Origin of the sequence: Gemmata algarum, from assembly GCF_034097035.1 — a bacterium.
GTDB classification, from domain to species: domain Bacteria; phylum Planctomycetota; class Planctomycetia; order Gemmatales; family Gemmataceae; genus Gemmata; species Gemmata algarum.
Genome location: NZ_JAXBLV010000203.1, coordinates 1 through 51,026, shown reverse-complemented (window position 1 = coordinate 51,026; position 51,026 = coordinate 1). Strand labels below are relative to the sequence as shown.

General features: G+C 66.3%; 41 protein-coding genes, 1 tRNA gene and 1 pseudogene. 18 read left to right on the top strand and 25 right to left on the bottom strand.

Annotated elements, in window-relative coordinates; translation table 11 throughout:
• Nucleotides 1–560: 560 nt before the first annotated feature.
• The 8 genes from R5W23_RS22930 (at nucleotide 561) to R5W23_RS22900 (ending at nucleotide 10,075) form a co-directional block, all read left to right on the top strand.
• Nucleotides 561–2,627 carry an AAA family ATPase gene (locus R5W23_RS22930; RefSeq protein WP_320688311.1) on the top strand — a complete coding sequence of 689 codons (2,067 nt, stop codon included), beginning with the start codon at nucleotides 561–563 and terminating at the stop codon, nucleotides 2,625–2,627.
• A complete protein-coding gene (locus R5W23_RS22925) occupies nucleotides 2,624–3,619 on the top strand; it encodes a hypothetical protein (protein WP_320688310.1) in 996 nt (331 codons plus the stop codon). Before R5W23_RS22930 ends, R5W23_RS22925 begins: the two co-directional genes overlap by 4 nt.
• A gap of 167 nt (nucleotides 3,620–3,786) precedes the next feature.
• Entirely contained in the window at nucleotides 3,787–4,092 is a 306-nt protein-coding gene (locus tag R5W23_RS22920) for a hypothetical protein (protein ID WP_320688309.1), read from the top strand.
• Nucleotides 4,085–4,645: a hypothetical protein gene (locus R5W23_RS22915; RefSeq protein ID WP_320688308.1), complete on the top strand. Its 561-nt coding sequence runs from the start codon at nucleotides 4,085–4,087 to the stop codon at nucleotides 4,643–4,645. Before R5W23_RS22920 ends, R5W23_RS22915 begins: the two co-directional genes overlap by 8 nt.
• A 149-nt stretch (nucleotides 4,646–4,794) precedes the next feature.
• Nucleotides 4,795–5,877, top strand: a complete 1,083-nt coding sequence (locus R5W23_RS22910; RefSeq protein ID WP_320688306.1) for a hypothetical protein — start codon at nucleotides 4,795–4,797, stop codon at nucleotides 5,875–5,877.
• A 125-nt stretch (nucleotides 5,878–6,002) separates the two neighbouring features.
• Nucleotides 6,003–6,266 carry a helix-turn-helix domain-containing protein gene (locus R5W23_RS32790; protein ID WP_407936158.1) on the top strand — a complete coding sequence of 88 codons (264 nt, stop codon included), beginning with the start codon at nucleotides 6,003–6,005 and terminating at the stop codon, nucleotides 6,264–6,266.
• Nucleotides 6,266–8,722 carry a DUF3987 domain-containing protein gene (locus R5W23_RS22905; RefSeq protein WP_320688305.1) on the top strand — a complete coding sequence of 819 codons (2,457 nt, stop codon included), beginning with the start codon at nucleotides 6,266–6,268 and terminating at the stop codon, nucleotides 8,720–8,722. Before R5W23_RS32790 ends, R5W23_RS22905 begins: the two co-directional genes overlap by 1 nt.
• A gap of 18 nt (nucleotides 8,723–8,740) precedes the next feature.
• Complete coding sequence (locus tag R5W23_RS22900; RefSeq protein WP_320688304.1) at nucleotides 8,741–10,075, top strand: tyrosine-type recombinase/integrase; 1,335 nt, start codon at nucleotides 8,741–8,743, stop codon at nucleotides 10,073–10,075.
• On the opposite strand, the gene R5W23_RS22895 is transcribed toward R5W23_RS22900, so the two are convergent.
• From R5W23_RS22895 to R5W23_RS22885, 3 genes are all read right to left on the bottom strand, one after another.
• A tRNA-Sec gene (locus tag R5W23_RS22895) sits at nucleotides 10,045–10,140 on the bottom strand. The two genes, R5W23_RS22900 and R5W23_RS22895, sit on opposite strands and share 31 nt — an antisense overlap.
• 362 nt (nucleotides 10,141–10,502) lie before the next feature.
• Nucleotides 10,503–12,659, bottom strand: coding sequence for an elongation factor G (gene fusA / locus R5W23_RS22890; protein ID WP_320688303.1), 2,157 nt, complete (start codon nucleotides 12,657–12,659; stop codon nucleotides 10,503–10,505).
• Nucleotides 12,660–12,974: 315 nt separating this feature from the next.
• Nucleotides 12,975–14,294, bottom strand: a complete 1,320-nt coding sequence (locus R5W23_RS22885; RefSeq protein ID WP_320688302.1) for a HEAT repeat domain-containing protein — start codon at nucleotides 14,292–14,294, stop codon at nucleotides 12,975–12,977.
• 623 nt (nucleotides 14,295–14,917) lie between these two features.
• Here R5W23_RS22885 and R5W23_RS22880 point away from each other — a divergent pair.
• The 4 genes from R5W23_RS22880 (at nucleotide 14,918) to R5W23_RS22865 (ending at nucleotide 20,471) form a co-directional block, all read left to right on the top strand.
• On the top strand, nucleotides 14,918–15,406 hold the full coding sequence (locus R5W23_RS22880) for a chemotaxis protein CheW (protein WP_261189456.1): 489 nt from the start codon (nucleotides 14,918–14,920) through the stop codon (nucleotides 15,404–15,406).
• An 82-nt stretch (nucleotides 15,407–15,488) separates the two neighbouring features.
• Nucleotides 15,489–17,501: a methyl-accepting chemotaxis protein gene (locus tag R5W23_RS22875; RefSeq protein WP_320688301.1), complete on the top strand. Its 2,013-nt coding sequence runs from the start codon at nucleotides 15,489–15,491 to the stop codon at nucleotides 17,499–17,501.
• A 381-nt stretch (nucleotides 17,502–17,882) separates the two neighbouring features.
• Nucleotides 17,883–18,371, top strand: coding sequence for a chemotaxis protein CheW (locus R5W23_RS22870; protein ID WP_261190559.1), 489 nt, complete (start codon nucleotides 17,883–17,885; stop codon nucleotides 18,369–18,371).
• 84 nt (nucleotides 18,372–18,455) lie between these two features.
• Entirely contained in the window at nucleotides 18,456–20,471 is a 2,016-nt protein-coding gene (locus R5W23_RS22865) for a methyl-accepting chemotaxis protein (RefSeq protein WP_320688300.1), read from the top strand.
• A gap of 148 nt (nucleotides 20,472–20,619) precedes the next feature.
• Here R5W23_RS22865 and R5W23_RS22860 read toward each other — a convergent pair whose 3' ends face one another.
• The 8 genes and pseudogenes from R5W23_RS22860 to R5W23_RS22830 all read right to left on the bottom strand — a co-directional run bounded on the left by R5W23_RS22860 (nucleotide 20,620) and on the right by R5W23_RS22830 (nucleotide 29,126).
• A complete protein-coding gene (locus R5W23_RS22860; RefSeq protein WP_320688299.1) occupies nucleotides 20,620–21,225 on the bottom strand; it encodes a hypothetical protein in 606 nt (201 codons plus the stop codon).
• 1,166 nt (nucleotides 21,226–22,391) lie between these two features.
• Nucleotides 22,392–22,712, bottom strand: a complete 321-nt coding sequence (locus tag R5W23_RS22855) for a hypothetical protein (protein ID WP_320688298.1) — start codon at nucleotides 22,710–22,712, stop codon at nucleotides 22,392–22,394.
• 48 nt (nucleotides 22,713–22,760) lie between these two features.
• Nucleotides 22,761–22,961: pseudogene (locus R5W23_RS32785) on the bottom strand (HNH endonuclease); the annotation flags it as partial.
• Nucleotides 22,962–23,020: 59 nt separating this feature from the next.
• A complete protein-coding gene (locus tag R5W23_RS22850; protein ID WP_320688297.1) occupies nucleotides 23,021–24,424 on the bottom strand; it encodes a hypothetical protein in 1,404 nt (467 codons plus the stop codon).
• 391 nt (nucleotides 24,425–24,815) lie between these two features.
• The gene (locus tag R5W23_RS22845; RefSeq protein ID WP_320688296.1) at nucleotides 24,816–25,658 is read right to left on the bottom strand and encodes a hypothetical protein; all 843 of its coding nucleotides are present in this window, start codon (nucleotides 25,656–25,658) and stop codon (nucleotides 24,816–24,818) included.
• The gene (locus R5W23_RS22840; RefSeq protein WP_320688295.1) at nucleotides 25,651–26,331 is read right to left on the bottom strand and encodes a hypothetical protein; all 681 of its coding nucleotides are present in this window, start codon (nucleotides 26,329–26,331) and stop codon (nucleotides 25,651–25,653) included. Before R5W23_RS22840 ends, R5W23_RS22845 begins: the two co-directional genes overlap by 8 nt.
• A gap of 645 nt (nucleotides 26,332–26,976) precedes the next feature.
• Nucleotides 26,977–28,389, bottom strand: coding sequence for a tetratricopeptide repeat protein (locus R5W23_RS22835; protein WP_261190551.1), 1,413 nt, complete (start codon nucleotides 28,387–28,389; stop codon nucleotides 26,977–26,979).
• The gene (locus R5W23_RS22830) at nucleotides 28,386–29,126 is read right to left on the bottom strand and encodes a hypothetical protein (RefSeq protein WP_320688294.1); all 741 of its coding nucleotides are present in this window, start codon (nucleotides 29,124–29,126) and stop codon (nucleotides 28,386–28,388) included. Before R5W23_RS22830 ends, R5W23_RS22835 begins: the two co-directional genes overlap by 4 nt.
• A gap of 371 nt (nucleotides 29,127–29,497) precedes the next feature.
• On the opposite strand from R5W23_RS22830, the gene R5W23_RS22825 reads away from it, so the two are divergent.
• Nucleotides 29,498–29,980 carry a hypothetical protein gene (locus tag R5W23_RS22825; RefSeq protein ID WP_320688292.1) on the top strand — a complete coding sequence of 161 codons (483 nt, stop codon included), beginning with the start codon at nucleotides 29,498–29,500 and terminating at the stop codon, nucleotides 29,978–29,980.
• Nucleotides 29,981–30,270: 290 nt separating this feature from the next.
• Here the strand turns inward: R5W23_RS22825 and R5W23_RS22820 are convergent, their stop codons facing one another.
• The 8 genes from R5W23_RS22820 to R5W23_RS22785 form a co-directional block, all read right to left on the bottom strand.
• Nucleotides 30,271–30,672, bottom strand: coding sequence for a hypothetical protein (locus R5W23_RS22820; protein ID WP_320688291.1), 402 nt, complete (start codon nucleotides 30,670–30,672; stop codon nucleotides 30,271–30,273).
• A 271-nt stretch (nucleotides 30,673–30,943) separates the two neighbouring features.
• On the bottom strand, nucleotides 30,944–31,585 hold the full coding sequence (locus tag R5W23_RS22815; protein WP_320688290.1) for a hypothetical protein: 642 nt from the start codon (nucleotides 31,583–31,585) through the stop codon (nucleotides 30,944–30,946).
• 101 nt (nucleotides 31,586–31,686) lie between these two features.
• Complete coding sequence (locus R5W23_RS22810; protein ID WP_320688289.1) at nucleotides 31,687–32,241, bottom strand: response regulator; 555 nt, start codon at nucleotides 32,239–32,241, stop codon at nucleotides 31,687–31,689.
• A gap of 218 nt (nucleotides 32,242–32,459) precedes the next feature.
• Nucleotides 32,460–32,603, bottom strand: coding sequence for a hypothetical protein (locus R5W23_RS22805; protein ID WP_320688288.1), 144 nt, complete (start codon nucleotides 32,601–32,603; stop codon nucleotides 32,460–32,462).
• Between the two features lie 26 nt (nucleotides 32,604–32,629).
• Entirely contained in the window at nucleotides 32,630–33,385 is a 756-nt protein-coding gene (locus tag R5W23_RS22800; RefSeq protein ID WP_320688287.1) for a hypothetical protein, read from the bottom strand.
• 74 nt (nucleotides 33,386–33,459) lie between these two features.
• On the bottom strand, nucleotides 33,460–34,611 hold the full coding sequence (locus R5W23_RS22795; RefSeq protein ID WP_320688286.1) for a C1 family peptidase: 1,152 nt from the start codon (nucleotides 34,609–34,611) through the stop codon (nucleotides 33,460–33,462).
• Nucleotides 34,608–34,883 (bottom strand): hypothetical protein, encoded by a 276-nt coding sequence (locus R5W23_RS22790; protein WP_320688285.1) that lies wholly within the window; start codon nucleotides 34,881–34,883, stop codon nucleotides 34,608–34,610. The genes R5W23_RS22795 and R5W23_RS22790 overlap by 4 nt, the downstream gene beginning before the upstream one ends.
• Nucleotides 34,880–35,479 (bottom strand): hypothetical protein, encoded by a 600-nt coding sequence (locus R5W23_RS22785; RefSeq protein ID WP_320688284.1) that lies wholly within the window; start codon nucleotides 35,477–35,479, stop codon nucleotides 34,880–34,882. Before R5W23_RS22785 ends, R5W23_RS22790 begins: the two co-directional genes overlap by 4 nt.
• A gap of 751 nt (nucleotides 35,480–36,230) precedes the next feature.
• Here R5W23_RS22785 and R5W23_RS22780 point away from each other — a divergent pair.
• Together R5W23_RS22780 and R5W23_RS22775 are read left to right on the top strand one after the other, a co-directional pair.
• Complete coding sequence (locus R5W23_RS22780; protein WP_261190636.1) at nucleotides 36,231–36,422, top strand: hypothetical protein; 192 nt, start codon at nucleotides 36,231–36,233, stop codon at nucleotides 36,420–36,422.
• Nucleotides 36,423–37,022: 600 nt separating this feature from the next.
• A complete protein-coding gene (locus tag R5W23_RS22775; RefSeq protein WP_320688283.1) occupies nucleotides 37,023–38,396 on the top strand; it encodes a DUF4214 domain-containing protein in 1,374 nt (457 codons plus the stop codon).
• A 260-nt stretch (nucleotides 38,397–38,656) separates the two neighbouring features.
• On the opposite strand, the gene R5W23_RS22770 is transcribed toward R5W23_RS22775, so the two are convergent.
• A complete protein-coding gene (locus R5W23_RS22770; RefSeq protein WP_320688282.1) occupies nucleotides 38,657–39,484 on the bottom strand; it encodes a DUF1559 domain-containing protein in 828 nt (275 codons plus the stop codon).
• A gap of 604 nt (nucleotides 39,485–40,088) precedes the next feature.
• Here R5W23_RS22770 and R5W23_RS22765 point away from each other — a divergent pair.
• A complete protein-coding gene (locus R5W23_RS22765; protein WP_320688281.1) occupies nucleotides 40,089–41,105 on the top strand; it encodes an acyltransferase family protein in 1,017 nt (338 codons plus the stop codon).
• 324 nt (nucleotides 41,106–41,429) lie between these two features.
• Complete coding sequence (locus tag R5W23_RS22760; RefSeq protein WP_320688280.1) at nucleotides 41,430–42,380, top strand: acyltransferase; 951 nt, start codon at nucleotides 41,430–41,432, stop codon at nucleotides 42,378–42,380.
• Between the two features lie 812 nt (nucleotides 42,381–43,192).
• On the opposite strand, the gene R5W23_RS22755 is transcribed toward R5W23_RS22760, so the two are convergent.
• The 5 genes from R5W23_RS22755 to R5W23_RS22735 form a co-directional block, all read right to left on the bottom strand.
• Nucleotides 43,193–44,293 carry an acyltransferase family protein gene (locus R5W23_RS22755; protein ID WP_320688279.1) on the bottom strand — a complete coding sequence of 367 codons (1,101 nt, stop codon included), beginning with the start codon at nucleotides 44,291–44,293 and terminating at the stop codon, nucleotides 43,193–43,195.
• A 274-nt stretch (nucleotides 44,294–44,567) separates the two neighbouring features.
• Complete coding sequence (locus tag R5W23_RS22750) at nucleotides 44,568–45,329, bottom strand: hypothetical protein (protein WP_320688278.1); 762 nt, start codon at nucleotides 45,327–45,329, stop codon at nucleotides 44,568–44,570.
• Between the two features lie 10 nt (nucleotides 45,330–45,339).
• Nucleotides 45,340–45,582, bottom strand: a complete 243-nt coding sequence (locus R5W23_RS22745; RefSeq protein WP_320688277.1) for a spike base protein, RCAP_Rcc01079 family — start codon at nucleotides 45,580–45,582, stop codon at nucleotides 45,340–45,342.
• Nucleotides 45,583–45,809: 227 nt separating this feature from the next.
• Nucleotides 45,810–48,287, bottom strand: coding sequence for a glycosyltransferase (locus R5W23_RS22740; protein ID WP_320688276.1), 2,478 nt, complete (start codon nucleotides 48,285–48,287; stop codon nucleotides 45,810–45,812).
• 16 nt (nucleotides 48,288–48,303) lie between these two features.
• Nucleotides 48,304–50,463, bottom strand: a complete 2,160-nt coding sequence (locus R5W23_RS22735) for a hypothetical protein (protein ID WP_320688275.1) — start codon at nucleotides 50,461–50,463, stop codon at nucleotides 48,304–48,306.
• 157 nt (nucleotides 50,464–50,620) lie between these two features.
• Between R5W23_RS22735 and R5W23_RS22730 the strand changes: the two genes are divergently transcribed.
• A complete protein-coding gene (locus tag R5W23_RS22730) occupies nucleotides 50,621–50,989 on the top strand; it encodes a hypothetical protein (protein ID WP_320688274.1) in 369 nt (122 codons plus the stop codon).
• Nucleotides 50,990–51,026 lie beyond the last annotated feature (37 nt).

Genomic DNA, 51,026 nt, shown 5'->3' with positions numbered 1-51,026 from the left:
CCGGCGGGCCTCTTGGCCCGCCGGTAGGCGCCGGGAGTGCGACCGGGAACCCACAAAGCCGAACCGAACCGCCGACAGCGACGCCGCGCGCGGTGCCATCAGGTGAGTAGGGGGACGGTCCGCGCGGGCACCGCGACCGAACCCGCTCCGGGCGCATCTCGCGCGAGCAGAGCTGTAACGGGGGTTACAGAGCACGAGAAACAGGCGATGGGGCCACGACTGGACATCTGCGGGGCTTCGGACTGCCGATTCGCTACCCGCTCGCTGGTCGCCGCTACCACCGAATCGTGCCCGCAAAAACCGGAGAACGCTCCCGGTGAACGCAGACGGGTTGTTGGCTTCGACGAGTGAATGTGTCGCAACATGTTGTTAGGGTGTCAGTTGCGGCCGAAGTGCGTTGAGGCGTCCGTTTTCGCTGTCGGACGAGAAGCAGGGCCGATAGGCTCACGCGGGCCGAAAGAACTTCCGGAAGCGGTGTTTGAGCGGAATGCGATCGGAATGTGCGGGATGTGCCGAGTGGGCACGGCCCCGCGCCCGAACTGGGAACCACGGAACGCAGCATGATTACGGCCGTCGAGATCGAGAACTTCAAGGGCGTCCGCGAGCGCACGCGGATCGAGGTCCGGCCGATCACGCTGCTGTTCGGCCCGAACTCGGCCGGCAAGAGCACGCTCTTGCACGCGCTCCAGCTCGCCCGCGAGGTCTTCACGCGCCGCAACCTCGACGTGGACGTGACCGACGGTGGGGCTAACTTCATTGACCTCGGCGGGTTCCGCAACTACGTCCACGGCCGCGACCTAACGAAGGCTATCACCCTTCGCTTCGACCTCGACCTGAGTAGCACTGATTTCCTGACCGGGTACCCCATTACCGAGTTTAAATTGCCGATTCCCGACCGGAACGGTGATGAACGCGACGTGTCAACTATCGGGGACGACATTCGCTCGGGATGGGTCGAGATTGTTATCCGCTGGAGCAATTTGACTAACAGGCCGTACCTGTCTCAATTCTCTGTGGGCTACGACGGAGAGGGGTTCGCACAGATCAACGTTCACCCGCAGACAACAGGAACGTGGATCGATGCGCTGAACATTCATCATCCTTTGGTACGTTGGTCGCAGCCGGTAACGAGCTTCGGTGTAATTGATGCGCTCCTGCCGCGCGTTCGAAACATTCCCGCGGGATTGTACTTCGGAACGACCGAACCGGTGGATCGTGCGGATCTGCCGTGTGCAGACGGGACAACATTCCTGATCCGAACGAACTTCTCAGAAGGGGCTAAAGAGTGGTCGCTGCGGCGAACCAGAGAGTGGCACTTTTCTCAAGATGCGGATAACGACACGGAAGGCGTTGCCCGTGTCATTCTGGCCGCCGCACCAGACGGCAGTTGCGTCCGGCTGTGGGGCGCCGAGTTCAATCGCAACGAATGGAGCGACGAGCAAGCACAGTTCGCTTTCGATCACGAGATTCACACCGACGGTTTGGACCGCGGCGCCTATGCAGATGCGCTAGCAAGAGTTTACGACGAAGACGGGGGTACCGAAATCACAGATTTGGGTCTCGTCGCGATGCCCGATCTGGACCGCGGTTTTGAGATCGTCCACAACGCGTACCCGTGGGATGTGAACGGCACCGAAGAATCCCGGTCAGTCTTGACGCAACTTCTCAACCGTCTCTTACTCGTTCCCGCCCGTCTGGTCCGTTCAGCCCTTGCCGAATTCCGTTACGTTGGCCCCGTGCGTGACGCAGTGCCGCGACACTTAACCTTGCCGCGGTTTCATGACGCACGGCGTTGGGCCGGTGGCCTGGCGGCCTGGGAGGAACTCACCCGTGAGCCGGCCGGCATCTTGACACCGAATGGAATCTCGCCAGAACGCCAGGATATTGCAGCTCAAGTTAACGAATGGCTCAGTAGCGAAGACCGCCTCAATACCGGGTTCGGTCTACGCGTTGAGCAGTTCCGCGAGCTACCGACCGAACACGAGCTGAGCACATTGCTCGAGCGTGGTGCGTTGCTTGACGAGATCGATTCAGACAAGATCAAGGGGTTGCTCCGTAGCCTCCCCGTGCTTCGGCGGCTGGTATTGGTCTCGCTGTCAACGCAGCAGAAATTCCAGCCAGCAGATGTGGGCCAAGGGATCACACAAGCGGTGCCGGTGATCGTGGCGGCGATCCAGGCATTCGGCGGAGAAAGACCTCGGGGCGGATTAGTAGCAATTGAGCAGCCCGAATTGCATCTGAACCCACGACAGCAGGCCGCACTTGGCGACGTGTTTCTCGCGGGTGCGTTACAATCGCCAAAGAACAGGCTCATCCTGGAAACGCACAGCGAACACCTGATCCTTCGTCTCCAGCGCCGTATCCGTGAAGCAACGGAACGCCGAGAAACCCTTCGTGACGGCGGTGGCCGGAACCGGATGGCTTCGATTCCGCCGCCGGAGAGGGCGCCGGTTACCGAGCCGCTCGCTCTTGATGTGCGCGACGTGGACATCGGGGTCGTTTACGTGCGCAGCACCGACGGCCGTACACTGTTCGAGCCGATGGCACTCGACCTGACCGGCGAGTTCGTTCTGCCCTGGCCGGACGACTTCTTTGAGATCGACTTCCACGAGAGGTTCGGCAAATGATCGCCGAGTTCGCCCTGACGCCGTGGGTATTCGACCAAACCGCTCACCACAACAGCACCGAGGACTGGCGTATCTGGTTAAGCACGCTCGCGCACCGCATGTTTCCACAGCGGAACCTGTGCCCCGTGTTGGTTACCGATCTGAGTGGACTGTGGACCGAGGCCGCCCGCAAATTCGTAGACCAGATTAGCGATCACCGCGCGAAAGGGTACGCACAACGGCTGTTCGCCCAAATCGGCGCACGCCTCGTGCGGCGGCAACTTGCCCCCGGAGCCGTCAATCCCGCGCGCGAGGACTGGTGGGCTCAGGCGGGATGCCGTGCTTCGACTGTCGAACTGATTGACCGATTGATTGCGACCGCCGGATGCCACGCGACCCTGACTGGCACGCTGTCCGCGTTGCGATCACTTGCAGACGTCGAGGACGACCGCTTCTGGCAAGACATTTCGGTCGAATGGTCTCCGTTGGCGACCGTCCCTGCACAGGTCGCCACGCTCCGAAAACTGTCACTGCACGGGGAGTTCGTTTGGCTCGCCACTCCGTATGCAACCGGAGCGCGGCACGACGAAACGCCCTTCGCGTGCGCGATGATTCGTGATGTGTTCCGACGGCCGCGCGGTTTTGACCCACCGGTTGAAGTAGAACTTCACACCCAACGCCCGCACGTCGGGACGGTTGCCGAACACCTCGACGCGGTTTGTGAAGCGGTTCTGCCGTACCTGCCCAAAGCGCAGACAGTTCGGCATGTTGTGTGGGAGAAATTACTGGAACGAATCGCACTTGCGGGCGTGTTCACCACCACCTCAACGGGGCGCAAACACGCGCCCCGTTGGGGCGTTCACATGGGCCACATCGCTCGGAAGCACGAAGCACAGAGCGGCGCCACGCACGAATGGAAGCAACTCAACGACGATCGGGTCGGATACTGGTTCGGCCAGTTCGGTTCACGAGGTCACAACAACTTCGTCACGTCCGAAGAGATTCGGCGGTAAATTGCCATTCCTCCGCCAGCTCCTTTTCGTGCCGTTATGCAGAACAGGAATCGTGCGACTAACTCAGCTTGCGCGCCCAGAGTCATTACGGGACAATTGAGCCGGTGCGTGTAAGTGGGGCACGCGAAAAGTTGTTGCACAAGGCCGAATGCGCTCGAGGTGCCTTGATGGGCTGGGAGCAACGCAACGGCGGGACGTACTACTACACCGCGAAGCGGGTCGGCGGGCGCGTGGTGAAGCAGTACGTCGGCAGCGGTGTGATCGCCGAACTGACGGCGCAGCTTGACGACCTCAACCGCGCCGAGCGTGCTCGAGCGGTCGAAGAAGAGCGGCACGAGCGGGAATCACTGAGTGCCCTTGCTGCGTCACTCGCCCCGCTGAATGACTGGGCCGACGCCGCAACAACCGCAGCCCTGATTGTGGCGGGGTGCCATCGGCCGAAACGCGGGCAATGGAGGCGGCGCCGTGTCTAATGGTGGAGCGAAGGCACCTGATGCGAGACCGGCCACGCCGGCCGATTCGGGCCGGTCGCTGGTGCAACTCAAGGACGCCGTTCAGCGCGCCGAAGGGGGCGATCCGAAGGCGCTGGCCGAGGTGCGCGAGTGGCTGGCCAAGCCCGGACTTGCTGGCTTCCTTGGCGGCGACCTCGCCAAGGAAGCGCTCGAGCGGTTCGTGCGCACCTACGCGGGCGGCAACCCGGTCGTCTACGAAGCCGTCAACCGCAAGCTCACCGAGATGCGGGGCGAACTTTCCGGCTCGAACCCGACGACGGTCGAGAAATTGCTCGTCGAGCGGGTGCTTGCGACGTGGCTGCACCTGCACCACCTCGAAGCGGTGTACGCGGGCAAAGAGAACGTGTCGCTCGCCCTCGGCCTGTATTACCAAAAGGCCATTTCGGCCGCCCAGAAGCGCTACCTTGCGGCCCTCAAAGGTCTGGCAGAGGTGCGCAAACTGGCCCTGCCCGCCGTTCAGGTCAACATCGCGCGTAAGCAGATCAACCTGGGCACGGGCGTGGTCACCTCCTGACCTTCGGATTTCCGCCGGGAGCGGCTACAGTTCATTGAACGGGACGGCGTGTCGGGTTGCAAACCGGCACACCAAGCGCCCGGGATTGGCGCGGATTTTCGCTTTTTCCGCACCAACCCCGGGTGACCCGTCATTCGAAAGGCGAAGTCATGGCGGACACCCCTCCGCCGGCCGGTCTGTTAGACCGCGCCGGCCGCGTCTTTTTTCTTGCCCGCGAGTTCGTGAGAACCCTTACCGAACACGACGATGCAGGTCACCTCTTGCGAACGGACACTGCCTCTGCGTGGGAGCAGAGCCGACCGGCATTTGATGGCTTGTGTGCCGCACTCGAAGAGTTGGGCGACGAAAGACAGAGTTCTCCACTCGGTTTCGACCTCGTTACCGAGATGCTGCGCCGAGTAGAGGGAATCGCTCTGCAAATGCACGAAGTTGCGCAAAATGCAGACGGCCACCTGTGGCGAACACTAATCGAATTGTGTCTTCATCTGGAAGTCGCCGTTGCGAACGGGGAAGATGTACTTCGCCGTGCGGGGCTCCCTGTACCCGCAAACACTTCCCGTGCGCGTCTCGAGCGGCTCATCGTTCCTTTTGCAAGCGATTCGGTCCCCGAAGCTGAAGTTTCGGAACCCGTCACGATCGACAACCTGCTGGATTACGCCGTTCGCGTTCGCGATTCGCTGGACGACACGACAGATCTGACTCGAGACGAATCGCTGAATCTCATCCAGGTGGCTAAGGCCTATAAGGCGGCCAGTGAGTTCGGATTGGTGCGAGCATCTGAGATCCCCGAAACCCTACTCGATAACAACGGCGCAAAGCGAAAGCTCGACACACTCATTCCGTTACTCCGCGCCCGGCTCGAATCGCCGTCGGATACTCTCAACGCTCGAGTGCTCGACTTGGGGCCAGCGGGGGCGCTCCTTCGCATATTCACAAACGGCCTGTCCGACGAACGCATCAAGAGCGCGTTGCGTGCATTTATGAGAGCGAATCAGACCGCAAACGAGAAGCTGGTCGCGATCGACAGAATCCTCCCAATTCCTCCAACTGCATCTGCGGAGCAATTGGGGGAATTGCTGGGAGTTACGAAGCAGGCGATCCTTAAAACCGGATGGTGGATCGAGCACCGCAAGGGTGAAAAAGCGGACGAGATCGGTCGTCGACGCTCGGCCCATCAGAAGCGAGCCGAGGGATACGAGCCGCCTAATTCGGCCTCCAACGGGGGGCGGTAACCGGTTACCGCCGAGTTACAGCTTACCGGAATCACAGCACTTCCCTGCCACTAATTACGAGAACATGCTCGACGGTTCGTGCCACAAGGTTACCACCAACGGTTGCCGCCGCCGGCTTCGGGGGTATGCGGGGCGTACTTAGCGCCCCGCGCTCTGCTGAAGCAGCTACCATGACGACCGAAGGTGACTCACCCGCTTTGGCTTTGCGCCCGCGTGATGCTGCCCGTGTCTTGGGCGTATCCGCCCGCACATTATGGGGTTGGACGCAAGCCGGGCTCGTGCCCTGTGTCCGTGTCGGGAGTGGCAAGCGCAAGACCGTGCTCTATCCCGTCGCCGATCTCCAAGCGTGGCTGACCCGTCAGTCGGAAGCAGCGAAGGGGGGCAACTAATGAGCCCCGTGGAACTGCTCCTGTCGAAGCTGCACGGCGTGAAGAAGGTTGGAACGGGGTGGACCGCCCGATGCCCGGCTCACAAAGATGCGCGGGCGAGCCTGAGCGTTTCCGCGGGAACCGACGGCACTGCCCTCGTTAAATGCCATGCGGGCTGCACCACCGGGTCGGTCGTTGCGGCCATCGAACTGGCAATGTCGGATTTGTTCCCCGGGTGCCGCACCCCACCAGTCAGTAAGCAAGAGGACTTCACGTCGAAAGGGCGGGCTTTCCCTCACGCCCGCGACGCCGTCGCCGAGTTGGAACGGCAGCACGGGAAGCGGTCGGCTCTGTGGACGTACACCACGACTCACGGCGAACCGGTCGGAGTGGTGATCCGCTGGGACCGCGACAACAAGAAGAACATTCGCCCGGTGTCGCGGCACCCGAACGGCTGGCGGATCGAGGCCATGCCGGACCCGCGCCCGCTCTACAACCTTCCCGCGTTGGCGAACGCTGCCGTGGTTCTGGTGGTCGAAGGTGAGAAATGCGCGGACGCGGCCCGCGCTCTGGGTTTCACCGCGACCACGTCGGTCGGCGGGTCGCAGGCGGCACGGAAAACCGACTGGTCGCCACTGGTCGGGAAAGAAGTTTGGCTGCTCCCGGACAACGATGAACCGGGTCGCAAGTACGCCGAGACCGTGACCGACACCTTGGTCAAGTTGAGCCCGCCCGCAGTGGTGAAGGTCGTGGGCCTGCCCGACCTGCCCCCGGGGGGAGACATCGCGGACTGGATCGACGCCTGCGGCACCAAAGGCGATGTCGACGCTCTGCGTGCGGAGATCGAGGCGCTGGCTGCGACCGTTGAGCCCGAGGTCGGAGCCACGGCAGACGATGCAGATCGCTTCCGCCCGTTCCCGGTGGGCGCGCTGCCCCAACCGGCGCGCGGGCTCGTGACCGCGGGGGCGAAGGCAATCGGCTGCGACCCGTCGTACCTCGCGCTGCCGCTGCTGGTCGCGCTGGCGTCTGCCATCGGCACGACGCGACGACTGGAGTTGAAGCGCGGCTGGTCCGCGCCAGCGATCCTGTGGGCGGCGGTCGTGGGCGAGAGCGGTACGGCGAAAACGCCCGCGTTCAAGTTGGTGATGCGCCCGCCTCGTGACCGGCAGCGGAAGGCGATGGAGCGGCACGACGACGAGAAGAAACAATACGAAGTGGAACTGGCCCGGTGGGAAAAGGACTACGCAGCGTGGAAACGGAGCAAGGGCACGACCCTCGATCCTCCCGCAAAACCGGACGCACCTGAGTCCAAACGCTATGTCGTCTCGGACATCACGGTCGAAGCGCTGGCGCCGATTCTGCAAGCGAACCCGCGTGGGGTGCTTTTGGCCCGGGATGAGCTCGCCGGCTGGCTCGGTTCGTTCGACCGATACGCGGGCAACGGGAAGAGCGGAACGGACTCGGCCAACTGGCTGTCGATGTTCAACGCCGAGAGCGTTGTTGTGGACCGCAAGACCGGGACGCCGCGGACGGTGTACGTCACACAGGCGGCCGTGTGCGTAGCCGGTGGCATTCAGCCCGGCATTCTTCAGCGTGCCCTCGGTGCCGAGCACCGGGAGTCGGGGCTGGCCGCCCGGTTGCTGCTGGCGTGTCCGCCGCGGAAAGCGAAGACGTGGACCGAGGCCGACATCGACCCACGGGCGGAAGCAGAGATGGCTGCGCTGTTCGACCAACTGTACGAACTCCAACCGACCGAGACCGAAGGTGAACCCCAACCGGTGTTGGTGCGCCTGTCTCCGGCGGCGAAGTCCGCTTGGACCGCGTACTACGACGCTCACGCGGCCGAGCAAGCGGACCTGACGGGCGACTTATCGGCGGCTTGGTCCAAGCTCGAAGAATACGCTGCCCGGTTGGCGCTGGTGGTCCATTTTGTGCGATGGGCGGCACACGATCCGAAGTTAGCAAATGCTGAAATCGTGGACGCCGAAAGCATGGCCGCCGGAATCACTTTGGCGGGATGGTTCAAGCACGAAGCGCGGCGCGTGTACGCCCTGCTCAGCGAGTCCGAGGCGGACCGCGACCGGCGCCGATTGGTCGAGTGGGTCGAGCGTCGGGGCGGCCGCACAACCGCCCGCGAGGCGCAGCAGGGGTGCCGCTGGCTGAGTAAGGCTGGCACGGCAGAAGCGGCTTTGGAAGAGCTGGTGAAGCTTGGTCGGGGCTCTTGGTTACCGCCCCAAACGACCGAGAAGGGCGGACGGCCGAAGCGAGTGTTCACACTACCCACACCACTTCCTGTCTACGAAAGTTCGTCAACGCACGTTGAAGACGTGGGTTCCGTAGACGTAGACACTGTAGACGAGGCTGAAACACACGCGACGAGCGAAACCGAACTGTTCCCGTTCGGCGCTAACAACCCCGACGACCCGGACGGCGACCGACTGTTCCCAAACCCGTCGACTCGCGGCCTGCCAGATTAAACTTCAGCGAGAACACTTATGGCTTCTATTGCTGACGACCCGAACGGCCGGCGCCGCATCCTGTTCGTGGCCCCGGACGAGAAGCGTAAAACGATCCGCCTCGGCAAGATCGACCGGCGCACCGCCGAAAACATCTGCCGTCACGTCGAAGCGTTACTCGCTGCCCGCATCAGCGGGCAGCCGCTTGCTCGTGACACCGCGACGTGGCTGGCCGACCTGTCACCCAAGTTGAAGGACAAGCTCGTGTCGGTCGGGCTGTGCGAATCGGAGCAGAAGTTGGCCGTCGGTCAGTTCCTCGACGACTGGCTCGCGGCGCGGCGGGCGAGCGGGCACGCCGCGTCTTCTCTGCTGGCTTGGGGGCAATCCGTTCGCGAAATGAAAGGCATGTTCAAGGATCGCGCGATCACGAGCCTCACGCACGCGGACGGTGAGGCCTACCGCAGCGCGATGCAAGCGCGAGAACTGCGCTCGACGACCGTTCACAAACGGCTCGGACACGCTCGGCAAATGCTCGAGGACGCGGTTCGCATTGGGCACATCTCGACGAACCCGTGGAAGCACGTTCGGCACCGCCAGGGCGACCCGTCGGAGCGTCGCGCCTACGTGCCCGTGGCCGATATGTACCGCGTCATCGAACGCTGCCCGAACGTGTGGTGGAAGTTGCTTGTCGCCCTGGCCCGGTTCGGCGGGCTGCGGATACCGTCGGAAGCGTTCTCGCTGACGTGGGGTGACGTTGACTGGGAGCGCAGCCGGCTGACGGTGCCGTCCCCGAAAACGAGCAACCAGGGGAAGCCGCACCGCGTGATCCCGCTGTTCCCGCTCCTGCGCCCGTACCTCGAAGCCGCATTCGAGCACGCCGAAGAAGGGAGCGAGTACGTCGTCCCGAAGGAGTACCGCGAACGCGCCGAAGGCGAGCGTGAGTGGAACGGAGCGAACCTGCGCACGACGTTCGGCAAGATCGTCCGGCGGGCGGGGGTTGATCCGTGGCCGCGAATCTGGCACTCGCTGCGTGCGTCCTGTGAGTCGGATCTCGCGCAGAGCTTCCCGCTCGCAACGGTCACAAAGTGGCTCGGGAACACACCGTCCGTTGCACTGCGTCACTACGTCGACCCGACCGAAGCCGCGTTCGATAAAGCTGCGACGTGGACCCCAGAGAGCGGCGCAAAAAGCGGCGCACAGGTGGCGCAGAATCCGGCACAGCAGGGACGCGCGGGGAACCGCAACAAATCGCAAACGGGAACCGCAAGTGCTGAAGAATCCAGTACTTCCGCGGCTTCTTGCGACTCACTGCAACTTGCCGCATCGATCTGCACAAACGATCAGCGGGAGCGGATGGGAATCGAACCCACCTAGAGCGTTGTTCACACCCTACACAGGTTTTGAAGACCTGGGCCGACACCAGTCGTGCAAACGCTCCCGGGACAGCAGACGCATTGTAAGGTCGCGGGGAACGTGGGGAAAGACGGGCTTTGTGAAGGAGGTACGCCGCTGCCGCTCGCGCGGGGCGGCGGCGCCTCGTTGACCCCGCCGGAGGTGAGGACGTATGAGCGGCGCACCGCTTGCCGAAGTGGGCCTTCCGAAGACGATCGCGGGTGCCCCCGCGGACCGGACGGGGCGCCCCGCGCACCCGGACGCGCTCCAAGGGCGAGGGGGCACGGCGCGAGCCGCACTGGCGCGGCGGTCGGGCTTCGGTCCGGGGATCGGGAGCGAGAGCGGCGGCAAAAAAGAACCGCCGCCCGAGCGGGCGGCGGCTCGTGTTGGGCACGGCGTGCTCAACGGGTTACTTCTTGTCGGGCTTCGGGATGTCGGCCAGTTCGACCGGCACCGCGGCGTAGTGGCTGAACTCCATCGAGAAGCTCGCCTGGCCCTTGGTGGCCGAGCGGAGGTCGTTGGTGTACCCGAACAGGTTCGCCAGCGGAACCTTCGCCACCACCTGGGCGATGCCGCCGTCCTCGCTCGTCTCCTCGATCACGCCGCGCTTCGAGCTGATGTTGCCGGAGATCTGGCCCTGGTAGTCCTTCGGGGACACCACCACGACCTTCATGATCGGCTCGCGCAGCTCGATGCCGCCCCGCTCCTGGGCCTCGCGGAAGGCTTCCAGGGCGCACAGGTAGAACGCGTCCTGCGAGGAGTCCACGTCGTGCATCTTCCCGAAGTGCAGGTCGAACTCCAGGTCCACGAACGGGAACGGGTACTTGTACCCCTTCTTCGCGCCCTCCCGGAGACCTTCCTCCACGCTCGGGATGTACTGCTTGTCGATGGCCCCCTGCGTGATGCTGTTCTTGAAGTAGACGCTGTTCGGGTCCGGCTTGACCTTCGGGTCGCCCAACTCCTCGATCTCCTTGACCTTCTCCTCGATCTGCTCGGGGGTGAGCGGGCTGTACTTCACCGAGATCACGGCGAACTTACCGCGACCGCCCGTCTGCTTCTGGAACTTGTACTCGAAGTCCACCTGCCGGGCGAGGCACTGGCGGTACGCCACCCGCGGCTTGCCCAGCGTGATGAGCTTGGTGTCCTCCTGGGGCACGCCCACCGCGCGCTTCAGCTTCTCGATGGAGATTTCCAGGTGCAGCTCGCCCATCCCGCTGATGATGGTGTCCTTGGTCTCCTCGTCCGTGTGCGTCTTCAAAGTGGGGTCGTCCCGCACGAGGCGGTTCAGCGCCTCGCCCACCTTGCCGCTGTCCAGCGTCTTGCTGAACGAGAGCGCCTGCGACACCACCGGCTTGGGGAACTGGATGGCTTCCAGGGCGATCGGCTGGTCCGGGTCGCACAGGGTGTTGCCCGTGTACGTCTCGGACAGGCCCATCGCGGCGACGATGTCGCCCGGGTTGGCCTTCTCCAGCGCGACCCGCTTGTCGCCCATCATGCGGTAGAACCGCGCGATGCGCTCCTTGCGGCCGTTGGTGGTGTTCGTGTACGTCTCGCCGGGCTTCATCTCGCCCGAGTAGACGCGGATGTACACGAGGTCGCCGTTCACCTCGGCGACCGTCTTGAACGCCAGCGCGCTCATCGGCTCGGCGGCGTCCGGCTTCCGCTTGAGCGCCTCCTTGGTCTTCGGGTGCAGCCCGTCCACCGGCGGCCGGTCGAGCGGCGACGGCAGGCAGTCCACCACGAGGTCCAGCAGGTGCTGCACGCCGTGGAACATCTTCGAGCTGCCGCAGTGGACCGGCGTGAAGATGTTCTCCAGCGTCCCCTTGCGGAGCGCGGCCCGGATCATCGGGATCGGGACTTCCTTTTCCTCGAGGATCAGCTCGGTGATCTCGTCGGACGCAGCGGACACGCCGTCGAGCATCTGCACCCGGCGCTTCTTGGCCTCCTCGAGGTACTTCTCGGGCACGTCGGTGGTGAAGAACTTGCGGTGCGTCTTGTCGTTCAGGTCGCGGGTGATGAGCTTCATCTCGATCAGGTCGATGATGCCCTCCAGCGCGCTGTCCTGGCCGGCCGGGATGGTGACCACCACCGGGTTGGCGCGGAGCTTGGTCTTCATCTGCTCGACGCAGCCCCAGAAGTTGGCGCCCATGCGGTCCAACTTGTTGACGTACGCGAGCCGGGGGACCTTGTACTTGGTGGCCTGGCGCCACACCGTCTCCGACTGCACCTCGACGCCGCCCTTGGCGCAGAACACGCCGACGGCGCCGTCGAGCACGCGCAGGGACCGCTCCACCTCGGCCGTGAAGTCCACGTGGCCGGGGGTGTCGATGATGTTGATGGCGATCGGCTCGTTCTTGCGGTCGGCCCAGTCGATGGACACGGCCGCCGAGTTGATCGTGATCCCCTTCTGGCGCTCGAGCGGGTCGAAGTCGGTGGTGGTGTCCCCGTCGTCGACGTCGCCGACCTTGTGCTTGGTGCCGCTGTAGTACAGGATCCGCTCCGTAGTGGTGGTTTTACCGGCGTCCACGTGAGCCATGATCCCGATGTTGCGTACTTTGTCGAGCATCGTCGTGCGGCCGGGGTGTTTGTCCGGCTCCTTCCAAAAGGGTGCGAACCGCTCGGAGTGAGGGGTTCAAGCGAACCGCGCGGCCGTTCGCCGCGTAGCCCCGCTCCGAGGTTAGACGCGGTCGGCCGGGCACGGGTTCAGCGATTGTCGCCGTTTCCGGTGCCCGGGGGGCGTGACCGGCGCGTCGCGCCGAGAGCAATATTGTATCGTATCGCAGAACAAACGCGCGTCCAGTCCGGCCCTTGTGAAGGGCGGGTGAAACCTCCGGGACACCTCGTCCGGTGCCGCGGCGCTGGCGCCCCGGGCGGCGGTGTGCTACCGCGGCGGCTGGGGCGCGCGGTCCTTCTGAAGTCCCGCGCGCCACGCCTCGTAAGTGGAGCCGTGGTCCCGGCCGGTCAGGTGCCGGAGGGCGAACAGCACCGCCTCCCGCTGCGGCCACGTCCGCGGGAGCAGGTCCTCCCGCTCCTGCCGCTGGAAGGCGGCCGACTCTTGCGCGGCGAGCGGGCGGGTGCGGACCAGGTAGTCGTACCGCTGGTTCCCGGCCCACTTGCCCGGCCGCTCGACCGGCTGCACCACCGCGAAGTCCGGCCGCAGGAACGTCACGTCGGCGCGGACGAACAGCCCGGTCTGGTAGTCGCGCTGCGGCGCGTCCTCGCCGGGCTGCGGCACCCGGCCGCGGACGAGGTCGTCCTTCGACTGCGACGGGGCGTGGCACACCATGCAGTTGCACAGGTGGTTCACCCGGACCAGCTCCCGGCGCACGTACCCGGGCGCCTTGGCCCGGCCCGCGCCCGCGGGGGGCTCCGGTTTGTAAGGGCGGTTCGGGTCCGGGTCGCGGAGCCGCTCGACCAGTTCCGGGACGAGGTCCGCTTTGCGCAGCGCGACGAGCGCCTCGGCGGCGTGGTCCGCGGCCGGCGCCCACGGGTAGCGGAAGGCGCGGTACAACTCCGGGGCGTACTCGCCGGCCGGGCGGTCGGCCAGCGCCCGGGCCGCCCGCTCCCGCACCTCCGGCGCGAGGTCGAACACCGCCCGCTGGGCCAGCGCTTGGCTTGCTTCCGGGCCGGTGATCCCGGCCAGCCGCTCGACCAGCAGCAGCCGCACCGGGGCGCCCTCGGCCTGGAGCGCCTGGGTCAGCGCCGGGACCGCGGCCGGGGCGGTCCACTCCTTGTCGGCCAGCCGCTCGCGGAGCTTGACCGGGTCGGGCACCACGTCGCCGCGGGGGGCGGACGCGCGCAGGGCGGCGCGGAGCTTGGCCGACGGCGCGTGGAGCTCCTCGGCGCGGTCGCGGCCGAGCGCCGCGTCCGCGGCCCCGACCCACGGCAGCGCGAGCAGGTCGGGCCGGCGGATCTGAAGGGCCATGCGGGTGTACGCCGCCCGGCCGTAGTCGAGGGCCGGGTCCGCCCTGGCCGACCCCTTGACGAGCGGGGCGTACAGGGCGCTCGCGCCGGGCTGGTCCAGGCCGACCTCGGGCACGAGCAGCAGTTGCTTGCGGAGCTCCTCGTCAGTCGCCCGCGAGCGCCGCTCGAGCGCGTTCGGGGCCGGGTCGGACCGGTCCTGCGCGGCGGCCTCCGGAGCGGCGACGGCGAGTACGAAGATGAGAGCGGCCACACCGGCCGGGCGGAACGGGCGATTCATGGCGGCTCCCGCGCGGAACGGACGTCTCGAAGAGCCGTTCCACCGTATCGGCCGGCCGACCGTGGTGCAACAAAAACCCAAAACCGGCTGCGGCCGTTCACCCGCCCGCGTGCGGTGGCACGTGTCGCGACCGGGCGCGCGGTGCCGCGCAGGCGCAGTGCCGCAGGGCCGTGCGGCCCACATTCGCAATACAGTCAGCACATCGCCGACTTCATGCACCCCGCTCCGGTCGGCCGATGGGAACCGCTGGCCTTGTTGGAGTTGGAACGTGGCGCGGCACGAGCATTCTGTCGCGTCTCATCATTTCAGCCGCACCGGGCTTCAGGGCCAGAGCGCGGCCGAATCAACACTCGTGAGCAAATTTGCCAAAATCGCACACGAAAATACGGATGCGTCAGCGCGACCCGGCCGAACGGATTCACGATCCGGCATTCGATCGTCCCGAAAGCGGCTGTCGCGCACATGTCTAAGAGACCCTCTCGACGGCCCACGGCGAGCCTTTTTTGTCTCGTACCGATGCGGGCAACTTTCATTTTTTAGCGCCGATGCTTGGTGTTAGCGGCGTTTACAGCGCGCTCGTTATTTTTCATCGCGGGCGCTGACTTTTACCTCCACAGTGAACAATGCACAACAACGAGGCTGACGGCCCGCAGTCTCTCCCGTCCGGCAGCGGCCAGTTCCTGACGTTCCGGCTGCGGGACGAGGAGTACGGGGTGGACCTGCTGCGGGTGCAGGAGATCAAGGGGTACTCGAAGGTGACCGCGCTCCCGAACACCCCGCCGGAGGTGCGCGGGGTGCTGAACCTGCGCGGGGCGGTGATCCCCATCGTGGACCTGCGGGCCCGGTTCGGGCTGGCGCTGACCGAGTACACACCGTTCACCGTGATCATCGTGGTGACCGTCGCGGACCGGTCCGTGGGGCTCCTGGTGGACGCGGTCAGTGACGTGCTCAACGTGGGGGCGAACGAAACGGTGCCGCCCCCGGACCTGGGCACCCACGCGGACACCGCACTGCTCACCGGGATCGCCCGGGACGGGCAGCGGCTCGTGTCCCTCATCAACATCGACCGGCTGGTGGGGATCACCACCGCCGAACCGGCGCTGCCGGCCTGACCGTCGTACCTCTCCCCCTCGACGCGACCCGTGCGCCCGGGCGGCTATGTAACACCACACTAACTGATCGGAGACACGACTCGTGATCGATTCAATCCTTGCGGCACTATCCAAGTTGCGCCTCGGCCCGCGCTTGGTAGGCGGATTCTTGCTAGTGGCCGGGGCGTGCGCGTTCCTGGCGTACCAGTCGATGGACGCGCTGAACGGGGTCCGCGAGTGCCAGGTCAACGCCAACACCAACCTGTTCCCCTCGGCCCTGGCCCTGGGCAAAATGGGCACCAACATCGTGGCGATCCAGCGCGCCGAGCGCACCGCGGTCATCTTCGGCAAGCGCGGCGACGAGGCGACCCTTGGTACGGCCAAGGCGGCGTGCGAGCAGGGGCGGCGGGAGGCCGACGACGGGGCCAAGGCGTACACGGCCCTGCCGATGACGGACAAGGAGGCGGTCCTGTGGAAGGCGTTCGAGTCGAAATTCGCGGAGTGGAAGCGGCTCAGCGACGAGATCTGGGCACAGATCGACCGGCGCGAGTTCGATAAGGCCGAAGAAGCGCTGGCCCGCGAGACCCCGGTCATGCGCGAGATGAACGCCGCGCTGATGGCGGTGCTGGACGGGCAGCAGGCGATCAGCAAGGAGGAGAACGCCAAGGCCAACGAGGTGTTCGACCACGGCCGGCGGACCATGTGGACGGTAAGCATCGGGGCGGTGGTCGCCGCGGTCGGGCTCGGGCTGCTGCTGACCGCATCGGTGGCCCGCCCGCTGACCGCGACCATATCCGTGCTCGAGGGCGTGACAAAGGGGGACCTGAGCCGCAAGGTGGAGGTCAAGTCGGAGGACGAGCTGGGGCAGTTGGGTGCCGCGCTGAACGTGGCCATCGACGGGCTGGCCGCGGCCAAGGAGGCGGAGCGGGCCGCCGTCGTGCGGGACAAGGAACGGGCCGACCGGGAGGCCGCGGCCGAGCGCGAGCGGGCGGAGCGGGAGGCCGCGGTGGAGCGGGAGCGGCAGGAGCGGGAGGCCGCGGTGGCGGCCGAGGTGCGGCGCAAGGCGAGCACCATCCAGGCGACCATCCAGGCGCTGGCGGCGGGGGACTTCACCGCCACCGTGCCGGACCTGGGGGCCGACGACATGGGGCAGATGGCCCGGTCCCTGAACGAGGCGGTGCTGAGCGTGCGGACCGCGATGGAAGGGGTGCGGGAGGTGTCCGAGCAACTGGCCGACGCATCCGGCCAACTGTCCAGCGCCAGCGAGGAGATCTCGTCCGGCGCCCAAGAGCAGGCGTCGAGCCTGGAGGAGACGGCCAGCTCGTTGCAGGAGATCACGGCCACGGTCAAGCAGAGCGCGGACAACGCCCAGCAGGCCCGGCAGTTGGCCAGCGGTTCCAAGGAGGTGGCTGAGCGCGGCGGCACCGTGGTGAGCGGCGCCGTCGAGGCCATGAGCGAGATCAACGCGTCGAGCAAGAAGATCGCGGACATCATCACGACGATCGACGAGATCGCGTTCCAGACCAACTTGCTCGCCCTCAACGCGGCGGTGGAGGCGGCGCGGGCGGGTGAGCAGGGGCGCGGGTTCGCGGTGGTGGCCACCGAGGTACGGAACCTGGCCCAGCGGAGTGCGACGGCGGCGAAGGAGATCAAGGGGCTGATCCAGGACAGCGTGAAGAAGGTCGAGGCCGGCACCGAGCTGGTGAACAAGTCCGGTGACACGCTGGCCGAGATCGTCACCAGTGTGAAGCGGGTGACGGACATCGTGACCGAGATGGCGTCCGCCAGCCGGGAGCAATCGAGCGGCATCGAGCAGGTGAATAAGGCGGTCTCCCAGATGGACAGCGTGACCCAGCGGAACGCCTCCCAGACCGAGGAGATGAGCGCCACCGCCCAGTCCCTCACCGACCAGGCCGCACAACTCCGCGACTTGGTGAGTCGGTTCAAGCTGGGGCACGGTGGGCCGGCCCCGGCGGCGCGGCCGGCGAAGCGGCCGGCGGGGCCGAAGCCGCGACCGGCGGTGGCCAAGGCGCTCAAACGCAGCACCAACGGGAACGGGAACGGCAACGGGCACGAGCTGGACGCCATGAGCGGCGACGGGTTCAGCGACTTCTAGCGTCCGGTCGCGCGGCGACCGGGTCATCGGTCGCCGCGACGTTCCCAGCGCCCCTCTTCCTTCTACATGGCCCGACGGCGGCTCTCCGCACCGCCGGTGCCGGCCCCGTTCCGAGGACGGGCGATCGGGGTAACCGGACAGTATTTGGCAAATCCGCGCGGCCATCTCACGATATACGTGTCGGGGGAACCCCGACGCGCCCGGCGGGTTCAGCGACTTCTGACGCAGCTCCCCCCGGCACGCGCAGGCAGGTCTGTTCAGTTCCTGTTCCGGGCAGGCAAATCTTGGCACCGTAGCATCGATGCTTGAGGTTACCAGCACCGCTCCTGCGCGCACGTCCTCTTCGTTCCGGGCGCGGGCACATAGACCCGTAGTGTGAGAATGGACACCAACGAACCCACCGGCCCACCGGCCCTCTCCACCGGCAGCGGCCAGTTTCTGACGTTCCGACTGCGGGACGAGGAATTCGGGGTGGACCTGCTCCGGGTCCAGGAGATCCGCGGTTACTCGAAGGTGACCGCACTTCCGAACACCCCGCCCGAGGTGCGCGGGGTGCTGAACCTGCGCGGGGCGGTGATCCCCATCGTGGACCTGCGCGTCCGGTTCGGGCTCCCCCCCACCGAGTACACCCCGTTCACCGTCATCATCGTGGTGACCGTGGCCGATCGGGCCGTCGGGCTCATCGTGGACGCGGTGTCGGACGTGCTCAACGTGGGCGCCAAAGACGTGGTCCCCACGCCCGACCTGGGCACGCAAGCCGAAACCGCGCTGCTCACCGGGATCGCCCGGGACGGGACGCGGCTCGTGTCCCTGCTCAACCTCGACCGGCTCGTCGGGGCGCGCGCCCCGCAAATGGCTCATTCGTTTTGACGGCTGCTTAACTCTTTCCGCCCGGCGTGCGAACGGACGCGCCGGTCCCCACGCGTGCTTGCGCAATTGAGAAAGGCGTGACCCATGATCGACTCGATGCTCCCGGTGTTGTGGAAGGTGCGGCTGGGGCCGCGCCTGGTGTGCGGGTTCCTGCTGGTGGCCGGGGCGTGCGCGTTCCTGGCCTACCAGTCGATGGACGCGCTCGGCGCGCTCCGCGAGTGCCAGACCAACGCCAACTCCAACTTGGTGCCGTCCGCCCTCGCGCTGGACAAGGTGCGGAGCGGGCTGCTCACCGTTCAGCGGCTCGAGCGCAGCGCGGTCATCTTCGGCCGCCGCGGCGACGACCGCATCACGAGCCAGATCCGCGGGACGCACGAACAGGCGCGGCGGGAAATCGACGAGGGTACGAAGACGTACACGGCCCTGTCGATGACGGAGAAAGAGGCGGCCATGTGGAAGGCGTTCGAGGCCAAGCTCTCGGAGTGGAAGCGGCACAACGAGGAGATCTGGGCGCAGATCGAGCGGCGCGAGTTCGAGAAGGCCGAGGACGCGATGTCCCGCGAGACCGCCCCGATGCTCGAGCTGAACACCGCCCTGACCGGGGTGATGGACACCCAGCTCGCGATCAGCAAGGACGAAGACGCCCGGGCCACCAAGGTGTTCGAGCAGGGGCGGCGGACGATGTGGACGGTGAGCATCGGGGCGGTGATCGCCGCGGCCGGGCTGGGGTTGCTGCTGACCGCGTCGGTGGTCCGCCCGCTCACCCAGACCGTGTCCATACTCGAGGGCGTGTCGAAGGGGGACCTGAGCCGCAAGATGGAGATCCAGTCGACCGACGAGATGGCGCAACTGGGGACCGCGCTGAACGTGGCCATCGACGGGCTGGTCGTCTCCCGGGAGGCCGAGCGGGTCCAGGCCGAGCGGGAGAAGGAGCGGATCGCCCAGGAGGCGCGGGCCGTCACCGAGCGGGCCGAGAAGGAGGCCGCCGCGGTCGCCGACCGGGCCGAGAAGGCGGCCGCCGTGGTCGCCGAGTTGCAGCGCAAGATGGACGCCATTCAGGCGGGGGTGGACGCACTGGCGGCGGGCGACTTCACGGTGACCATCCCGGACCTGGGCAACGACAACGTGGGACGGATGGCGCAGTCGCTCAACGCCGCGGTGGTGAACGTGCGGACCGCCCTGGAGGGGGTGCGGGACGTGTCCGAGCAGTTGGCCGACGCGTCCGGCCAACTGTCCAGCGCCAGCGAGGAAATCTCGTCGGGCGCCCAGGAGCAGGCGTCCAGCTTGGAAGAGACGGCCAGCGCGTTGCAGGAGATCACCGCCACGGTGAAGCAGAGCGCCGACAACGCCCAGCAGGCCCGGCAGTTGGCCAGCGGGTCCAAGGAGGTGGCCGAGCGCGGCGGTCAGGTGGTGAGCGGCGCGGTCGAGGCCATGAGCGAGATCAACGGGTCGTCGAAGAAGATCGCCGAGATCATCACGACGATCGACGAGATCGCGTTCCAGACGAACCTGCTGGCCCTGAACGCGGCAGTGGAGGCGGCCCGGGCCGGCGAGCAGGGCCGCGGGTTCGCCGTGGTGGCGTCGGAGGTCCGCAACCTGGCCCAGCGGTCCGCCACCGCCGCCAAGGAGATCAAGGGGCTGATCCAGGACAGCGTGAAGAAGGTGGACGCCGGCACTGAGCTGGTGAACCGCTCCGGCGACACGCTGGCCGAGATCGTCACCAGCGTGAAGCGGGTCACCGACATCGTCACCGAAATGGCCGCCGCCAGCCGGGAGCAGTCCACCGGCATCGAGCAGGTCAATAAGGCCGTCTCGCAGATGGACACGGTCACCCAGCGGAACGCCTCGCAGACCGAGGAGATGAGCGCCACCGCCCAGGCGCTGACGGACCAGGCGGGTCAGCTCCGCGATCTGGTGGCCCGGTTCAAGCTGGGGCACGGGAACGCGGCCCCGGCGGCGGCGCGTCCGGCGAAGCGGTTGGGGCCGAAGCCGCGGCCGGCGGTGGCCAAGGCCCTCAAGCGGAGCAGCAACGGCAACGGCAACGGTCATGGGGGCGGGCATGAGTTGGACTCCGCAGACGGCGGGTTCAGCGACTTCTGATGCAGTCCCCGGTCGCGCCGTGGGTGCCGCGTTCTTGACGCACCACGCACCCCCGGCGGCCGACTCTTCGACCGGCGGTATAAGGCGAGCGGGACACCCGCACCGCTCGGCACGCCGGCAGATTTCCCGGACCATGATCCAACCGACATCAGCCGGCTGCGGCTCGCATTTCCAGTTCCGCGAGCAGCTTGAGCAGCCCGCGGCTGGGCGCCACGAGCGGCCGGCCGGGGGCGTAGCTGAGGGCCGGCGGTTTCGGATCGGGAACCTCCTCGCCGGTGCGGGTGCTCCAGCGCCGCTTCACCCGCGGGGGCGGCGCGTCGTCGTATTCTTCGAGCGACGCCGGGTCGGTCACCTCGTCGAAGCCGTCGGCCGAGACCGGCAGCGGTTCCACCCGCACGGCTGCGCGGCTGCTGGTGCGGTACAGCCCGCCGTTGCGCAGCCGCTCGGCCTCGCGCCGGCACTCGGACCGCAGCCACCGGCTGGCGAACCCGCGGAACGCGCCGCCCAGGTCCCCGCCGGGCGGCAGCCGGCTCTCGTCGAACCGGGCGATGAGCTGGGTGAGGGTGACCAGCGCGCACCCCTCGATCTCCCGCTCCTCTTCGCTGCCCGCATGGAACCCGCAGTCGGCGCGCACGCCCCGGGCGATGGCCCGCGCCCAGACGAGGTGGTCCGCGGCGTCGAGCCGCAGTTCGCGGAGCCCTGGGGGCGGACCGAAAAGGGCCGGCTGTTGCGACCGGGCGAGGACGGCAGGCATGGCGCACTCCAGTGAACATAGGTATACATCGAAGTATACCGCCCTGTCCCGTTGATGCCATTCCGCGGCGCCGGCCGGACCGAGTTTTGTCCCTGTGGTGTGCGGGCGTGCGGACGTTGCGGGAACGAAAGTATTTGCCGGTTCGGTGCCGGGGGCGTTCCCGACCACGTGCTGAGGCGGTCTCGGTTCGCATCCGCTTTCGCTGACATCGCGCCGCCTCCCCTGGTTCGAGTTCGATCGCAGGGGGCCGGGTCCGCTCGGCACACCCCGCACATTCCGATCGCATTCCCCTCAAAACGCGCTTCCGGAAGTTTTCCCGGCCCGCGTGGGGCCGTCGGCCCCGGTTCGCGTCCCCCCAGCAGAAACCCACGCCCTGACACGTCCCCGCCACAACTAGCGACCCGTTCACACGTTGCGGCGCCTTCACTCACCGAGGCCGACAACCCGTCTGCGTTCACCGGGAGCGTTCTCCGGGTTTTGCGGGCCGGATTCGGTGGTAGCGGCGACCAGCGAGCGGGTAGCGAATCGGCAGTCCGAAGCCCCGCGGATGTCCAGTCGTGGCCCCATCGCCAGTTTCTGGTGCTTTGTAACCCCCGTTGCAGTTCTCCTCGCGAGGCGCGCCGGATCGCCGGAGGGGAGTTCCGTCGCGGTGCGCGCGGACCGTCTCCCTACTGACCTGATGACACCGCACGCGATCCGGTTGATGTCACGCCCGACGGAAGAGTGTCGGTGATAGGGGAACGCAACCTGCGGGCGGACACCGGCGGTTCGACACGCGCCAGATTCAGGAAGACTTGCTCAGGCATCACCGCGACTGCTACGTGCCGCTCCGCCACGCCGTGAAAGCGGCCCTTCAGACCGCCACGGATGCGCTCGCCGTCGAGCAAATCGCGCTGGTGGACCTCAAACCGCGCACTCGTCGTTGTGCTGGTGTTCCCGTAGCGGACAATCACGGCGCGAATCCCGGTTGGCTATGGGGTTATGGTGCCGGGATGATGGGTTGCCCGGATGAAAGTTGGCAGGGCGGTAAGTCTGTTCTCAGGTGCCTATTGGCGCGATCCCGCCAATCGGACCCAATACCGCGGTGCGTGAGTGAGTTGGTGTGACAGCGGGGGGGGGGGCTCCGGTGCGCGCCCGCATCGGAGCGCATGCCGTTCGCCAATGATTCAATAGATGTCAGACAGCTCGCCGTTGCGCTGGCGTGCTGTGTGAGAAGCGTTTAATCCCTCAGGTTTGGCGTTACCTCCGGGCGGCTCGTAGATTTTTAGATCGGGCATATTCGAGGGATAGCTTCGCTGGCGCTTACGTATCGCCTGTACACGAGGATTATCTGGATCAGCGGCCGCCGCTGCTTCAATTAACAAGTGATCTAGTCGACGCTCATTTCGCCACTGCAAATTAAGCCGCAGCATCTCTATCAACTCTTCGCCCAGCAACGTTCGACCAATTACGTTGCCGTCATCGTTTACCACGAGGTGTTCAGCCATTGCGTGAGTGTCTGGGCATATCGGGCATTCGTATATACCCTTCGCACTGTTGCACCAATTGCAGGCGTATGTCAAATTGGTGTATTCCGTTTCGAGTTCAGGACATTCCGATTTTGCGGCAATGTGATCCACGCTAAACGTGCTATCGCCGCTCTCGCTCCACCGCTCGCGCGTGAGGCAGTAGACGCACCGAAACTCAAATTCGTCACGCAGGAAAGGTTTGCACTTCTTATAGTCGAGGTATCCCATAGGCGCGTGGATACGCACGTGTTTCGTATCTGGATAAGCGAAGATAGGGCGCAATGGCGTCATTTGCGCAGAATAGAGGTAAGGAACTTACGATCCGCGTCGGTAAGCACTGAGGGCGGTTCCGATTGTCCTAAGTAACGGTCTGCAAGCTCCTGCAAGCGAGCTAATTCTGATTCTTCGTCTGGTAGCAGTCCGCCGCCACGGTATTTTTTCTTAACAAGTGATACTCGCTGTTCGTTCGCCAGCGACCATGCCGACGAGTCGATTACGGCCGGGGTTTGTACAGTATTTGTCGCTGCGCGTGCCATTATGCGAGCGACTTCATCAGAAATGCCAAGCAACCATACGGCAGGTATTGGTGAACACTCTGTTGCGTCACCCGCTGATGCAACAAGATAACGCAGCTCCTTTCGCATCAAGGCCATGAAAGAATCATAGGCCATGATGTCATGCCCTTGCGAAAGTACAGCTAGGCGACATGCACTAAGAACACACAAGTCAAAAGCTCTAGGGCGGTTGTCGGTGACGAAACTGATTGTCAATCTGTTTAGCAAGTGACAGACCGCTCGCAACATTTCTGCGGCGGCAGCCGCGACCGCAATGGCTGTTATCTTTTTATCAGTGAGCCAATCAAGACTGTTGCGTAGCTCACTCCAATTATTGGGAAGGCGAGAGTCATGTAGTGTGCTAGCTACTAACCACCGCGTATGCCTGTTTACACTTTCTTTGTAGTCGAAATTGCTGGACAGCACTGCCCAAGACAATAATTCAAAATCGTCACTATCTTCGGGTTCGATGGCGTCCCCTGGTAAACATGGTGATGCATTGGCTGTTCTGGTTTCTTTGGGGAAATCTCTGGAATCGGAGTCTTCTGCAAGGTGATCTTCGTAGGTGGGATTGTTGTGATGATTGGAGAGCATCGCTAGCCGAAACAATATGTCGTTTATCTGCTTTCGTCGCCACGTGCGCACCATTTCTTCGCTCGCAGGCAGCGCGATCGCCCTTGCTGATTTTGCTTCGTTAGTGGCCCTTTCAAATGCGTCTGCAGACTGCCTCACATTGGTCGCTCTTTCAATGTATGCTTGATCTCCGGGTTCGGCTGCCGCACGCGCTTCGCACACTTCGGCTTCATGGCGGGCGTTGCGTGCTCGATAACTTAGATTGATCACTTCGCGGTGTAACCCCTCAAGATGGCTCAGCGTTTTTTTAAGCTTGTTTGGCGCGCGCAACCATTCTGGCGACGCCTGCAAGGCGTCGAGCGAGAAAACTGGCGGCTCAAGGGCAAAGCGCTCTGCGATGTTGATCGCAGTGAGGGCTGAAGCCAAAGCCGATTCTGTGCCGTCGTTGTATATGTTGCCTGTTTGTAAAATTGAAATTTTCAAACAACGTGATGCAAACGCAATCTGCCACCAAGCCGGCAGTGCATTTAGTTCCCGTGCAGTTAGTTGCTCACGCTTGTCCAAAACAACCCTCTAGTGGTTCTCGGTGCCTGGGTCGCTCGGGCTCTTTCTTGCCGATAGTGAAGATTACAGTCTAAGAAGCCCGCTGCGCCAAGAGCCAACTTTCATCCGGGCAAACCGTTCCGCAACACTGGGAGGCGCAGCGCCTTTGGCGTGCCTTTCTCAGCGAGATTGGCCCCGTGTCGGAATCGAATCCCTGCTCATCGCAGACGCCCGCACTGTCCCGGGGTAGCACCCAGGACCACCATCAGCCACCGGCCCGCGCTGGCGAAAAAGCGTCGCGTGTTCCGACAAAAGATAACCAACCCGACCGCGTCGGTGCATGATCGCGTTGCGCCCCAACACGTTTCCCTCCCGTCGCGCGTGGCCGAGGTATTCGGCCACGCGCGTGCGCTTACTCGCCGTCGCCCTCGACGACGCGGTAAGCCGTCATGGTCACGCTCCTGGCGTCGCGGACGACATCGCCTTCAAGCGTGACGGTATCGCCCAGCCGCCCGCGGAGGGCGCTGAGCGCGAAGAACGCCGCGGTGCCCTTCACCCGCTTCTTGTGCCCTTCGAGCTTGAACTGGAACTCGTTCTTGCCGAGGTCGAGCGCCTCCAGCCTGCCGGTCAACGTCTCGAACGTCTGCCGGGACGTGACCCGCCGCCCGTCGAGCAACTTGTCGAGCCGCCGGACGGACGCGGGGGTGAACCGGTAGGTCGGCCGCGGCGCGTTCTCGCGGTCGTAGGTGGTGACATCAATGCTCTCGACATCCCTCTGGAGCAGGCCGCCGAGTTCGCGACACGCCTGTAGCGCCCCGATGCTGACCTCGGCGGATTTGTGGCCGTCGATGGCGGCGAGCAGTTCGGCGTACCGGGCGACCACGGCGTCGGCGTCGGTGTCCTTCCGCTCGGGGAGCCGGGCCGGAATGACGAAGCCGCCCGGCTCGGCGGGCTCGATCACGAGGGCCGCGGCGTCGCGCAGCGCTTTGGGCACCGCGGCCAGGTCGGCGAACCCCGGCTTCGGCCCCTCGGACACGTCGAGCGCGGCATAGTAGACGAGGTTCTGCTTCAGGTCGATGACGCGGCTGACCGTGCGCGCGGGGAGGCCGCACCCGTGGTCCTTCGGCACGAGGCGCGTGATGACCCGCGGGTCGGAATCGGGAACCGGCCCGGCCATCAAGAACGATTCGTCGTCGTCCGGCGGCTGATCGCGGAGCCACTTGGGGACGAAGCCGGTGATGGCGGGTTCAGGCATTTCGGAACCCCTTCAGGAACTGCTCGGCTTGTGCTTCGACGGTTTCGAGGTACGTCAGGTTCAAGTTCTTCTGTGGCCCGTAGGGCGTCGGCCCGGGGATACCTTTGGCCTCGGCTTTGAACAAGCCCGGCACGGCCCTGGCGTACTCGCGGTAGACCTTGTTGAGGATCGTGTCGTCGGCCGCGTGAAGACCGACCCGCCCGCCGAAACCGTTTTCCCTGCTGACGTGGATGGCGTAGGCCATCAGGCTCCAGCCCACTTTATGATAGCGTCTGTTCCAGAGCGGTGTCGTGATATCTCCCGGGGCGTTGCCGATGTGTTCGAGGTACAGGGCCGCAGAACCGCCCGCGCCGGGCCACAGCGTCATGAACCCGACCGGACAGCTTTCCGCCAAGACCAGCACCGGGGTGCGCCCGGCTTGGAGGAGGGCCTTCTCGTAGCACCACTGCCACGGCTGCCAGTTGCCCCACTTCGGCACGGGCTGCTTGGTGAGTTCGCACGCCCGGCGGACCGCGTTGCAGAGATCCTTCCAAACGCCCGAGAGCCAGTCCCAAACGGAATCATCGGCGGGCACAAATGACAACGGCACCGTGCATCGTCGTGCCTCCGAAACGGCGACGAAGGAGTAGGGGGCCGGATCGGGCAGTTTGAGGTTCACGTCGGGCGAACTCACTCGGGCTCGGCATCGCTGCGTTCGCAGCGTATCAGTCGGTCCGTCGAGCAACAATGCTAGCTGGTGCGATGAGCTTTGCCAATCGGCAATAGTTCGGGAGGGAGGGCCGGTGGTGGGGAAGGGCGGTCTGGGTTGGAGTGTGATCCGCTCACGCCGTGAGCGGTCGCTTGGGATATCAAGTGCGTGTGATATCGACATATCAAGTTTATGTAAAACTAATGATGTTGTGGGCGGCACGGCCGGCGGCTTAAAATGGTGCCACTCGAAGTGCAGGAAACCCGGCAAGCGGGGTGCGCGATCTGCCCGGAGCGGGCGCCCGGTTGAGGCAAAGTTGACACTCAGCACCTCTCGGACACGTGGGATTGGCTCAGCGGTCTGCTGAGGCGGTTCCCACTCCCGCTTCCCGTACCGATCCGGGCCGTAGGCACGCACGCGAGCCCACGAAGCGACGAGCCGGATGCGGGAAATCCGCACGCCGGATCTGCGGGAGCGCGGGCAGGCAACTGCCGGGCGACCCGGCCGCCGAAGGAGTGGCGGCGTGCGTGAGAGTTGAACGCAGAACTTGGGATTATGAGCCCCACGAGATGCCATTTCTCCGGCCCGCTCATCCGAGCTTATCACGGCGGTCGCCGCGTTACAACCGACTCACGTGGCCCCGGCAAGCAGCACTTCGTATATGTGCGATTTTCGGCCCGCTTCCGCCCACCTCGGGCGTCCTGCGAAGCCGTACTCCTCGACGTCGTCTCGTTTCAAACGAATGCTCCACCGAGGCTCTGCCTTCGGCGTAACCGGCACATCCGCTTTGAAGATCCGATAGTTAGCCTCCACCTCCCCGTGCCCGGGGAAAACCTCAAACGCTTGCGAGAAAAGCCCTTCGACCTGCTCCCGAGGGGCACCTTGGCAGTCTCGAATCACGGCCAGCCACCCGAGGAGCTGCGCCCTCACAGGGCGGCCGGGATTACGGGCCAGTGCTTCCTGACATAACTGCTCCGCCTCGCCGAGACGGCCGTTGATGAACGCCTGGTGTGCAAGGTAGAGGAACGGCGCGTATCCGGGATTCGGGAGCGCAGCCGCTTTGCGGAAGTCGTCCACGGCCTCTTGACTGGGGTAGCTCATCACACCTCGTGCCGTTAATGGGCCAGGAGCGTGAGGGGCGAACCGGATCGACCGATCGACCACCGACCGCGTCACGACGTCGTCACCCAGCCGCAAAGCGGCGTGCGATGCGGCGGAAAAACATACCGCCGTTATGGTCTGCATCTCGGGGTCTTGCTGCCGTTCAGACGGGAGCTTTTCGTATCCCGCCAGCCCCTCGTCGAAATACCGTAGCTGTTCCTTATGCAGTTCTGCTCGGTCGGCCCCTGACGCCCGAGACGCGCGAAAAAAACAAACGAACGACGCAACCAAGTTGGTGACTGTGTTCGGCACCAACTCTCGCAGCCGGCCGATGTATGCCCACGCTTCGTCGATCCGTCCCTCGGCCGGGAGTCCCAAAACCCGCGCGACCGACAGGAGCACGATGTCGCTACCGTCCGGGAACTCCGAGATCGCCATCGCGTAAAAAGCTGCCCCTGCGTCCCATCGCTCCAGTTCTTGACAGAGGCTCCCCCGGAGGAATGCAAGCCCGACTCGGTCGTACACGTAGGGGTGGTCTTTCAGTTCGTTAAGCAGCCGCTTGTAATCCTGAGCGAGCCACAGGCGCGAGAACGCCTGACGCATCTCCGACGCATACCCCTGCGCCGCTCGCGCGCGGACGTTTGCCATAAACGGCGTCAATAGGGGGCGCGTTTCGGGCGGAAGTAATCGCGCCTCGATGCGGTTCGCGAGTTTGAGAGCGCGGCCGTAATGTCCGCCCAGATAGTATTGCGTAGCCGCCAGGAAACGCGCCAAGTTGCGGGCATCAGATCTGCGAGCGCTCGCCCAGGAGCGTTCGATCGCCGCCCCCGCTTGCGCGTACTTCTCCGCCGCGAGAGCCGTTTCCCCGCTCCCGAGCGCGAGCTTCCCTTCCGCCGCTAGCCGCGACGCCGTGCCGTCTCGATCGATCAGCAACGCGTTCATGGTCGCTTCTTCTTTCGGCCGCGCTTCTTCACCTTCGGGTGGTTACTGCCAGGACCCGTCCGGGACACGTAGTGGAGCTGGCAACGGACCCCTTGATCGGGCGGGTGGCGAAAAGCCACGACGGACGCAAAGCCGACTTCACTTTTGGTCAACACCTGGGAACATTTTTGCTTCAGCCGGGCCGTCGATTCGTACCCGTGCGGGTCGTCACGGACACCGCTACTCTCCGCCTGCAGCGGAGGCTGCCCCTGGATCTCGACCAGGTAATCGCCCCCGCTGCCGATCTGGAGTACGCTGAGAATGACTGCCCCGGCCAGTTCATGAAGCAGCAGCGCCATCACGCCGATGGCCGCGTCTTCGCTGATGTCTTCCTCGTTGCGGGTGTTCGGCCATTTTACGCATTGGTCCTTCAGGTGCTGAGGAACCTGAGCCCATTCGATGTCCCGCGTGAACACCTCGGGCGCTCCGCCACCGGGCCGACACACCCACTCGACGGTGACGCACCTCGTCATGGTACCAGACGGGAGCCGGGTCGGGTCAAGGCTCAATCGGACGATCGTTGGGATCGCGAAGCCGTACAAAATCGACGCCTGCGGGTGGTTCGTTTCGACGGAATTGAGTTCCAGCGGCGGTCCGGGCGGCATCGGGCAACCTTTTTGAGAAACGCGTGCCGAAATCTTACCGACTGTGCCGGCGCCGACGAGAGTTTTAGGCATGGCCGGGAGCCAAAACTGCATCCTTGGTGCCTACCCATGTCCGCCCGCATGCTCAATGCTGCGAAAAACGCCTCGGGCACTCTCTTGCGAAGTGCCTCTGCGCCTCGGAGTACTGTCCGGTATGACTTTTCTGCCAACCACATTGTGTTTGTGAGGGTGCGGACGTGCCGGCTGTGGTGCGGGCCGACCTACCGGAGCGACGACTTCGAATCAAGGACCGGCCGTAACCGTTCACGGGGTCTGATACCGAATCCGGTTGAAGAGTAACCTTCTTCTGTAGCCGGCCTCGGTGGGGCCGGTGCGACGCCACCCGTCTACCACCGGCCTCACCGAGGCCGGCTACAAAATACCGCGTGGATACAGATCAAGCGGATTCGGTATGAGGGCGGATAATGAGCGGAATGAAGGGAGATGGTTCGGGGGCCGCGGAGTGGCGCCGCGAAGCGGAACTGAGAAAGCAGTTCGCCCGCTGCTTTCATGACGTCGGCCCCGCGGCGGCCCTGCCCCTCGCCGAGGAACTGGCCGAGCTGCTGACGGAAAAAGGGCACTTATCAAGTGTGGTCTGGTGCGACATCTGGGAGGCACGCGGCCGCCTCGATAAGGCGGTGGAAATCGGGCGGGACAACATCGATGGGTGCGTCGCAGAGCTCGCGGACCGGGCGGCGAGGGTGAGCGATGCGTCCGCCCTCAGAGAAGATGTCGAAGACCTGCTCGATTCGTACTACTTCCAGGCGAAGCGGTACCTCGCGATGGGGGTTCCGGGGGCCGCCCGGGCGACGATGGCGGAGGCCCACGACCTCGCCTCGCAATACCACGTCCCGTTCGATGAAACTCTGCAAGGGCTCTTCAACGAACTCGGCGAAGGGCAACTCTGAAGCGACTGACGGCCGGATGTTGGCTCATTCGACCGGTAACGCAGGTTCGGTTCGTCGAGCACGCACCGTTTTCAAAGGGCGCCTCGACAAGTCCCCTCAATAGCCCCCACTTCGCGCCCGCCGATGTTGCTGATGCCGCATCCGGTTGATCGGTACCCGGGCCGTATTCTGTAGCCGGCCGCTGTGCGGCCGGTGGTCGACGGGCGGTGCCGCACCGGTTTCACAGGGGCCGGCGACTGGACGCACTGACTCTTCGACCGACTTCTGACCCGCGCGCGGTGGTGACCGCGCTACGCGTTCTCGCGGTCGCGGAGCTTCTGCCCGAGCCAGTTGATGCCCCGCTCCCCGAACGCCGTGCCCGCCGCGAGCCCCAGCACCGTCGCCGCCGCGATCACCTCGCCGGGCCGCCGGAACACCGGCAGACGCGACAGCACCGCCACGCTCAGCCCGAACCCGATCAGTGCGCCGGCCCCGCCGTAGATCAGCGCTTCAAGCAGCCAGTCGAGGAGCGAGAACGCCCGGCTGGCCCCGCCGGACCGCTTCGGCACCTTCACCCGCCGCCCGCACCCGCACTCGAACCGCGCGCCGGCCTGCCCGTCGGGCTTCACGAACGCGCGGTTACAGAACCAGCACCGGAACGAGATCACACGCCCCTCGATTCGCGCCGCGGTCGGTCCGATGCATGAACCCATCGGCGGTGTCGCTTTCTTGACGAGCCGCTCCCGAGCGCGAGCGGGGCACGAACGCTCGATCGGGACACGAAGGCCGCTCTTGACAGGATCGACAGGATAAACAGGATTTAAAACCAGTCTGTCTTCGTCCTGTTCATCCTGTTAATCCTGTCAAAAGCGGCCTTCAAAGGCGTGCGGCCCGCACGGGTCGCGGTTCGTCAACTAAAGCGGCCGTATTACCGGGTACGTGCATGAGGGACCCGCGCCCCGCGCCGAACGCCCCTCACCTATGCTACCCCTTCCCGAGCACCAGATCCACGACCCAGCACCCGCGCACGTGCGGGCCGCCGCCGCGGCAGTGGTCGAGGATGTCGTCGGTGTCGCACCCGGCGTCCTGAAGCGCGTCCGCGAGGATCGGCATCGCGCCGAAGTCCCGGGCCTCGTACATGCCGGCGGCCAGCGCCGCGGCGGTGGAGGTGCGCCAGGAGGGGCAAAACGTCACCGGGCGGAACGGGTTCCCGAAGATGTCGCGCATGGCCGCAGCCGCCACCGGCAAGCTCACGTCCGAGACGCGCGGGGAGTGAGGGCCGTAATCTGTAAAGGCCACGAGGCACCGCAACATGTGGAGCGTGCTCGCCGCCGCGTGGCCCGCAGGGAACTGGGCCACACATTTTGCCACCGCCGCGCTACCGAACCTGCGCCCGTCCGGGATGGCCTCGCGGGCGGCCGTCACGTCCTCCCGGGGCGCCTCGCCGTCCGCGTACCGTTCGGCCACTTCCACGACACGCCGGCTCCTCCAATCGCTCAGCCGGTGCCACACACTTCGGCAGCACGCCGCTGCAAACAGCCGCAACTTTCGCTCGCTTGCGTCACGCCGTGCGACGCCCAACATCGGCGCGGCGTCGGTTACCGCCAACCATTCCGCTTCGGTCATTGCCTGCCACCTCCGCTCCCAGCATGACCGAACCCGGCGCCCGGTGCAACCGCCCGCCCGGTACCACGAGCGCGCCGCGCCCGCGGGGGCCGGCGTCGGCGTCAGCGGGTGGCGAGCGCCCGCACCTCCGCCACGAAGGCATCGAGGCTCGGGAACGGCTTGCGGATGACCGCGGACGCGCCGAGCGCGCGCACCTCGGACGGGGCCAGCGCCTCCGGCGACCCGGACACGAACGCGGCCCGCAACTGCGGGCACAGCCGCCGGAGCGCGGTCAGCGTCTGGGGGCCGTCCTGAACGGGCATGAAAATGTCGATCAGCGCGAAGCCGATGCCGGCCCGGTACGCCGCCACCGCCTGCGCCCCCGACGACGCGGTGACCACCCCGAGCCCGTCGCGGCGGAGCACCACGGCGATCAGGTTCAGCACGTCCGGGTCGTCGTCCACCACCAGCACGGTCAGGTCCGGCGTGTCCGGTGCCGGGGGGCCGCCGTCGTCGAATTCCTGCCACGGCCGCTCGCGCTCGGCCGGGACCGGACGAACCAGCCCCTCGGCCCGCTCGGGCGATGCACCGGCCACCGCCCACGTCGGGTTGACGCAGAACCGCGCCGCGTGCTGAAACGCTCCGCCGACCTCGCGCCCGAATGCCCGGTCACTCATTGCGCCCTTGTGAATTATGAGTAAACGAACCGAGTACGCCGGGGCGAGCGGCAGCAGTACAGGAACAAGTGGGTGTGAATGATCGCATATTCCGTGCGCCTGCCTACCCGGCCTTCCCCCAGGAGGCACCGGGGGAAACCCTAAGCCGCGGCGACCGCGGGCACACAAACCAAAACGGGCCGCGGTGTGGCACCGCGACCGTTCGCGTGGGGCCGGCGTCAGCGCGGCAGCAGCAGGTCGAACAGGCGCAGCGCCCACGGCCACCGGAAGTACAGCGCGGCGCCGGCCAGCACGAGGCCCGCGGCGCCGGCGAGGTACGCGCCGGCCACCAAGTCGCGGGGGTAAAGGGGGCGTTCGGGCACGGGCGTTCTCCTCTGTGGGGTGCGGGTCACCGGGGCAGCGGGCAGCGCCCGTTCGCGCAGCTCGGGGCGAGCGCGGGGCCGGGAACCGCCGCCGGCCCCGACACCGCGACCGGTGCGGCGCCGGGGACGCGCTCGTAATGGCGGCCGTCCGCCGCGAGCCGTAGCGGGTAGCCGGCCATGTCCCAGCACACGGTCTGGGGCGCCTTCGGGGCCGCCACCGTTGCGGGCGCCTCCTTCAGGCTCTTCCCGCAGTGGGGGCAGGTCGCGCAATCCGGGCACGACGGCGGGGCCGGCGCGCGGATCTCCCAGCTCAGCGGCTTCGGCGCGGGCTTGTCCCCGGCCGGCGGCGGCGCCGGGCGGTCGATCTTCTTCGCCGCCCCGTCGATGGCGCACCTCAGCGCCCCGTCCTCGACCGGGCACGCCATCACCGTGTGGACGAACAGCGTGTCCCCCACCGGGTAGCCGACCACCGCCGCGGGGCCGGTCACGTCGGCCAGCGCGTCGGTCCGCGCGACCACCGCCCCCGGGGCCGGGTGCGGCTCCTTGCACCCCACGAACACCACCAGCGGTTTCGACAGCTCGGCCGCCGCCTTGTAGCCCGCGGCGTAGTCCTTCGGGACCGCCCGCGGGGCCGGCGCCGGGGCGCCCGCGGGCCGCCCGCTCAGCGCCAGCGCGACCCGCGCCCGGCGGTCCCGCTCGGCGTCGGGTTCGGCCGCGCGGGCGGCGCCGGCCAGGGCCATCAGGAGCGCGGCGGCCAGCGCCGCGCGGTACACCGTTCGCATGATCTCTCCCCAAGAAGGTTCAGCCGGTCGGAACAGGCGCGCGGGGCGAACCCGCGCGCCCGCGGTTACCCGGTTCACCACGCCAGCGCGTCGAGCGCCGACCGCCCGGCCCCGTCGCGGCCCCGGTGCGTGCGGTTCACGAACCAGTCGATCGGGATGCGCCGCGCGGGGAACCCCTGCACGTCACTCAGGGCAAAGCTGTCACCCTGGCGGACCATCCGATCGACCACGGACTCATCGACCCAGAACGCGGCGGCCGGGGCGTCCGGCGGCCACACGGGGCCGGTGTGCGCCGCGTCGCCCCACGAGTTCAGGCAGAGGGCGCCGGGGCGGCTCCCGCCGCGCCACGCGATGAAACTCATGCAATGCGACCAGGAGCCTTGCGGCCGCGCGAAGCCCTGGTCGTCGCGCCCCATCGTGAAGCCCTGGTCGCTACAGACCGCGATCGGGTACCCCTGGGCCAGCGCCCGCTTCACGTCGGTCGCGGACCGCACCAGCGCCGTCTGCTTCACCGGGTGGGCCTTCGCGAGGGCCTCCAACTGGTCGGGCACGCCCGCGCCCCGCTGTCCCCACTGGCGGGCACGCGCCGGGCTGAAGATACTCAGGTCCACCCCACCGTGCTTCTCCATCGGGACGACCCCGAAGTCGCGGCACCACTGCGCGGCCCACGCCCCCACCGAGCCGTCCCCGCTGATCTGGCCCTTCCCGACCTGCACCCGCGAGCCGGCGTAGATCACCTCCGCGCTGACCGGCTTCCACTCGAACGCGGCCCCCTGGGCGATGGCGGTGGCCTGCACCACGTCGCAGGCGTGCTTCCACCCGCACCCGACGCAGCACCCGACGCTCTGCTGGTTCACGTTCGGGTACGCCGAGTCGGACAGCCGCGCGGCCTTGCGCACCGCGCGCCACAGGTACACGTCGTCGTCGCCCAGCGCGGCCCGTCCCGCGGGGGTCGCGTCGAAGTGCAGGGTCCGGGCGGGGTCGAGGTTCGCGCGGATCGCGTCGTCGTCGCGCACCCACCCCTGCGTGGGCACGTACTCGAACTCGTCGGCCCGCGGGTTCGCCGCCGGCACCTCGATACGCTTCTCGACCTCGCGCACCGTCTCCGGCGCGACCTGCACCCCGACGCCGGTGCCGAGCACCAGCGGCAGGATGATCTTCAGGGCCAGGATTGCCAGCCGCCGGAGCCGCTCGCGGCGCTCCGGGTTCTGCGCGTCACTGCTCATTCGCTCTTCCTTGTGGGGAGTGGTGGGGTGGCGGTGCCGTCCAGGTGCGGCACCGAACTGGTCTCGCCGACCAGGTGAACTTCGACCTCGTGCTGGCTGTCGCGGACGGCCCGCGCGAGCCGCTCCTGCACCCCGTCCGCCTCGGCCTCGGCCGCCTGCGCCGCGGCCGTGTGGGACGCCGCCCGGCACCGGTGGTACGCGGCCCGCGCCGCCAAATCCCGGAGCCGCTGCGACAGGGCGTGGATCTCGGCCACGGTCAGCCCGGTGCTCACTTGGCCAGCTCCTCCAGGTGCGCGGCCAGAACCTTGAACAGCCGGGCCGCGGCCTCGCGCTGGTCGGGGGTCAGCTCCGCGTCGGTGGTGGGGAGCACGGCGGCCAGCTCGGCCGCGACCGCCTGCCGCACCTCGCGCAGCGCGGCCTCGCCGATCAGCGCCGCGGCGGCCTCCTTGAGCTTCAGCCGGAGCGTGCCGGCGGTGGCGAGGCCGGGCTCGGCGGTGAGCTTGGCGGCGGCCCGGTACAGCGCGGCCAGGTCGCGTGCCCACTCGCCCTTTTCGGCGGCGGTGCCGGCGCTGGCGTCGAGCGCCGCCTTCAGCTTGGCGCGGAGCGGGTCCGCGGGCGGAGCGGGGGGCGCGGGCGGCTTCGGCGCGGGGCCGTCGATGCCGAGCCGCTCGAGCAGCTCGCGCTGGCGCTTCAGCTCGGCGGCGATTCCGGCCAGCGCGGCGCCCTCGGCCTTATCGAGTTCGGCGCGCTGCCGCCGGATGCCCGCCACCTGCTCGGCGAGCTGGTCGATGGTCTGGGGCGCGGGCGGTTGGGCGCTCGCCCAGGCGGGCGCGAGCAGCCCGAGTACGGGAACGAAAAGGTGGCGCATGGGGTCGGTGCTCCGGGTTACCCCCGGCCGATGGCACGAGGCCCCAAACCTGAACCACGAGCCCCCGGGTTACGGGAAGTGGACGGCGGTTCGCCCCCGACGGGGCCGCGAACCGGGCGCCGCGCGCAGGCCCGGGGCCGACCCGGAGCGCGGCCAATGTTTCCGCAAATCCTCACGCGGAAAACACCTTGCGGCGCGACGGCCGCGTTATCCTTGGTGCCGGTGCGGTTCGCGTTGGGACACCGTTCGGGGTTTTAACGCCGCGATCCGGTGGTAGCGACCGCCCAGCGAACCGCCCGCGAACCGGTAGCGGGTGTCCCGCCGCGGCCCCAACAGCCCCCGTACCGGTTGGGTTCCCCGTTTGCCCTGAATGAGCGAGAACCGCCCGGCCGATCTCATTCGGTGCCGGTTTCCCGTTCCATCTTGTGAGCCGGCGCGGTACAAGGTCCGAACGACTCGTGCGGCTCGCAACTGCGCCCAGAACGGTAACGGAGAACGGAACGCGCCCGGAGTACACCGGTGCGGGCGGGGCCGTCACGCCCCCCAACCCTTCCGATGGCACCGGGCGCGCGGAGCGGCGCGCGAAACGGGCGCGAAGGCTGGCGATCCTCGAAGTGAGATGCGAACTCCGCGGCCTAGCAAAATTGCGACCACAGTGCGGCAAATTAAAAATGATTCATAAAGCTCGACATATTTCGCAAATGTGAGTACAAGGACGAAAACCGCCGTGCTTTCACCTGGGACAATAAACATGCTTGGGCTCAACCGATCGTGCCCGAAGTGCCAGGGTCGTGAGTTCTGGGTGCGCCGCAACCCGAAGCTCCGCGCGCTGCGCATCGTCTGCGTCCACGCGCTGCGGTGCCGCGCCTGTCACACCCGCGTGTGGCGTGTGGCGCCGTGGTGGGCCACGCAAGGCGCGACGCAAGCCGCACCGGCGCGTTAAACGCCGGCGGCACATCCTCTCCCGGCGGCTCGCCGACTCGCAGACCCGAACCGACTCCGACTTCCACTCGCGCCCACGCGGCAACGCCTCACAGTCCGCGCGGCCGGTCCACGCCCCGTCCGGCCCGATCCCGTTGCGTCTCGCCCCCGGTTCCGAAGGCGACCGCGGGCGGCGCGGATGCCGTCTTTTCAAGAACACCAGATCCCATTCGCACCGGGCGATATGCCCGAATGACCGCCATATCATCTTCACTTTTTCACCGTCCCGAGGTTCGTTCACGATCCGGCTGGCGGTGTCGATTTCGTGTGGCTCCTGTGTGTGTGCCTCTCCGGCATTGCGAAACGGGTTGACCGGGTGAACGTTGGGGGGAGCCAAAGCGCTCGGACCGCATCCCTGACAAGCCGCGCCGCTCGCGATTACGCCGCGGCGCGAATTATCACTCATCATCACAAAACCAGCGCTAGCAACAATTTACAGCGCTAATTTTTGCCTACAGCAACTTCGCGATCTAGTTTCCTGTACCGCCTGAGTGACTCGCGGACGCAAGCAAGCACCCGAGTGGCTAATACCCCTGAGTCTCTGAAATCGAAAGGGCTTGTGATGAATTTCTGGAGCACCCGCCGGTCGGCCCACGCCCCCCGCGTCGCTTCCCCCCTGCGGTTCGAGGCCCTCGAAGATCGGTCGGTCCCGAGCGCCGCGGACGTGGTGACGATCGACCCTGCGTACCGCGAGTTCCTGGGCCGCGACATCGACCAAACCGGGAAGGTGTACTACGCCCAGCGGCTCGACGCCGGCGCGACCTCCGCACAGGTGGCGCTCGAGATTCAGAACTCCGACGAGGGCCAGGCGTTCAAGGTGACGGACGCGTTCGCGGAGCTGCTCGGCCGCGCCCCGGGCGACCGGGCCGCGGGCTTCATCGCCGGCCTGCGCCAGGGGATGACCCAGGACCAGATCCGGGCCGCGATCGCCGGCTCGGACGAGTTCTTCCAGCTCAAGGGCGGCGGCACCAACGCGGGCTACCTGAGCGCGCTGTACAAGGTCGCCCTGGGGCGCGACATCGGGAGCGGCGAGCTGGCGACCCGGATGGCCCAATTCCAGTCCGGCGTGTCGCGCGAGCAGGTGGCCCGCGAGGTGTACGCGAGCCCGGAGCGCGCCACCCGGGTGGTGAACGAGCTGTACGTCGATTTGCTCGGCCGCACGGGCGAAAGCGCGGGCGTAAACAACTGGGTCGGCCAGTTGCAGTCCGGGGTGCGCGTCGAGGTGATCGCGTCGCGGTTCGTCGCTTCGGCCGAGTACTTCGACCTCGCGATCCGCGGCCTACTGCCCACAAATACCGGCCCCGCGGGACCGCAAGGGCCGGCGGGACCGGCGGGAGCAACCGGGGCCACGGGGCCGCAAGGGGCACAAGGACCGCAAGGCGTACAAGGGGCACAAGGACTGCAAGGCGTACAAGGGGCACAAGGGCTGCAAGGGACGCCGGGGACACCGGGGACACCGGGGATACAAGGGATACAAGGGCCGCAAGGGCCGCAAGGGCTGCAAGGGCCGGCCGGCACGAACGGCGCGGGCGTGTCGTCGATTTTTTCGGCTTACCAGCTCGCCACCATTGCCGACTCGACCGTTGTTGGCGGGGCGGACGTTCCCTTCTCGACCAACCGCGCCGCCGTCAGCGGTGATGTTACGCACACAACCGGGACCACCACCTTCACGGTCACTGCGAGCGGAACGTACCGGCTGACCGCGACCTTGAACTACACCGCCGGCGTGGGTGCGGTGATCGCATTTGCGGTCAACGGCCTCCCGCTCCTCGGGTGGACCCCGCTGCTCACGGCCACCGGGCAGGTCGTACTCGATACGACAGTGACCTTCGCTGCCGGCGACGTGGTTACGCTCCGGAACAACAGCGCCACCCCCCTGACGATGACGCTGGCGCCTGGTGCGGGAGCGACGCTCACCATCGACCGCATCAGTTGATGCCGTACCGGGGCCGTGGCTCGGGCACGGCCGCGCTCGTCCACGTGCTCGATAGCAGTGTCGCTTTTCTTGACGAGCCGCGACCGCCCGGGAGCGGGGCACGAACGCGCGATGGGGATTCCAAGGCAATTTTGACAGGATTAACAGGATGAACAGGATCTCAAATCGGCCTGTCTTCATCCTGTTCATCCCGTCGATCCTGTCAAAAGCGGCTTTCAGAAGCGTCCGCCCCGACCGCCCCCGGTGCGGCCCGCGGGCGGTCACTCGGTCGCGGGGGTGACGCCGTCCCGGCGGTCCGCCAGCGCGACGAGCACGTCGGCCGTCAGCCCGTACCGCAGGTGCCGGACCGAGCCGTCGCCGAACACCGCGTTCATCCCGCTCCGGTGCGCCGAGCCGAACTCGGCGTACGGGGACCGCGGCTCGTCCCGGCCGAACGGGGACCGGGCGAGGCACACGATGTCGTTGTCCCACCCGTCCGAGTACCCCTGGTCGTCGCACCAGTCGCCCGTCTGGTACCGCTCCGAGTGGAGCCGCTTCTCGCCGATCACCAGCGTGTTCGACAGCCCGTCGGTGACCGACGCGGTGGTGGTCCGCTGCGGGTTCCGCACGATCACCCCGTAGTACGGCCCCTGCTCGAAGGACGTGCTCCGGCTGCCGGACGCGCTGGCGTAGTCGATCAGGCCGCGCCCGCCGATCACGGTCGGCCCGCGGCGGGCGGGGCAGAAGTAGCCCGGTACGGCGACGGCCGCCGCCGCGTCCGCCCCGCTCTGGTACACGGACTGGAGGTCCAGGTACGGGAGCAGTTGGAACGCCCACCCGGCGTTCTGCTGCGGGAGCCCGGCCGGGGTGCCGCCGAGGTACGTGGGCGGCAGGTGGTGGTGCATCCCCCCGCTCGGGAAGTGGCCGGCGGCGTCGTGGTGCGCGTGCAGCGCGAGGCCGATCTGCTTGAGGTTGTTGGAGCAGCTCATCCGCGCCGCGGCCTCGCGCACCTTCTGCACGGCCGGCAGCAACAGCCCGATCAGGATCGCGACGACGGCGATCACGACGAGCAGCTCAATGAGGGTAAAAGCGCGGCGTGCGCGGCCCATCTCGGTCTCCGGTGAACGGCTCAGGGGGGACACTCAGGACCGTAGCGTGCGTTCCCCCCCGCCGGCCGGCGGACAACGTGCGGCGGCCGGAAATGGGGGCCTGCCTGACGCGCGAAATGGGCTAGCAAAAGAAATGTCAACCATCGCGCAAATCACTATCTTACACTCGTCGATTCAACTGCTTAATTTGGGTAACATGGGGCGTTTCCGCTTGGAAACTGTGTTAACGCGCGGATGTACCGAGCGCCGCGCGCGCCCGCCACCCGTCGGCGGCCCGACGCCCCAGCGGGGCGCACCGCGAGCGCCCGCGGGCGGCGCGGCGGCCCGATTTCGCCCCCCGCGCGAGAGCCGCGGAGCGGGGCCGCTCGTACCGAATCCGGTCGCTTCCCGTTCGGAATCCGGCTGTGGAGTAACCGCCTTCTGTCCCCGCCCGAACCCGGCGGCGTGGGAACGTCGCGCGGCGGGGTCGATGGCGTTCCGGCCGGCGGCAGCCCGGGCGGGGTGAGCGCCGATCGGCCCCGCGGCGGCCAATCACGCGCGCACGTTCGCCCCCCAACCGCCGGGTCACTACATTCACCACACCGCGACAAGGAGCACGCCGCCCGTGAACCGCTTGCCCGCCGTCGACGCGCTCCGCGGAGCGGCCGCGCTGGCCGTGGTGCTGTACCACTACACCGGGTTCTTCGCCCTGCTGGAGGTGCCCGTGAGCGCCGCCGGCCGGGCCGCCCTCGCGGTGACCCGGTACGGCCACCTGGGCGTGCCGGTGTTCTTCGCGCTCAGCGGGTACGTGATCGCGCTCACCGCGCACCGGTACCGGTTCACGCCCGGCACCGGGTGCCGCTTCGTGCTGCGGAGGCTGGTCCGGATCGCGCCCCCGTACTGGGCCATGCTGACGCTCATCACGCTGAGCATCCTGGCCGGGCACGCGGCGGGGCTGTTCAAGAACACCACGGTCTCGTTCGACCAGTTGCTCGCGCACATGGTGTACGCGCAGGAGGTCCTGGGTTACGCCGCGCTGGACGTGGCGTACTGGACGCTCTGCCTGGAGGTGCAGTTCTACCTGGTGTTCACCGCGTCCGCGGTCGCGCTGCGCGCGCGGGGGGCGGGGGCACGTGTCGCCTGGTTCGCGGCCCTGACCGCCGCGTCGGTCGCCGTCGACGTAACGGGCGCGGTCCCGCACCCGTGGTTCCCGCGGCTGTGGTACCAGTTCGGGGTCGGCGTGTTGGCCTACGAAGCGGGCCACAGCCGCGCGGCCCGGGGGGTGCTGACGTTGCTCCTGCCGGCGCTGCTCGCGCTGGGCCTGTACCGCGCCAGTGCGGCCGACGTCACGGTCGCGCTGGTCGCGGTCGTGCTGGTGTTCTGCGAAGCGCGGCCCGTCGCCCGGGCCGGGCGGTCCGCGGTCCTGCTGGCGCTGGGGAAGATCTCGTACAGCTTGTACCTGGGGCACGGGCTGGTGGGCCTGGCGCTGGCGGCGTGGCTCCGCCGGGACGCGGCGCGATCGGAGGCGAGCGTTTGGTTGGCGATCGCGGCCGCAACCGCTGTCGCGATCGGGTTCGCCTCTCTGCTCTACCTCACGTGCGAGAAAGCAGCCATTCGCCTGTCCCGCCGGGTGAAGGTGTAGCCGCGCGCACCGATCGGAGTTCGGCTCCCGCACAACAATCGCAGTGGTGGAATTTGCCCAGGGTTGCGCGGTGGGAAGCGGGTCGCATTCCCGGACGTGCGGTCGGCAAAAATTGCCTAAAGTGCGGCGACGAGGGAAGAGTTTGCTCGCCTCGGGTGTGCTTACCCCCTACCCTGAACATACTTTAACGGCTCATTTTCCCTTCAAGGTTCTGCTTTACAAAGCTGACGGGGAGCACTGGCCCGGCGTGGAATATGAGACGTGTCTCAGAACCGGATCGCGTGTCGGAATCCGCCGGGTAACTCTCACCTAGATCAACGGCCCATGCATAAGACTCGTGACGGACGCTCGGATGAACTCAAGGCACTTGCCATTGTGGGCGTAGTGTGCATCCACGCCGGCCTTCCTTACGCCGATGCTCTCAGGTTCTGCGTACCGGTTTTCCTGTCCATCTGGGCCTACCACTATGACCAAGGGTTATCACGTCGCCAGGACCGCGTTTGGGCATACGCATGGCAGCGGTTCATTCGATTACTGATCCCGTATGCGTTTTGGACCGCGGTGTACCTGCCGCTTTTTCACCCCCTCAGCGAGTGGCAATCGACTCCGCTCAGCATAATTGTGAATGGCTGGCTGGGTGGCTATGGTTGGTCCGGGCAGTATTTTTTCATCATCCTCTTTCAATTGACGTTTCTATTTCCGCTATTACACCGTTACACCTCACCGATTTCGCTGTGGGTTGTTCTGGCCGTAGGCGTGATCTGCAACCCTCTGGCAGACTATTTCTTGTTCCGCTCTTACGCGGTATCAGGGATCGGCGATCGGCTGTTTGTCTACTGGTTGCCCTACGTATTCATCGGAATTGCCCTCGCACGCGGTACGATCCAGCCGATGCCCTTGCTGATACCAATGGCTGCTGCGCTTCTCTTGGCGCCAACTGAGCTCGCGCAACTTCTGCTCACCGTCCCGCGCGCATCCCCTTACATGATCCTCAGCGTCACCGTGGGGTCGATTGCGATACTACTGGCAATGGGGCCGACAACTCGCGATCCCTCGCCACGGCAGTTACGATGGCGGCAAATGATCCAGTACGTGGGGCGCAACAGTTTTTCAATCTTCCTGGCGCACCTGCTGTTCTTGAAACTCGGCGATGCCCTACTCGACACGTCCAGTGCTCTGGCACGAACAGAACTGGCCGTGATCTCCGTAATTGGTGGGCTCGGAACCGGCGAAGTTCTCCGGCGGGTACGCTTGGGAATTTTGGTAGGACAATAGCGACAGAAGTTACACAGTTATATCTGTTGGCCAGAGACGACTCGCACCCGGCCACCCATCCGATGCGAGAGCCCCGCTAGCAGGCCACACGTAGCCGAGTACCGTTACCGCTGGCTCTGTTGTTTCCGCCGTGGCATCACGACCATCATTACGGGACCGCCGGAGGCGGTTCACCGGCCACCTGCGAAAACTCAAGAGGTGTCCGTGGCCAAAGGATTTTCCGCCAACCGTTGACCATCAGTGCATTATTTGCGAGCACTTGCAACTTGACTTTCAAGGGCTCGCCCCACTAGATAAGTACCCGGTGGTGCACAGATTACGGAGACGCAGTAAAAACCCGCGGGCATGAGGCGGCGGCCTACCACTTGACAAGAATGATCGCTTGCGTCGAGAGGTGTGCTGCTTGGGCCAGACATCGACTCAATCCTTGGAGCCGATCGCGACGCAGAACAAACTCACTTTTCAGCCAGCGGCCTCGACCGTTGCGCCGACCTGTGGACAGAATCGCTACTCGCGATCAAGCCATTGCCAAATTAATCGACAACGTATCAACCAATGCAACTGAAACACAGCCTCACACTCTACCCGATTCTTCATATGCCAAGCCCAGCACCGGACCCGAACGACTACGGCCCCATCCCTCCCAAGTGGTGGCATGACTACTTGGTTGCTTTTTACATCCTTTCGCCAGTATGTGGAGCCATCGGCTTCTTAGGCGACCACTTAGGATGGTGGAAGATTATCGATCGCTAGCGGAGCAACCGCCAATTTAACAAAATAATACATATTATATTATTTAGCGACTGTCTCTTTTAAGAATCAGCCCGTCGCCTGCTCCGTCGTAGGCGATGCCCGATCGCCACAGCAGGCTTCTCAAATATCTGAAACGAAACCCAGCCACCGACAAGCAAGAGGGGAACAAGCCCGATCCATGCCACGAATGAAGAACCCGAGATCGTCTTCAGACGATTTATCAGATAAGGAATAAGAGGCTGATGCCACAGATAAAGTGAATAACTAATAGTCCCTATGAAAACCAGCCCCCATGCCCACCACGACTTCCAACGAACATAAAGCGAAGCATCAAGAGCAACTGCGGACGCGAGCGCGGCGAGCGTAAAGCTAAATACTGTGAGAGGCTTGTAAAATGTACTCAATACAAATAGCAGGAGCGAAGCAGGTAGCCACAAGCCGGGATTCTTAAACGCCCGACGACCTTGGAAACTCCTCTCTGCAACCAAAGCCCCCAAGCTCCAATCAAACCATGTCATCAAAGGAAATGTCCACACCCAATCGATAGGATGTTCAGGCAGGCCCCAATTACTTATTGCAATTATACGCCAGCCACAAGCCACAATAAACAAAATCACCAATGTCGCACTAATACCAAGACGGCCGCGAATGAATAACAACACTGGAAATAACAAATAGAGCTGAACCTCGGTAGCAATACTCCAGAAAGAAGGATTTATCGCAAAAAAACCCTCACTACCAAAATTATGAATAAAGAACGCATGTGATAAAATCTGTGACATACCCTTATATGTTAAATGGCTATACCCAAATAAAATAGCAAACAACACAAGAGAGATCAAATATGCTGGATATATCCGCCAGAAGCGGCGCCAATAAAATTGCCCAGGATCGAATTTACCAGCTCGTAAATAGGAATAGTGAATACAAAACCCACTAATGGTAAAGAAGAGAGAGACCCCAGCCCAACCGAAAGATACTGGATAAAACCAAACCAGCGTCTCGCTGCGAGGCTCACTGAAATTCCGAAGCCAGCCGTCCCAGGGCAAGTGCCAACCGTAAAACGATCCGAATGCGTGATAGACAACGACCATTAAGATCGCCACGCCACGCATCACATCTGCCCCTACCGAGTTACCTATTCGAGGCGATTCGCCCATCGCGATGCTCCTTACAACCTCTTTCAATCAGACAATTGCACTAAAGCATGATACCGAACCGATCACCGATCGCAACTAAACACTTGTTCACAACAACCGATCGTCGGCGGCAAATGAACAATAGCACCGGACGAGGGATTCCTATTACTGATAGTGACGTTTCTACTTGCAGAAAAGGCATACTTTACTGCCTTAGAATTTATTGACAATTTGCACGAATCACCCTTCACTTCCAGCAAGTTACAACAAACGTCTTACTGGCTAGCGGAAGGAGTTATGGTTGCACGGATGCAAGAAGGGCATCAAGTGATGCCAGATTAGCGCCAGTTGTTGCACTGGCTGCGTACACAATGAGGGATACGCGGCCGGAGTAAATTTCGGAGAATGAGTTTTGCCCGACGTAAAGGGTTTCCGGGCTTCCGGTGTTAGTGTCTACTGTTGTAACATTTTCTGGGACGCCATTCGACAAGAAGTTACTTTTCCCGGACAACAAACTGTACACACAGCGGAAAGGAGTATCGACCATCGGCATTACAGACGATTGAATAAGAACACTTGCCCCATATTTTTCAGCCTGGTATTTCCCCAAGCGGATAGACAGCGCAATGGCTGCATTGCCACCTGCGTAGGTAATCCACGTCAGCATTTGTGTTCCGATGACGGATGCAGGAGTAACCGCAGCGGCAATTGTGACAGGAGCCCCACCAGACGGGAAGGCTGTTGGAGACGACACAACAAAATTGTCGTCAACTCCATCGAACAGCAGCGACCATTTGCCGCCACCCTCGTCCCGAAGTATAGGGCTGGCGTTATCGCTTGGCGCCGTAAACTCATGTCCGGTGTATGGGCATTCGGCCACACGCACGGGGTCTAGATGCGTCACGGCCGGCACGGTCTTTGCTATGTCTTGCCAAAGCAATCCATGCAAACGAGCCAAGGCCGGGTAAATGGTACCGAACAACCCCGGCAGTTTCGCCGGTGACCAGTTCCCGTGTTGTCGCGTCTGGTTGGTCGCAAGCCCGGTGCCCAGCTTCATCGCGCTCTCCTCATGCGTAAGCGACGATGCCGGTCGCGGTGGTGCCCGTGGCGTTCACGCGCACGCCCTCGACGGGCAGGCACTCGCCGGCCTGACAGTTCGGGAACGACACCGCCGCGCCGTCCTTGCGGACCACGGCCACGTCGCCCGCGGTGCCGATCCGCAGCGAGCGGAACGCGCGCGGGGCGTTCACCGTGTCGCTGGGGGTGACCGCGAAATAGTAGTCGCTCGGGTCGGACATGCTCGCCGGCATCTCGACATCCTCCACAGGTTCCCGGCCGATGGCACGGGCCGTATTCGCACCGCACCCGACTGAGCAGCGGCGGTGCCTTGACTGGAGCGCGGGCCTCTGGCCCGCCGGTATGCGCCGGGGTGAGCCCCGACTCCCGCAGAGCCGCACCCGGCCGCCTCGCTCAAGCGAGCCAGAGGCCCGCGCTCCAGTCAAGGCACGGCGCCGGAGCGCGTTAACCGGGTCGGGTATCACCCGGCCGGCGCGTCCGCCCACGGCCCCCACTTCGGCGCCAGCCCCTTCTTCACCAGCCCGCACTGCTCGCTTGCCAGCGGGAGCTTCGCCTCCAGCGGGCACCCGCACGCGGCGCAGGCGTCCAGCGCCCGCTCCTCGCACAAGGCGCACTCGGACTGTCGGGCTTCGAGCACTTCGAGCGGAACGGTTTTGCGCCCGCCCGACACGTGCCGCGCCATCGCCGCCGTGTAGTTCATCGCCTGGCGCCACAGCGACGGCTTTTCTTTTACGTCCTCGGCACACTTCGACAGAACCATCAGCCCGTGGTTGTTCCGGTCGCGGCGCTTCACCACCCAGCCCGGGTGGCGGTGGCAGAACGCCCGCAGCGCGTGCAGCACGCCCGGGGCGTCGGGCCGGTCGCCGGACTCCCCGAACGTCTCCGTGCAGTGAACCGCGATGTACTTGCCGACCCGCTCGTGGTGCCGTTCCAACAAGGGCATCAGGGCCGTGGCGGTGTGCTCGGTGTCGATGAACAGCAGGTCCACCGGGGGCAGGTCCGCGGTCGCCGGGTCGGCCGCCCGGCCCTCGAACCGCGCCCCCAGCCAGCCGCTCAACCGCTCCCACTGCGGCTTCGGCCGGGGGCACACGCTGAGGAACGTGCCGTCGGCCGGGAGGCCGGCGACGATCGCCGCGTCCGCCGGCTTCATCCACAGCGACAGCTCGGCGGCGCTCGCGCAGTCCGCGGCCAGCGCGCGCAGCGTGCCGACGTGCTCGTGGAAGTCGGACGGCTTCGCCGTCGCGGCCCGCGCCCACGCCTCCGGGGTCGGGTGCGCGTTCGCCTCGCACGCCGAACACCCGGCCGGCTTCTCCGGTTTGAACTGCGTCACGTCCACGCTCGACACCGTCGTCATCGGGCCGGGCCACCAGTGCCGGGCCTCGCCCCAGTGCGGGTGCCACAGGGTCGCCCCGCGCGGCTCGTAGCACACGTCCCCGTGCGCGGTGAACCGGCCGGCGTGGTGGTTCACGTGAACGGCCGGCGTGCCGCTTAACCCAGAAGGGTCGGCGGGGTCCAGGCGCGCCCAGGCGGACCGGTCGGCCTCGTGGTCCGGTTCGAGGATCACCGCCGCGCCGCTCGCGGCCTCGGCCTCGGCGCGGGCCAGGTTCGCGCGGAAGGTGTCCCACCGCAGGGCGAGCTGGTGCAGCGGCTCGTGCCGCTCGCGCACCTGCTGCCAGCCGGTGCCGTTGAGGCCGATGTAATCCCGGTGGCTCACCACCGGGGCCGACGGGTGCGCGGCCAGGGCGTCGCCCAACCGGTCGAAGTACCCGGGCGGGTACAGCACGTCGTGCTCGCAGAACGCGATCGCGTCGTACACCTCGCCGTTCGCGGTCGCCGCCGCCACCGCGGCCCGGATCTGCGCGGCGATGGTGGCGTGCGCGCGGCGCCTCTCACCGGCGAACGTGGTCCAGTGGTCGCCGACCCGGCCCGCGGCGACCGGCTCCCAGCCGCACGCGCTCACGGTCACGTCGTGCCGTAGGGTCTGCTCGCGCGCGTGTTGCACGGTCTCGGCGCTGCGATTTAACAGTGCTGGCGGGGCGCTGTTGTCCGTGTACCACACCGCCAGGATGCGCTGCCGCCGCGGCTCCGGGCGCGGGCCGCCGACCGGCTGCACCGCCTCGGACCGCTCCACCAGCCGCCCCCAGGTGTCCGCGGACAGCCCCTTGCCGAAGTGCTCCCGGATCTGCGGGACCGCTTCGATCCCGAGTTCCCGGTGACCCACCAGCAGGTTCCACACGTGGTCCTCGGTGCGGAGCGGGTACGGGGGCGGCGGGTTGTTGTGCCAGCCCGACACGTCGCGGAACTTGTGCCGCCACCGGAGCCCGGGCACGCACAGCGCCCGGCCCCCGCGGCGCCGCACCACCTCGTGGGTGTACCCCTCCTCCCCCCCGAATCCGTTGAACAGCGGGTGGAACCCGGGCCACGCCGCGGTGCGCATCATCCACAGCCCCAGGCCCATCATGGGCACCTCGAACGGCTCGCCCGCCGGGTCCGCGCCGCGCGGGTCCGTGTCCCAGGTGCCCCACAGCCCCGGCGGGGCGGACGGCTTCCAGTGGGTCGCGTACCAGCGGCCGTCGTCCCCGACCAGCGGCCCGGACACGATGTCCCGCGAATCCGGGTTCCGCGCGGCGAAGTCGAGGGCCGCCTGCACCGCCCCGGTTTCCAGGATCACGTGACTGTCGAGGCACATGGCCCACGGGGTGCGGGCGAACCGGAACACGGCATCCCGGGGCTTGGAGGTTCCGGTGAGGTCCGGGCGGTGCAGGTACCGGCCGCCCACGGCCCGGGTGATCGCCTCCACCCGCGGGTCCCGCTCCGGGGTGTTGTCCACCACCAGGTACTCGACCCGGGGGTGGTTCGCGGCCAGGGCCGAGAGCACGAACCACACGTGGTCCGGCTCGCCCCGGGTCGCCATGCCGATCGTTAGCGGGGTCGTCAATGGTCGCTCCTGTGAGTTACTCGCCGCCCGGCGAGATCGTACTGATGCCCTTGGACGTGAGCGGCGGCGGCCCCGGGCTGGTGGTGGTCGGCGCGGGGCCGGGCGAGCACGTGGCCTGGCACTCGGCCTGGGTCATGGGGCCGCTGATCGAGCACCCGAGGCACCCGCTGTACGGGTCGATCTGGCACCACGCGGACCCGGGGCACGAGCAGCAGTAGTAGCCGCCCAGCGAGCCGGTGCTGGTGCCCGGCCCGGGGCTGGTCGGGCCGCCCGGCCCGCCGCTCGTCGTGCTGGTGCCCGGCCCGGGGCTGGTCGGGCCGCCGGGGCTCGTTGGACCGCCCGGGCCGGCGCTGGTGGTGCCGGGCGGCGGGCCGGCGCTCGTGGTTCCCCCGCCCGTGCCGCAGCACACCTGGGTGGTGTCGCCGCAGTCGTTACCGGGCGGGCCGCCGGAGTAGTGGAACGTGGCGCACCCGGTCCCGTCCCACGACGCCAGGAACCACTGGCACCCCTCGTGCGTGTCCTGGAACAGCCAGCTCCCGCCGGACCGGGTCAGTTGGTACAGGTGGTCGTTGGTGCCCTGGCCGGTGCCGCTCCACGTGCCGCCCCCGCCCGTGAGGACGCCGTAGGCCGAGCCGTCCGTGAACGAGAACGGGCCGACCGCCGGGTTACACGGGGTCGTGGTGGTCGTGGACGTAAACGAGCCCGCGGTGGTCGTGGTCGGGCCGGCCGTGGTCGTGGTCGTGGTTGTCGGTGCGGCGGTGGTCGTGGTGGGGCCGGCCGTGGTCTGGGCGCCGGTGCAGCCGAACGACTGCGGAGCGTCCGTTTCCGGGTCGCACGGGCCGCTCAGCGTCGGGCACGCCCCGCACGCGCCGGCGTTGTTGGGGTAGCACTGGTCGAACACGTTCAGCCACGCGCCGCCGTCGAGCCAATCGACGCAGATGTACTGGCACCCGCACTTCTCGCAGTTCGCCCCGCACGGCGGCCCCGCGGTCGTGGTGGTCGTGGTGGTGGTGGTGGTGGTGCTCGTGGTGACCGGGCCGGGCGTGGTGCCCACCGGCCCCGGCACGCACACGCCGGGCGCCTGCGAGCAGGGGCCGGACGGGGTGCCGAGCGGCAGCCCGCACGCGCACCCCGGCCCCGCGCAGGGCCGCACCACCGTGTCCCACTGTCCCCCGTCCCGGGTGCCCCACACGCACGCGCCGCCGCACCCGAAGACCGGGCCGGACGTGGTCACCTCCCGGCACGGGTCCGCGATCGGGTCCGGCGCGCGGTGAACGTAGCACGAGGTCATCGCCCGCTGGGCGCACTCGCCCGGGGGGCCGGGCTCGTCGCAGTAGCAGTTGGGCACCCGGTACCCGGAGCAGGTGTCGCTGACCTTGTACCAGTGGCTCTCCCCTTCTTCTTCCGCCACCCACACCCAGGTGCAACTGCCGGTGCAGTACGGCGGGGGCGGCGGGGGCGGCAGCACACAGGGGGTGTTCGTGTACCCGCACGGCTCGCACGCAACGGTGGGCCGCGGGCACGGGCACGCGGACGAGCACCCGTTCTGCTTGTTCTGCCAGCCGAGAACCGGGTGACAGTACCACCGGCACCCGTCCACGCAGCTCGGGCCGACGGTGGTCGTGGTGGTCGTCAGGCAGGGGGAGTCCGGGCCGCGGGTGGTGGTGGTGCCGGTGCAGTTCGGCGGCCGGACGTCTTCGGTGAGGTGGCCGCACGCGGTGTCCGCGCAGGCGTCAACGGCGGGGCACCACGTGGGGGCGAAGCAGTGGCAGTCGGTCGCGCAGGCGGACGATTCGAGGGTCCAGGCTTTGCCGTCCGCGGAGTAGGTCCAGTGACACGAGCCCGCACACGGGCCGGCGGTGGTGGTCGTGGTGGTCGTAGTGGTCGTGGTGGTCGTGGTGCCGCACCGACCGGCCCCGTTCGGCAGCGGGTACAGTTCCCACGTCAGCCCGGCGTTCCCGTCGGCCTGGCGGCACAGCGCGCAGTCGCCCGCGGCGAAGGCGTTGCCCAGCACCGCGACCCCGGGGTTCAGCGCACCGCCGTACCGCCCGCCGCTCAGGTCCACCAGCACGCCGCCGCCCTGGTCCCACACCTCCACCCACTGGTAGCTCGGGGCGGCGGTGGCGTCCTTGATACGGACGACGAAGAACGGCGGCGGTACGGCCCGGGTTCGCATACCCCGGCCGATGGCACGGGCGCGAATCGCGGCGCGGCTTCCCAAAAGTGGCCCGGGAACCTACCCCGACGGTTGTCGTTCGGATAGCTTCGGGGGGCGAGCGCCGCGCGGGCCGGCCGCTCGCATGAACACGGACCAGCCCGCACGGGGTGTGCTCATGCGCTCAACGCTGGTCGTCTGCCGGGTGCTGGCCCTGGCCGGAATCGGGATGTCGTTCGTGCCCGCGGCCACGGCCGCGGACGAGAAACACGTTGCCCGGGGCAAGGTGATTTACGCGACGGGTGACGCGGTCGAGGTCAACTTCGGTATCGAGGCCGGGATCGCGCCGGGCACCGTTTTCGAGGTCGTTCGCACGGACGGCGCCGGGAGCGTCACGCTCCTCGGCACGGTCGAGATCACCCGGGCCTATCCCAAGAGTGCGGTCGCGAAGTTCACCCCGAAGCGGGGCGTTCCGGTCGCGAAACTGGACCGCCAGGAGGTGCCCCGGCAGGACGACGTGATCCGCCCCGTCTCCCGCCGGGACTGACCCTGCGACCGGTGCGGCCCTGCTCGCTTCCCTCTCT

What these genes read in the sequence shown, in the direction of transcription:
- R5W23_RS22930 (WP_320688311.1), top strand. Translation starts at nt 561, where the DNA reads ATGATTACGGCCGTCGAGATCGAGAACTTCAAGGGCGTCCGCGAGCGC.
- R5W23_RS22925 (WP_320688310.1), top strand. Translation starts at nt 2,624, where the DNA reads ATGATCGCCGAGTTCGCCCTGACGCCGTGGGTATTCGACCAAACCGCT.
- R5W23_RS22920 (WP_320688309.1), top strand. Translation starts at nt 3,787, where the DNA reads ATGGGCTGGGAGCAACGCAACGGCGGGACGTACTACTACACCGCGAAG.
- R5W23_RS22910 (WP_320688306.1), top strand. Translation starts at nt 4,795, where the DNA reads ATGGCGGACACCCCTCCGCCGGCCGGTCTGTTAGACCGCGCCGGCCGC.
- R5W23_RS32790 (WP_407936158.1), top strand. Translation starts at nt 6,003, where the DNA reads ATGCGGGGCGTACTTAGCGCCCCGCGCTCTGCTGAAGCAGCTACCATG.
- R5W23_RS22905 (WP_320688305.1), top strand. Translation starts at nt 6,266, where the DNA reads ATGAGCCCCGTGGAACTGCTCCTGTCGAAGCTGCACGGCGTGAAGAAG.
- R5W23_RS22900 (WP_320688304.1), top strand. Translation starts at nt 8,741, where the DNA reads ATGGCTTCTATTGCTGACGACCCGAACGGCCGGCGCCGCATCCTGTTC.
- fusA (WP_320688303.1), bottom strand. Translation starts at nt 12,659, where the DNA reads ATGCTCGACAAAGTACGCAACATCGGGATCATGGCTCACGTGGACGCC.
- R5W23_RS22885 (WP_320688302.1), bottom strand. Translation starts at nt 14,294, where the DNA reads ATGAATCGCCCGTTCCGCCCGGCCGGTGTGGCCGCTCTCATCTTCGTA.
- R5W23_RS22880 (WP_261189456.1), top strand. Translation starts at nt 14,918, where the DNA reads ATGCACAACAACGAGGCTGACGGCCCGCAGTCTCTCCCGTCCGGCAGC.
- R5W23_RS22870 (WP_261190559.1), top strand. Translation starts at nt 17,883, where the DNA reads ATGGACACCAACGAACCCACCGGCCCACCGGCCCTCTCCACCGGCAGC.
- R5W23_RS22865 (WP_320688300.1), top strand. Translation starts at nt 18,456, where the DNA reads ATGATCGACTCGATGCTCCCGGTGTTGTGGAAGGTGCGGCTGGGGCCG.
- R5W23_RS22860 (WP_320688299.1), bottom strand. Translation starts at nt 21,225, where the DNA reads ATGCCTGCCGTCCTCGCCCGGTCGCAACAGCCGGCCCTTTTCGGTCCG.
- R5W23_RS22855 (WP_320688298.1), bottom strand. Translation starts at nt 22,712, where the DNA reads ATGGCTGAACACCTCGTGGTAAACGATGACGGCAACGTAATTGGTCGA.
- R5W23_RS22845 (WP_320688296.1), bottom strand. Translation starts at nt 25,658, where the DNA reads ATGCCTGAACCCGCCATCACCGGCTTCGTCCCCAAGTGGCTCCGCGAT.
- R5W23_RS22835 (WP_261190551.1), bottom strand. Translation starts at nt 28,389, where the DNA reads ATGAACGCGTTGCTGATCGATCGAGACGGCACGGCGTCGCGGCTAGCG.
- R5W23_RS22830 (WP_320688294.1), bottom strand. Translation starts at nt 29,126, where the DNA reads ATGCAGTTTTGGCTCCCGGCCATGCCTAAAACTCTCGTCGGCGCCGGC.
- R5W23_RS22825 (WP_320688292.1), top strand. Translation starts at nt 29,498, where the DNA reads ATGAGCGGAATGAAGGGAGATGGTTCGGGGGCCGCGGAGTGGCGCCGC.
- R5W23_RS22820 (WP_320688291.1), bottom strand. Translation starts at nt 30,672, where the DNA reads ATGGGTTCATGCATCGGACCGACCGCGGCGCGAATCGAGGGGCGTGTG.
- R5W23_RS22815 (WP_320688290.1), bottom strand. Translation starts at nt 31,585, where the DNA reads ATGACCGAAGCGGAATGGTTGGCGGTAACCGACGCCGCGCCGATGTTG.
- R5W23_RS22810 (WP_320688289.1), bottom strand. Translation starts at nt 32,241, where the DNA reads ATGAGTGACCGGGCATTCGGGCGCGAGGTCGGCGGAGCGTTTCAGCAC.
- R5W23_RS22800 (WP_320688287.1), bottom strand. Translation starts at nt 33,385, where the DNA reads ATGCGAACGGTGTACCGCGCGGCGCTGGCCGCCGCGCTCCTGATGGCC.
- R5W23_RS22795 (WP_320688286.1), bottom strand. Translation starts at nt 34,611, where the DNA reads ATGAGCAGTGACGCGCAGAACCCGGAGCGCCGCGAGCGGCTCCGGCGG.
- R5W23_RS22785 (WP_320688284.1), bottom strand. Translation starts at nt 35,479, where the DNA reads ATGCGCCACCTTTTCGTTCCCGTACTCGGGCTGCTCGCGCCCGCCTGG.
- R5W23_RS22780 (WP_261190636.1), top strand. Translation starts at nt 36,231, where the DNA reads ATGCTTGGGCTCAACCGATCGTGCCCGAAGTGCCAGGGTCGTGAGTTC.
- R5W23_RS22775 (WP_320688283.1), top strand. Translation starts at nt 37,023, where the DNA reads ATGAATTTCTGGAGCACCCGCCGGTCGGCCCACGCCCCCCGCGTCGCT.
- R5W23_RS22770 (WP_320688282.1), bottom strand. Translation starts at nt 39,484, where the DNA reads ATGGGCCGCGCACGCCGCGCTTTTACCCTCATTGAGCTGCTCGTCGTG.
- R5W23_RS22760 (WP_320688280.1), top strand. Translation starts at nt 41,430, where the DNA reads ATGCATAAGACTCGTGACGGACGCTCGGATGAACTCAAGGCACTTGCC.
- R5W23_RS22755 (WP_320688279.1), bottom strand. Translation starts at nt 44,293, where the DNA reads ATGGGCGAATCGCCTCGAATAGGTAACTCGGTAGGGGCAGATGTGATG.
- R5W23_RS22750 (WP_320688278.1), bottom strand. Translation starts at nt 45,329, where the DNA reads ATGAAGCTGGGCACCGGGCTTGCGACCAACCAGACGCGACAACACGGG.
- R5W23_RS22745 (WP_320688277.1), bottom strand. Translation starts at nt 45,582, where the DNA reads ATGCCGGCGAGCATGTCCGACCCGAGCGACTACTATTTCGCGGTCACC.
- R5W23_RS22735 (WP_320688275.1), bottom strand. Translation starts at nt 50,463, where the DNA reads ATGCGAACCCGGGCCGTACCGCCGCCGTTCTTCGTCGTCCGTATCAAG.
- R5W23_RS22730 (WP_320688274.1), top strand. Translation starts at nt 50,621, where the DNA reads ATGCGCTCAACGCTGGTCGTCTGCCGGGTGCTGGCCCTGGCCGGAATC.